Origin of the sequence: Streptomyces sp. NPDC097619, assembly GCF_040302735.1 — a bacterium.
GTDB lineage: Bacteria > Actinomycetota > Actinomycetes > Streptomycetales > Streptomycetaceae > Streptomyces.
The window spans coordinates 1-54811 of the sequence record NZ_JBEOSD010000020.1 but is presented as its reverse complement, the minus strand read 5'-3'; the positions used below and the strand labels follow the sequence as shown (position 1 = coordinate 54811).

The window sequence follows — 54811 nt, the reverse complement described above, 5'->3', positions numbered from 1 at the left end:
CCTGTCTGCTCTTCGTGTTCCTGGTGCTGGGGACGCTGCTGAGGCTGTGCACGGGGATCAGCGTCTTCGCGCTGCTGCGTTACCTGGGGCGGGAGTTCCTGCTGATCCTGTCCACCTCCTCCTCGGAGTCGGCGCTGCCGCGACTCATCGCGAAGATGGAGCACCTGGGGGTGTCCAAGCCGGTCACCGGCATCACGGTGCCCACCGGCTACTCCTTCAACCTGGACGGCACGGCGATCTACCTGACGATGGCCTCGCTGTTCGTGGCCGAGGCCATGGGCGACCCGCTGGCGCTGGGCGAGCAGGTCTCGCTGCTGCTGTTCATGGTGGTCGCCTCGAAGGGGGCGGCCGGGGTGACGGGGGCCGGTCTGGCCACCCTGGCCGGTGGTCTCCAGTCGCACCGGCCGGAGCTGGTGGACGGGGTGGGCCTGATCGTGGGCATCGACCGGTTCATGAGCGAGGCGCGGGCGCTGACCAACTTCGCGGGCAACGCCGTGGCCACGGTGCTGGTGGGCACCTGGACCAAGGAGTTCGACCGGGAGCGGGCCGCGGAGGTCCTCGCGGGGCGGCTGCCCTTCGACGAGCGGACCCTCCTCGACGAGGAGGGGACGACCGAGGAGGAGACGACGGAGGAGAAGGCCGCGGAGCGGGTCGGTCCGGCCGGCGCGGAGCTGCCCGGGAGCCGTCCGGTGCCCGGCGGGACCCCGGTGCGCTGAGCTCCCTCGCGGTCCGGCCCCTCGGGCACGGCCCCGCCGTCAGGTCGGCGGGGCCGTGCCCAGTCCGAGGACGGTGATCTCGGCGTGCCGGGCCGGGCCGGTCGTCACCTCGGCGGTGAGGCCGACCGCGCAACCGGCGTACGGCTCGCCGTCCTCGGTGGTGGACCGCCGTCCGGGCCCGGCTTCCGTGAGGAAGTCCGCGGCCCGGGCGGCGGTCTCCGGCGTGAGGGGGCCGGTGGCCCGGTGCCGCCCGTCGGGGAGTCGTACGACCAGGCGTTTGGGCCGGACGGAGGCGCCGAGGTAGCCGACCACGGGCAGCGGGACGCGGTCCTCGTGGCGGAGCGTCCGCCAGGCGCCGGGCGCCCCGTAGGGGGCGTCGCCGCGTTTGGCGACCACCGCTTCCACGCCCTGCTCGCGCAGGGACTCGTACCAGAGGAGCGCGGTCTCGTGGTCGTCGGCGGCGGGCACGGGCTGGAGCGGCGGACCGAGGGGGTCGAGGAGGTCGAGGAGGAGGAGCCGGCGCTCGGTCCAGGGCAGCCGGCGGACGTCGCCGTGGGAGGGGTGGGCGAGGAGGTCGAAGGCGGCGTAGGAGCCGGGCCGGTCGTCCGGTCCGGCGGGCCCGGTGCGGTTCCGGGCGGCGGCCGGGTCCAGGGCGCCGTCGCGCCAGAGCACGGCGGCGCCGTCGAGGACGGTGCCGGGGGCGAGGCGGTGCGCGGCACGGACCAGGGCCGGCCAGGCCCCGCCCAGGTCACGGCCGGTCCGGGTGAGCAGCCGGGGTCCGGCGGGGAGTCGGTGCACCAGCAGTCGCCGTCCGTCGAACACCGGCTCGAACCACCAGCCGGGGTCGGAGGGAAGGGTGGTGACGGGTTCGGCGGAGGCGGCGGTCACGGGGAGTTCCACGGTCCCAGCCTGCGGAATCGGGCCCGGCGGCGGCCTCGCGCCACACCGGGAGGGGCCTCCTGGAGGGACCGTCCGGCGGGTCGGTTCACCGGACCACGGGCGGGACCAGGAAGCGTGCCGGCCCGAGGGCGCGGCCGGTGTCGGGGTGGAGCCGGAGGCTGCCGTCACCGGCCAGGACGAACAGGTCGTCGGGACGGCCGTTCGCGGTGTGGACGCCGGCGGTGGCGAGCCGGACGGTACGGCCCGCGGCCGAGGGGGCGGCCAGTCGGATCCCGGGGCGGATCCCGGCGGGGCTCAGGTCGGGGGTGAGGGTGCGGCCGCCGTCGGCCCAGCGGACCGTCAGGTCCCAGGTGCCACCGGGGCCGCCGGTGAAATCGCCGCCGGCCAGTTGGAGGGCGTTCTTCCAGACGGCGTTCGGCGGGAGGAGCCGCTTCTCCCGGCTCAGCTTCACGGTGGGGCCGACCTCGGTGTAGAGGCCGACCTCGCCGTCGGACCAGCGGACGACCAGGTCGTCGGCGCGCTGCCCGGCGTTCCAGCGGCCCGCGGCGATCTGCGCGGCGTGCGTCCAGGTGCTGTTGGCGGCGCGCAGCACGGTCTGTCGTCCGGTGCCGCCGCTGCCCGCGAGGTCGGCGTGGAGGGTGACCCGGCCGTCGGACCAGCGGACGACGAGGTCGCTGCCGGAGCCGCCGGTGAACTCGCCGGCGGTGACGGTCACGGCACGGGTCCAGGTGCTGTTCGGGGCCTGCAGCCGAGTCTCGCCGGTGAAGCCGCCGCGGCCGTCCCCGCGGTGGACGGTGACCTCGCCGTCGCCCCACACCACCAGGAGGTCGGCGAAGGAGTCGTTACCGGCGAACCGCCCCGAGACGAGCTGCCGGGCGTGGACCCAGGTCTCCCCGCCGCCGAGGGAGTAGGGGAACGGCGGCTTGGCGGCGGGGGCGCGACCCGCGGCGGCGGCCTCGTAGAGCTCGAAGGCGGCGGCGCCGTAGACGGGGCTGAAGGAGACGGCGGGGTCGTTGGTGAGCAGCCCGCCGCCGTTCCAGCCGCCGAGGTTCCCGACGAGCTTCCCGGTGCCGGTCCGCTCGTCGTAGTCCATGAGGAACGGGCTGCCGGAGGTGCCCCCGTAGTAGCCCCCGCAGGCGAAGCGGAGCTGCTGGTACCCGGTCAGACGGGTGGTCCCGGTCGTGCAGCGGACGGCCCGGTCGGCGGGGACGCTGCGACTGCTGGGGTAGCCGATGACGGTGACGGGGATCCGGTCGCCGGGGGTGCGGGTGAGCGTGTTGCCGCCGGTGACCTGCTCGATCCGGCGGCCCTCGGCGTCGGGGAGGACCGAGGCGAAGGCGAAGTCGAGGTCGGAGCCGGGGCCGAAGCGGGTGTACCGGTTGTCCCGGTAGGCCCGGGCCACGGCCCAGATGCCGTACGGCTGACGGTCGGCGGGCACGCCCGTGCGGTACCGGGGGACGAAGGCCGTCCGGGTGCCCAACGAGCAGTGGGCGGCGGTGGCGATCAGGTCGAGGCCGGGGCTGCGGACGACGCTCGCGGTGCAGCTGTGCGTGTTCAGCGCCGCGTCCACGTAGTAGAGGGTGCCAACGGTCGGCGATCCGTCGTACGGGGTGCCGGTGGGGATGCCGTACCGGGACCGGGACGGGGCGGCGGGGGCCGTCTTCGCGGCCGGCGCCCCGGTGGCCGGGGCGGCGTCCGCCATCCGTGCCGGGGTCCAGAACCGGGCGGCGGCCGCGGCGTCCCAGCCCTCCGGGGCCGTGGTGACGGCCGGGGTCGGCGGGGCGGCGGGGCTCGCGACGGCGGCCGGCGCGGTGGGGGTGTCGGCGGCGTGGGCGGGCGGCGGAGCGCAGGTCAGGGCGGCGCAGGCGAGCACGGCGAGGGCGCGGACCCGGTGTGAGGAAGCCACAACGGCCTTTCTGTCATGGAAAGGACGCACCCGTACGGTCGGCCGGGCCGCTACCGCCCGGAAATTCCCCCCGGATTAAGATCTCGGCAGGTGGACGGTGAGGTCGGCACCGCCCGCACGAGCCGGAGGGCCCCACTTTATGTCACGCGTACTCCGTGCCTGCGGGGGCCTGGCCTGGCCCGCGATGGTGCTGCTCGCGGCGGCTCCCGCCCAGGCGGACACCGGCGGCCTCGACGTCTCCCCGCGCGCGGTGGAGCGCGGCGGACGGGTCACCCTCTCCACGCTGAACCCGGGACTGCTCGCGCTGACGGACTCCGGGGGCGGGGTCGCGGTCACCTCCCCCGCCTTCGCGGGCGAGGTCCGGCTGGCGCCCGCGGGGAAGACCGCCTGGGAGGCCGAGGCGACCGTGCGCTGCGACGTGGATCCCGGGACCTATCCGGTGGAGTTCGAGGCACCGGTGGAGTTCGACGGGAAGCCGGTGGAGGGTCGGGTCCGGGTCCGCGCCGATCGGGCCGGGGTCCCGGAGGGCTGTCCGGCGCCGGAGGCGTTCGGCGCCCCGCCGGTGCTGGCGCTGACCGGGGGCGCGGCCGGGGCGCTCACGGCGGCGGGGCTGGCGGCCTGGGTGGCGATGCGCCGCCGGTCGGCGCGGCACTGACGGAGTGGCGCGCCGGTATCCGGAGGCCGCCGCCCGGCGGGCCCGGACGGCGGCGGGTGCGGGGCGGGGACGGGTACGGGGCGGGGCTCAGGCGGTGCCGGTGCGGCGGAGGGTGGCCGGCACCGGGTCGGCGGGCTGGAGGGTCAGGCCGGGGAACGGTCGGGCCAGGCCGGGCCCGGTGTCCACGTGGAAGCGTCGGGCCAGCACCGCGAGCAGCAGCACGGCCTCGACGAGGGCGAACCGTGCGCCGAGGCAGGCCCGGGGGCCGCCGCCGAAGGGGAACCACGCCTGTTCGACGGTGCGCAGCGGCGGGTCGGGGTCCCAGCGTTCGGGCCGGAAGGCGAGCGGGTCCTCGAACCAGCGGGGGTCCCGGTGCACGGACCACTGGCTGCACCACACGGCCGTGCCGGTGGGCAGGGCCCGGCCGCCGAGGGAGGCGCCCTCGCGAGCGGTGGCGGAGATCAGCCAGATGGGCGGGTAGAGCCGCAGGGACTCGCGGACGATCTGCTGGGTCCAGGGCAGACGGGCGTGGTCCTCGAAGGTGGGGAGGCGGTCGCCCAGGACGGAGTCGAGTTCGGCGTCGAGCCGGGCGCGGGCCCCGGGCGAGCGGGAGAGCAGCTGCCAGGCCCACACCAGGGTGGTGGACGTGGTCTCGTGGCCGCCGATGTAGAGGGTGATGGCCTCGTCGCGAAGTTCGCGGGCGGAGAGCGGGGCCCCGGTGTCGTCGCGGGCGGCCAGCAGTCTGCTGAGGAGGTCGTCGCGTTCCTCGCCGGCCGCGGCGGCGGCCCGGTGCTCGGCTATGACGCGTTCGATCTCCTGGTCGAGGCGGTGCACGGCGCCGCGCAGGCGGTGCCGTCCGGGGGTGGTCACCCAGGGCGGCAGGAACAGGGTGAGTCCGCGGGCCTCCGCGCCGAGTTCGCGTTGGGCCACGCCCATGGCACGGCCGATGGCCTCCTCCTGTCCGGCGGCCTCGCTGCCGAAGAGGGTGCGGACGGCGATGCGTTGGGTGAGTCCGGCCATCTCGCGGAGGACGTCGACGCGTCGGCCGTCCTCCCAGCTCTCCGCGAGCCGGGCGGCGTACTCGACCATGGTGGCGGCGTACGCCTTGACCTGGCGGGGGCGGACCACGGGTTGGACGAGGGCCCGCTTGCGGCGCCAGTCCTCGCCGGTGGCGACGACCACGCCTTCGCCGAGGAGGTGGCGGAAGGCCCAGCCGAGGTCCATGGGGTCGAAGCTGTGCTCCACCCCGGCGAGGAGTTCGGTGACGTGCTCGGGGCGGGAGACGAGCAGGGCGCGGCGGGGGCCCAGGGACCAGGGGACCCAGTCGCCGTGCCGGTCGCGGAGGTCTTCGAAGAAGGCGAGGGGGTCGCGGGCGAAGGCGGGGAGGTTGCCGAGCAGCGGCCAGCCGCGCGGTCCGGTCAGGGTGCCTGGCTCCAGGGTCGCGGTCACGGGCGCATGGTCCCACCGGGGGCGTGCGGGCACCAGAGGGCGGCGGGGCCGGTGTGCGGCCCCGCCCGGATGCCGCGCGGGGTGGATCAGCCTTCCGCGAGGAGGCGGGCGTACCGGTCGAGGTCGATGTTGCCGCCGCTGATCAGGACGCCGACGCGGCGGCCCCGCCACTCGTCGGCCCGGGCCCGGAGCGCGGCCAGGCCCAGGCAGCCGGTGGGTTCCACGACGAGCTTGAGGTAGGTGGCGAAGATCCGCATGCACGCGACGAGTTCGGCGTCGGAGGCGGTGACCACCTCGGGGGCCTCCTGGCGGAGGACGGCGAAGTTGAGGGCGCCGAGGTGCTGGGTCTGGGCCCCGTCGGCGATGGTCTGCGGGGTGTCGATGTGGACGACGCGGCCCTCGCGGAGGGACCGCAGTCCGTCGTCCCCGGCCTCGGGCTCGACTCCGTACAGCCGGCAGCTTGGGGACAGGGCGCGGGTCGACAGGGCCGTTCCGGAGAGGAGGCCGCCGCCGCCGAGGGGGACGAAGAGGGCGTCGAGTTCCCCGGTCTCCCGGAAGAGTTCGCGGGCCGCGGTGCCCTGTCCGGCGATGACGTCGGGGTGGTCGTAGGGCGGGACGAGGGTGAGACCTTCCTTCTCGGCGAGTTCCCGGCCGATCAGCTCGCGGTCCTCGGTGTAGCGGTCGTAGACCACCACCCGGCCGCCGTATCCGCGGGTGGCGGCGACCTTGGCGGCGGGGGCGTCGTGCGGCATGACGATGGTGGCGGGGATCCCGAGGAGCCGGGCGGAGAGGGCGACGGCCTGGGCGTGGTTGCCCGAGGAGTAGGCGACGACGCCGGCGCGGCGGCGGTCGGGCGGCAGCATCGAGAGGGCGTTGAAGGCGCCGCGGAACTTGAAGGCGCCCATCCGTTGGAGGTTCTCGCACTTGAAGAAGACGCGGGCGCCGAGGAGTTCGTCGACGAGGCGGGAGGTCATGACGGGCGTGCGGTGGGCGTGCCCTTCGATGCGGCCGGCGGCGGCTTCCACGTCCTCGTAGCGGGGCAGTGCGGTCATCCGGTCCTCTTCTCTCCCCGGTGGGACCGGGATCTTCGGGTCCCTCGCGAACGTACCAGGACGGCGCGGGCGAACGCGGTCGGCGGATCTCCGGCGGGCCGGGCAACCGAATCGGCGGGGACGGTGGTCTAGGGGGCGGAAGGAGAAGGAAAGGGGGTGACGGTGGTGCAGGAAGAACTCGAAGTGTCGTTCCGGGCGTTCGTGACGGCCCGCTGGGGCCATCTGGTGCGCACGGCCTATCTGCTGACGGGTGACCGGCACGAGGCGGAGGACCTGGTGCAGACGGCCCTGGCCAAGGCGTACCGGTCCTGGCGGCGGGTGTCCCGGTCGGACAGTCCGGAGGCGTACGTGCGTCGGATGCTGGTCACGTGCAACAGTGACCGGTTCCGGAAGAGGCGGGTGGCGGAGCGGTTGACGGCGGTGCCGCCGGACACCTCGGTCCGTGACGACGCGGTCCACTGGACGGAGGAGCGGGAGGCGCTGCGGGCCGCGTTGGCCGCGCTGCCGGCGCGGCAGCGGGCGGTGGTGGTGCTGCGGTACTGGGAGGACCTCTCCGAGGGGGAGGTGGCCGCGGCCCTGGGGTGTTCCCCGGGCACGGTGAAGAGCCAGGCGTCCAAGGCGCTGGCGAAGCTGCGCAGGTACCCGGGGCTGGCCCGGGTCGTGGACGGGCCGCCGGTCGCGGCCGATCGGGGTGCGAGGGTGACGAGCGGTCAGGGGGTCTCGTGAGCGGGTCGGAATCGGGGACGGGGCGGCGGCGGCCGGAGGCGTCGCGGGCCGGACGGTCCGGCGGGTACGGGGGTCCCGCCGGGCCGGACGGCGCGGGCGAGGGGGATCGGGGGGAGGAGACGCCCTTCGAGGCCGAGCTGCGGGTGTTGCTTTCGAGGGACGCGGCGGCGGTCCGGCCGGAGGAGGCCCCGTATCCGCAGATCCTGCGGGCGGGGCGGGCCGAGCGCCGGCGGCGACTGATCGCGGCGGGGGCGGCGCTGGTGGCCCTGGCGGCGGTGCCGGCGGTGGCCTCCGCGGTGGGGGCGGGTCCGGGGAGATCGGCCGGGCCCGCCGCGGACGCGGGGCCGGATCCCGGTCCGGTCGCGGAGCGGCCGTCCGCCCCGCCGCCGGCGCCGGCGGGACCGGCGGGTCCCGCGACGCCGGGGCAGTTGGTCGACGGGATCACCCTGGAGCAGGCGGCGCGAGGACTGGAGTCCTGCCTGGAGACGGAGCGGCGCATCGCGGGCGACATGCCCGGCCGGCCGGGACCGGGCTCCGTCCACGAGTACCGGATCCTGCTCGCGCACCGGAGCACGGGCAATGCCAACGCACCCGGCGACGGGGTCCACGTGGTGGCGGTGCGCGACCGCCCGGAGCAGCACCGGCTGATCTGCACCCTGCGGGACGGACGGGCCACGGGAGTGGCGGGGTCGAGTGGCGCGGACGGGCCCCCGGGGGCCGCGGTGACGCCCGACATCAACAGCGGGAAGCTGTACCTGCAGAGCTTCACCCCGGGGGAGCCGTGGGTCTTCCCGTTCCGCTGGGGCCACATCGGAACGGTGGGGCCGGACACGGCCCGGGTCACGGTGGAGTACGGCGGCTCCACGGTGGAGGCCGCGGTGGACCACGGCTGGTACGCCGCCACGGGGGTGCTCGCGCACGGGGCCGCCGCCACGCCCCGCGTCCGGGGGTACGACGCGGGGGGCAGGGAGCTGTACGACTCCGACCGGGACGTGAGCTACCAGAAGGAGCTGCCGTAGACCGGGGCGTCCGGCGAGCGGGCCGTGTCGCCGTGAGGGGCACACGGCGCCCGGTGGGCTGCCCTCCGGATCCGGCGCGTCCGGATCCGGTGTGTTCGGGCCGGTGTGTTCGGGCCGGCGCGTTCGCGCCCCCGCGCGCTCCGGACGTGCACGCTCCGGACGTGGTGCGCGGGGCGGCAGGTGGTGCGGGCCCTCCCCCGTGGTGGGCCCGCACCACAAACGCTGATGTGCCTGGGAGACACCCCCGTAGACGCCGAGGCACATCAAGGAGCAGGGCCGCGTCCGGTACCGCGCCCCCGCCGTCGCCATCTAGTCAACTAGATGGGACGGCCTGAAACTTACGCCGGCACCCTTTGACCTTGTCAAGCCCACAAGACGGAACGGACCCGGCTGCACACCTCGCCATCTAGTCGAGTAGATTGGCCCGCGCGGCACGGCGGACCCGTCGTGACCGGACCGTCGGACGGAGGAGGCAGCCCGCGATGAGCGCGACGAACGAGCGGTCTCCCGGCGGCCGTCCGGACATCGGAAGGCGGCTCGGCCACCTCATCGAGACCCTGCACCCGGAGAACCGGGGCCCGTACACCTACCTGGAGATCGCCGACCTCATCCGGGCGCGGGCCGCGGAGGGCGAACCGACCGTCTCCCACGGCACCATCCAGTCCATCCGGACCGGCAAGGTCACCAACCCCGGGGTGGACTCCCTCCGGGCACTCGCCTCCTTCTTCGGAGTGCCGGCGAGCTACTTCCTCGACGACGCCGTCGCGGCGGCCGTGGACCAGCGGATCCGCGAGATCAAGGGGAGCGTGGAGCGGGCGGGCGCCGGGGACGAGCTCGCCAAGGCCCTGGAGGACCGCGAGGTCCGCGCGGTGGCCTTCCGGTTGAGCGGGCTCTCGGCCCGCTCCCTGCGCGGCATCAAGGGGATCGTGGAGGGTTTCCGGCAGGCCGAGGGACTGCCCGAGATCGAGGGCCGCGCACGTCGCGGTCGCGGCCGCCGGGACTGAACTTCCGATTCCGGGCCCCCTCACCGGGTCGACCTCGCCACGGGGCACTAGGGTGAGGGCGCGGTGCCGGTACGGCCGGCTCCGTGCGGCGCGGGAGGACACCCCGCCGCCGGACGGCCGGAGGGGCAGAGCGGGACATGTGGCGGTGGGGGCGTCGGCGCCGGGCGAGCACCGCTCTCGTGAACGGCCTGGAGCTGCCGCAGCCCTTCGAACTCGGCGCGTTCTGCGACCTGATAGCGGAACGGCGGGGCCGTCCGCTGGTCCTCCTCCCCCTCGAAGGACCGGGCAGCGAGGACCTTCCCTGCGGGGTCTGGCTCGGCCTGGACTCCGCGGACCTGGTCTTCTACGACGCCACCGCCCCGGAGATCCTGCGGGTGCACATCGTGCTGCACGAGATCGCGCACATGCTGCTCGGCCACGTGGCCCCGGAACTCGACCTCCCCGAGCACGCCACCCAGCGGGAACTGGACACCGCCGCCGCGCACTTCGGTCGGCTGCTCGCCCGCGCCGACGGGGCCATCGCCGACGCCGACCGCCCCGACCTGCCCATCGCCTCGATCGTGCGCGCCGAATCGGCCCGGATCCGGGCGGCGGCCGCCGCCGCCCGACCCGAGGACGCCGCCCTCGGGCTGTCCGCCGACCGGATCGTGCACCTCCTGGGCCGCACCAAGTACTCCAGCCGCGACGAGCAGGAGGCCGAGAGCGTCGCCACGCTCATCCTGGAGCGGGCCAGCCGCCGCCAGGAGATACGGGCCACCTCCGACGAAGCCGCGGACGTCCTCGACCGCCTCAACGACACCTTCGGGCACCCGGTTCGGAACGAATGAACACCTTCAAAGCCGTCATATGCGTCCTCCTGTGGTTGGTGGCCCTCTGGCGCCTGCCCGCCGCCGTCCGGCGCCCGGGCCAACGCGCCGTCTGGACCGCCTTCACCCTGCTCGCCGTGGCCTCCACGATCGCGGTCCCCCCGATCGCGCTGGCCATCGACACCGCCACCGGGGTCAACGACCTCTGCGTCCTGCTCAAGAACCTCATCGGGGTCGGCGCCTGCGCCGCCGTCCTCGACCTGGTCTTCGCGATGGCCCGCCCCGACCTGCTGCGCCGCTCCCGGTACGGCAACGCCGTGGGCAGCGTGCTCGCCGCGACCCTGCTGACGGTGTTCTTCTTCCAGGTGCCCCGACCGGAGCGCGTGGTCAACTTCTACGAGGCCCACGCCTCCTCGACGGCCGCCACGGGCTACTGCCTCACCTTCGTGGCCTACCTGGCCGTGGCCACGGCCTTCGGCTCCTGGCTGTGCCTGGGATACGGGCGCAAATCGCAGCGCAGCTTCCTCCGGACCGGCCTGTACCTCCTCGGGGTGGGGCTGGCCATCGGCACCCTGTACAGCCTGTTCCGGACCACCCATCTGACGGCCCGGCTGTTCGACCTGCCCTTCCCGCTGAGCGAGCCGCGCACCCAGCTCCTCGCCGACGCCATCGAGTACGTCGCCATCTTCCTGATCATCGTCGGCAACTCGCTGGCGCCGCTCGGCAGCGCCGTCGGGGCGCTGCGGGACTGGCGGGCCGCCCGGGTGCTGCGCCCGCTCTGGGCCGACCTGACCGCCGTGGTCCCGGACGTGGTGCTGGCGGCGCGGGTCCGTCGCGGACCCCGGATCCGCCTGCACCGCACGGTGATCGAGATCCGGGACGCGGCCCTGGTGCTGGCCCCCCACGTGACTCCGGAGCTGCGCGCCCGAGCCCTGGCCGCCGTCCGGGCCGGTGGCCCGGGCGGGGAACGCGCGGAGGTCGCGGCGGAGGCGTGGGCCCTGCGCGGGGCCGCGGTGGCCCGGGCCCGGGGCGAACTGCCCTCGGTGCCGACGCCTCACGGAACGGAGCCGTCGACGCGCGGAGGCGGGCCCGTCCTCGACATCGCCCCCGAGGTCACCCCCGGCACCGCACCCGAGGGCGCCGAGCCCCCGGACCGTCTGGACTTCGAGGCCGAGGTGGCCCGGCTGCGCCTGCTCGCCGCGGCCTACCACTCCCCCGGAGCCCGGGCCTTCGCCTCGGCCGGGCCCGCGGCGGCTCTCCGGGAGCGGGTGTGAGCTCCCCCGCCGCTGCCGACCCCGGACCCGACCACGACCACGACCACGGAACGAATGCCCCGGAACGGCCCGTCGGGCGCCGGGAACGGGCCGCGCGGCTGCTGACGGAGGCACTGGAGCCGAAGGTGTGGCTGCTGGCCGTGGTGCTGCTCACGGGCTGGTGGGCCGACGGCGTCGCGGGGCTGGGCTGGGGCTTGGTGGCCGCGGTGTTCTGCGCCGTCCTGCCCGGTCTGTGGATCCGGTGGGGACGCCGGCGCGGTTGGTGGGCGGGCCGGCACGTGGACCGGCGCGCGGACCGGCTGGTGGCGCTGCCGGGCGTGGCGGTGTCGGTGACCACGGGCATCGCCCTGATCCTCCTGCTGGACGGCCCGCCGGAACTGGTGGCGCTGGTCGCCGCCATGCTCGTGGCCCTGATGGCCTTCCTGGGCATCAGCACCGTCTGGAAGATCTCCTTCCACGCGGGGGTGCCCGCCGGGGCGATCACCGTCGCGGCACTCGCGGCCGGTCCCGCCGCGTTCGCCGCCGTTCCCCTGTTGCTGCTCGTCGGCTGGTCCCGCGTGGTGCTGCGGGACCACACCGCCGCGCAGGTGGGTGCCGGGGCCCTGCTCGGTTCGGCCGTCGCCGGCTTCGTGTACGCGGGACTGCTCCGCTGACGGGGCTGCTCCGCTGACGGGACGGGCCGCGACGGTCCCCGAGCCCGCACCGGCCGGGCCGGGCGGGCCCCGCGCGCGGGGGCCCCGGTCAGGGGGTGAAGACCTGGTCCAGGGTGTCGATCGCCCCGTCCGATCCCAGGTGGTAGCGGAAGACGAGCCCGGAGTTCGGGTGCGCCTCCAGCCAGTCGAGGAACTCCTGCACCCCGATCTTCTGGTTCTCGGTGCTCGCCACGATCGGGTCGGTGACCGTGACGGCCGCCGCCTGGTCCATGGGGATGAACGTTTCCTTGCCCACCGTCTCGAACGGGGCCCCGTCCGAGTCGGGGGTGCCGCAGCCCCAGTTCCCGTGCTTGACGATGAGGCTGAGGAAGCCGCCCTCCGGGGTGTAGCGGTAGACCGCGATCTCGTCCGGGGAGATGGGCATCTTGTGGTCGCAGTCCGGCGGATCCTGCTTCCCGGGCTTCTCCGGGGCCGGCGCGGGTGCCTTCGACGGGGCCGCGGGCTTCGAGGGCTTCGACGCGCTCCCGGACCCGCCGCCCGAACCACCGGCGTCGCCCGCCGTGTCCCCGGCCGTGTCGCCGGCCGGTGCGGCCGTGGGCGAGCCCGCCGCGGTGGGCTGCGCCGGGGCCGAGGTGCCCGCGCCGGGACCACCGATCGGCGCCTGCGCCCCGTCCTCGCCGTTCCGGCAGCCCGTCAGGGCGAGGGCGCCGCAGAGCGCCAGGGCCGCCAGATACCGTCCGTGTGCCATGTCCGTCTCCTCCGTGGGAAGTCGGCGACACCGTAGCGTGGCGGGAACTCGGCGGAGAACGGCCGGATCCCGTTCGTCACAGACTCGCGATCGGGCTGTTGCGGATCCCGGACCGGGGCCGCCGGAAGTCCGCGGGAAGACCCTCCCCGCCCCGGCACGGACCGACCTCCGAGCGGTACCGGAGCCTCCGCGTCCATCTCCCCGAGACCCGGCCCGTATCGCCCGGACTCGGCCATGGAATGGCTTGTTCCGGCCATGTGACCTGCAGGGCAAGGGTTTTCCCTGCTTCCCTCCCCGGAACCGGTCTGCCATCTTGCGTTCACCCCTTTTTTCGGACGGCCCGGTGGCGCTCGATCGCCCCCGGGTGCACGGAGGACGCCTTGATACCCCACATATCCCGCCGGCTTCGCACGTCCGCGATCGCGGTCACCGCGCTCAGCGCCGCGCTCGCCTTCTCCGCCCCCGCCGCCTTCGCCGGGACGGACCCGGTCGGCCCGGCCGCGGCCCCCGCGGCCCGTACGGCCGTGAAGCAGGCCGCGCCCGCTCCGGCCGCCTGGGCCGCGGGCACCCGCGCCTACCTGGTGATCAAGGCCCCCGGTGACAGCGCCGCCGTGCGCAGCGCGGTCGCCTCCAACGGCGGCAGCGTCTACGCCTACTACGACGCCATCGGCGTGGTAGTGGCGCACTCCACCTCGACCGGGTTCGCCGCTTCGATGCGCGGGGTCTCCGGGGTGCAGCAGGTCGGCGCGACCCGCACCAGCGACGTTCCGGCCGACGCGTACAACCCGGCGCTGCCCGCGAACCCCGCGCAGTCCACGACCACCCTGACCGAGTCCAACCGCTGGGACATGACCCAGATCAAGGCCGACCAGGCCTGGGCGGTCACCACCGGCTCGGCCTCGGTGAAGGTCGGCATCCTCGACACCGGCGTGGACGACCAGCACCAGGACATCGCCCCGAACTTCAACGCCGCGGACTCCGCCTCCTGCGCCTACGGCAAGGCCGACACCCGCGCCGGGGCCTGGCGCGACGTCGGCACCCACGGCACGCACGTGGCGGGCACGGTGGCCGCCGCCAAGAACGGCAAGGGCGTCATCGGGGTGGCCCCCGGCGTGAAGATCTCCTCGGTCCGCATCGCGGAGCCGGGCAGCAGCCTCTTCTTCGCCGAGAACACCATCTGCGGGTTCATGTGGGCCGGTGACCACGGCTTCAAGGTCACCAACAACAGCTACTACACCGACCCGTGGCAGTTCAACTGCCCGGACAACGCCGACCAGGCCGCCATCATCGAGGGCGTCCGGCGGGCCCAGGAGTACGCCGAGAACAAGGGCTCCCTCCAGGTCGCGGCCGCGGGCAACAGCAACTACAACCTGGCCAACAAGACCACGGACAGCGAGTCCCCCAACGACTCCACCCCGGTCACCCGCACCATCACCAACGCCTGCCTGGACATCCCCACCGAGCTCCCCGGCGTGGTGACCGTGGCCGCCATGGGCAACGGCAACGTCAAGGCCTCCTACTCGAACTTCGGCAACGGGGTCATCGACATCGCGGCCCCCGGCGGCGACGGCGCCTCCGGTGTCTACTCCACCCTGCCGGGCGGCAAGTACGGCAACATGAACGGCACCTCGATGGCCTCCCCGCACGTGGCGGGCGTGGCCGCGCTGATCGCCGGCGTGAACCCGACGTTCACCCCGGCGGACATCCGCAACGCCCTCGGTGTCCAGGCCAACGACACGGCCTGCCCCTCGGACAGCCGCTGCACCGGCACCACGGCGAAGAACGCGTTCTTCGGCGAGGGCCAGACGGACGCGCTGAAGGCCGTCGGCGGCTCCACCCCGCCCCCCGGGAAGTACTTCGAGAACGCGGCGGACGTGACCGTCCCGGACCGCACCACCGTGGAGAGCCCGATCACGGTGACCGGTGTGACCGGCAACGCGCCCTCGGCCCTGAAGGTCGGCGTGGACATCAAGCACACCTACCGCGGTGACCTGGTCGTGTCCCTGGTCGCTCCGGACGGCTCGGTCTACCTGCTGGAGGACTTCGCCAACGGCGACAGCGCCGACAACGTGATCAAGACCTACACCGTGAACGCCTCCTCGGAGGTCGCGAACGGCACGTGGAAGCTCCGGGTCCAGGACATCGCGGCCTCGGACACCGGCAAGATCGACGCCTGGAACCTCACCTTCTAGCTCCGGGCCCCACCGCCACCCGACACACCCCCCACAGCACCGCCCCCGGTGACGGCCGCACGGCCGCCACCGGGGGCGGTGTCGTCTTCGGGGTCGGTTCCCGGGCCGCCGGTCGGCGTCAGGCCCCGGGCTGCTGCTCGGCGGTCCGGCGGGCGCGGGCCCCCTCGCGGGTGCGGCCGTAGGCGGGGGCGCGGTCGGGGTGCCGGCGCAGGTACTCGCCCTCCAGGGCGGCCATCCGGTGGTTGTGGGTGGCCAGAGCGTCGCGGGAGCCGTGCAGCAGGGTCTCGTGACGGGTGCGGTGGATCGCCTCCAGCTCCTTGAGGAGTCGGTCCTCGGGGAGCTCGGCGGGGGGTACGCCGTCGTGGTGGGCGGTCATGGCCGCCTCCCTCCCGGAAACGGTCGGCCGGGGACGGCCGGTCGGTCTCCAGTTTCGTCCCTCGGCGGCGGCCCGGCCATCCGGGCGACGGGGGCGCCCGCTAACGTGTGCGAACCCGGACCGGAGGCCGGCGGTCCGGGTGTGGGAACGGTTGCGCGGTTTTCCGTTATCGGGAGGGGCCCCCGGGGTCTCCCAGGTGTTGGGCACCATCGTCGTCCGGGACAGGCAGGGTTGGTCGGAACATGAGCACAGAGCAGGGAACCGCACTGGTCGTGGCGGCGCGGAAGGGGAACGCGCGGGCGCAGGACGAGCTGGTCGCCGCGTACCTCCCGCTGGTCTACAACATCGTGGGCCGCGCGCTGAACGGGCACCACGACACGGACGACGTGGTGCAGGACACCATGCTGCGGGCCCTGGACGGGCTGCCGGGGCTGCGGGCCCCGGAGAGCTTCCGGTCCTGGCTGGTGGCGATCGCCATGAACCGGGTGCGGGCGCACACCGCGGCCCGGCAGGCGTACCAGGCCACCGCGGGCGCGGGCGGGCTGGAGCAGGCCTTCGACGTGGCCGACCCGGGGGCGGACTTCGTGGACCTGACCGTGGTCCGGCTGAACCTGTCCGGGCAGCGGATGGAGACGGCGGAGGCCACCCGCTGGTTGGAGCCGGAGGACCGGGCGCTGCTGTCCCTGTGGTGGCTGGAGTGCGCGGGCGAGCTGACCCGGCCCGAGGTGGCCGCGGCGATGGAGCTGTCCCCGCAGCACACGGCGGTGCGGGTGCAGCGGATGAAGGCGCAGCTGGAGGCGGCCCGGGTGGTGGTGCGAGCGCTGCGGACCGAGCCCCCGTGCCCCGCCCTGTCGGCCGGTCTGGAGAGCTGGGACGGGGTGCCGAGCGCCCTGTGGCGGAAGCGAATAGCCCGGCACGCCCGGGACTGCGTGCGCTGCTCGGGGCTGTGGAGCGGGTTGTTCCCGGCGGAGGGCCTGCTCGCGGGTCTGGCGCTGGTGGCTCCGGCGGCCGGGCTGATGACGGCGGTCCGCGGGGGCGGGGCGGCGACCATGGCTCCGGTGGGTCACGCCTCGACGGCGGCCGGTCACGGTGCCGCCGCGGGCGGGGTCGGCGGCGCCACCTCGGCCGGGGGCCGCGGGGCGCTGCGGCGGCAGCGGCAGCGGGGCCGCAGACGGGTGGCGGTGGCCGGCGCGGCCGCGGTGGTGGCCGTGTCGGGCGGCGCGTACCACCTGTTCTCGGGCCCGGAGGAGCCGGGGGGCGAGGCGGTGCGGCAGCTGACGGCCCCGGCGGCGCCCGCGTCGGTGCGGTCCTCGCGGGTCGCGCCCACGCCGGAGCGGTCCCCCTCGCCCTCGGCCTCGCCTTCGGTGAAGCCCTCGGTCTCGCCTTCGGCCTCGCCGAGCGCGAGCCCGACGCCGCGTCCCTCGGTGACGCGCAAGCCCCCGAAGGCCACGCCGAAGCCGGCTCCGACGACGGCCCGTCCGAAGCCGACGAAGGTGGGCGGCGGTTCCGGCGGGGCCTCGGGGACGGCGGGCAAGGTGATCTCGCTGGTGAACGAGGAGCGGGCGCGGGCCGGGTGCGGTCCGTTGACGAACAACGCGAAGCTGGCGGACGCGGCGCAGGCGCACTCGGACGACATGGCCGCGCGGGACTACTTCGACCACACCAACCCGGACGGTGCGGGTCCGGGCGAGCGGATCACCGCGGCCGGGTACGCCTGGTCCACGTACGGGGAGAACATCGCGCGCGGGCAGCAGACGGCGGCGTCGGTGATGGAGTCGTGGATGAACAGCTCCGGCCACCGGGCGAACATCCTGAACTGCTCGTTCAAGGAGATCGGGGTCGGGATCCACTCGGGGTCCGGCGGCCCGTGGTGGACGCAGAACTTCGGGGCGCGCTGAGTCCCCGCGCCCGGCGGGCCCGTGTCGGGCCCGCCCGGGGCGTGGTGCGTCAGACCTCCAGCACGTTCTCGATGGCCCGGAGCTGGTGGCGGGCCATGGCCAGGTTCGCGCGGCCCCGGTCGAGGGCGAGGTAGAGGAAGAGGCCGTTGGTGTTGCGGCCGCGGAGCAGCCGGATGAGGTGGTACTGGCCGCCGAGGGTGATCAGGATGTCCTCGATCTCGTCGGCGAGCTTGAGCATCTCCATGGTGCGGACCTTGGCGCGGACCACGTCGGTGTTGCCCGCGGCGGCGAGGTTGAGGTCGAGCTCCTTGCCGCCGCCGACCATGCCCAGGGCCATGCCGCTGTTGTAGTCGACCAGGGCCGCTCCGACGGCGCCGTCGATGTTCATCGCTTCCTTGAGGGAGGCTTCGGTGTTCGCCATGAGCTGGTTCTTCCTTCGCTGGTGAGGGACGCGGTCGCCGGAGGGGCCGGCGGCCGGCACGGGGTGTGCGGTGTCGCGGGTACGGGTGGCGCGCTCAGGATTCGCGACGGGCGAGGGCCTCGTCGACGAGTTCCCCGATGCGGGCGCTGGAGCGGCGGGCCTCCAGGTGGAGCCTGCCGACGTTGATGCGGGGCTCGGCGAGCAGGGTGAGCACGGCCGAGCGGCCGGCGGCGTAGGTGGCCACGTAGCCGTCCTCGCCGCGGACGAGCAGTTCCTTGAAGCCGCCCTGTCCGGTGAGGTCCGTGAGGCGCTGGGCCACGCCGAGGGCGGAGGCGGTGAGGGCGGCGACCGGTTCCGCCTCTTCCGCCCGGCTCTCCCGGGCCAGGACCAGGCCGTCGACGCTGGCGGCGAGGGCCCCGGTGAGCTGGGGCAGCCGGGCCCGCAACCGCCGGAGTTCGCCGAGCACTTCCGGTTCTGCCGTCAACAGCTGTCTCCTCTCCTGAGGGCTTCTGGTGGGCCGGCCGCCGCCGCGCTGGCGCATCGGCAGCCTCATGACGGGATACACGTGACCCGGCCGGAACGACGGTGGGATAGCGCGGTCACAGGGTTGCCTCCAAGGCGTCACGGAGCCGACGGAGCAGGGCGATGTCGGGTGAGGCGACCTGCGTTACCCAGCCGGGCAGGGCGGACGGTGGTTCGGGCTGGGCTGCGTGCGGCGTCTCGACCAGCCCGGTCGCGGCCAGGCGCCGTACTTCCAGCAGGGTGTGGAACGCGGGTCGGCCGAGTTCCCAGGCGAGTGCGGCGGCGTTGCGCCGTCCGTCGGCCTTGCGCAGCAGGGCGCGCTGGCGGGGAGTGACGCTCTGTCCGGGTGCGGCCCGGCGGGGCACCACGGGGGCGGTGTCGAGGGCGGGGTAAGGCCAGACCGCGTCGAGGAGTTCGCGGCGGCGGACGGTCTCCCGCTGGAGGGCGGCGGCCGGGACGGAGGCGACGGAGCCCAGCCAGTGGGTGGCGCCGCGGCGGAAGCGGGTGGGGCCGCCGGCGGGCGCGAGGGCGAAGAAGGCGGCGTCGAAGACGGCGCCGAGGTGGCATATCTCCAGTTCGCCGCCGGCGATCCGGCCGGATTCCACGAGGAAGCGGCCGACTTCGCGGCGGGGGCCGGCCCGGTCCACGGCTTCCTGCCAGCCCGCCAGCGGGAGGCGTCCGCCGGAGGTGAGGAGGATGTCGAGGCCGGGGGTGGCGGGGCTCTCGGCGTGCACCACTCGGCCGTCCTCCAGGAAGAGGGTGCCGTGGTCGCGCAGGAGGGCGCCGGTGGCCCCTTCCTCGGCGAGGCGGTGCAGCATCGGGGAGACGGCGGTGGGCAGGGTGTCGACGGTCATCTGAGTACCAGCTCCCCGGCGAGCTCACGGAGGCGGATCCTGGCCAGGGCGAGGTTTCCGGAATCCCTGTCCAGCCAGAGGTGGAGGAAGATACTGCTGTCGAAGCTGGTTTCGACGAAGCGGAGGATGTGGTACCCGGAGCGGGTGGTGACGATCACGTCTTCGAGGGGCGGTCCGTCGGCCCCGGGCGGTTCGCCGTCCGTGGCCCCGTTGGGGGCGAAGCTCTCGTACTCGGCTGCGGCGCGGGCCAGTTCGGCGGTTTCGGCGGCGGTGACCTCGTGGTCCCCGACCGGTGAGTCGCCCGCCGTGCCCAGGGCCAGTCCGCTGCTCCAGTCGACGAGTGCGGCACCTCGGGCACCGGGCACCGCCATGGCCTCGGACAGGCATTCATCTATCCCGGGCACGCGGGCTCCCCTCCCTGCCGCCGAAGCTGCACGCGGTGGCGTACGTCGGCAGACGCTACTCAACAACGTCTGTTCGCAAGGGAGTTCTGGCACATTCCATCGGAACATGCCGGAAAACAAGCGGCCCGAGGCCGGAAGAGGATCTTCCGGCCTCGGGCTGTGTCCGTTCCCGATCGAATAAGTGCGTTTTTGCTCGTCAGCGGCGTTCGCGCCGGATCCGGGGTGGCCGTCCGTTCGATCGGACCGCCCTTCACACCCGGGATTTCCGGCCGGCTTCCGGCGCCCTCGGCGGGCCCGCCGGCGGCTCAGACCTCGATGACGATCTTCCCGGCCACGTGCCCGGTCCGGCTCAGGGCGAACGCCTCGGCCAAGCGCTCCAACGGGAACACCTCCGCCACCGGCACGGTCAACAGCCCGCGGTCGGCCAACCCGCCCAGTTCGGCCAGGTCCGCCCCGTCCGGCCGGACCCACATCCACTGCCCGCCGGCGCCGAGCACGGAGGCGTCCGCGATGGAGGCGTGCCTCCCGTCGGGGGCCAGCACCTCACGGGTCACGTCCAGCACCCCGCCCACGAAGTCGGCGACCACCGTGACCCCGCCGGGCGCCAGCGCCCGGACCCGGTCGGTGAGCCCTTCCCCGTACTGCACCGGATCGGCGCCCAGCTCCCGGACCCGGTCGTGATTGCGGGGCGAGGCCGTGCCGATGACCCGCGCCCCGAAGGCCCGGGCGATCTGCACCCCGAGCGAGCCGACGCCACCGGCCGCTCCGTGCACGAGCACGGTGTCCCCCTCGCCGGTGCCCAGCCGGCTCAGCAACTGGTAGGCGGTCAGCCCGGCCAGCGGCAACCCGGCCGCCGCCTCCCAGCCGAGGGCGGCGGGCTTGGGGGCCAGGGACCGGGCGGGCACGGTCACGTACTCCGCGAAGGTGCCGCCGTGCACGTAGTCCTTGCGGGCGTACGCGATGACCTCGTCGCCCACCGAGAACTCGGGCACGTCGATGCCCAGCCGCTCCACGGTGCCGGAGACGTCCCAACCCGGCACCACCGGGAAGAGCACGTCCATCAGCTGGTCCAGGTGACCGCCCATGATCTTCCAGTCCACCGGGTTCACGGCGGCCCGCCGGACCTTGACCAGCACCTCCCCCGGTCCCACCTTCGGCACCGGCAGGGTGCTCGACGCGAGCGCCTCGTCCCCGCCGTACGCCCCGTATGCCATCGCCCGCATGGTGCCGCTGTCCTCGGACATGCTCCCTGTCTTCCCTTCGCTCGCGCTGGAACCGGGCCACATCCCACCACGGCGACGGCCGCGGATCCGTCAGGCGCGGGCGGCCCGGCGGGTCCTGAGCACGCAGTCCCCGCAGGGACCGCCGCCGGGGGCCCGGTAGTACAGGCAGCAGCTGTTGCGGACGTAGGCCGAGCCGAGCCCCGGCTCGTGGACGAAGGTGCCGGTCCCGGCGAAGGGTCCGTCCGTCAGCAGGGCCGTGCCCAGCTCCGCCGGGGAGTGCGGGGCGTCCGGGAATCGGGAGCCCAGCTGCGTCAGGGCCGCGGCCACCGAGGAGGAGGCGTTGCCGCGCAGCACCTTCGGCGACACCCCGTACCGGGCCCGCACCTCCGCGTCCAGGAGGCCGAGGTTCTCCGAGACGACCCGGTCCAGGACCTCCGCGGGCCGCCCGGGCACCGGGCGGGGGTCGGGCAGGGCGAACTCCAGCGAGCCGCCCGCGGGCTGCCGCCACCAGACCCGCTCGGGCCCGAGGTCGGGGACCGTCCCGGCGAGGACCGCCGGGCCCAGCGCCAGGGACCAGAGCCGGGCCGCGATCCCGAACTGCGCGGTGGAGGCGGCGATCCGATCCGGACCGGTGCCCAGACGCGCGCCGACCCGGTCCACCAACGCGTCGAGGCCCGGTCCGTACAGCTCGGCCACCGGGCGGAAGCCGCGCGCCTCCGGCACCGGGCCGCAGTCGACGGCGAAGAAGGTGCCGAGGACGGCCAACCTGCCCATGATCTCTTCCACCGGCCCAGTATCGGCCGGCCGCTCAGGGCTCCCGGCGGCGGGCCCCGTCCGAACGGTCGCCCACCGCGGCCAGTTCGGCGGCGGCGCTGCGCAGCAGCAGGTCCAGGGCGTCGGGGTAGGCGCTCTCCGTCATCCGGGCCGCGAGCAGCCCGGCGGTGGCCGCCAGGTGCGGATACCTGTCGGCGGGCAGCCGGGCGTAGGTGGTGCGCCACATGTCCTCGTCGACGGACCGGGCCTCCGCGGCGAGGGCGAGGGCGCCCGCGTCGAGGGCCGCGAAGGCGAGGCTCTGGTCGATGAAGGCGTGGTAGATCCGCACCGCGTCGCGGTCGGGGAACCCGGCCCCGCGCAGCACCCCGAGGACGGCCTCGTCGGCGGCGATCTCCCGGGGGCGGCCCGTGACGCGGCTCGCCGTGAGCACGGCGGCCTGCGGGTGCGCCAGATAGGCGCCGTGCACGCGCAGCCCGAGGGCGCGCAGGTCCTCCCGCCAGTCCCCGCCGGGGCGCCAGCCCTCCAGGGCGCGACCGGTCAGCTCCTCGCCGATGGCCCGGGTCAGCTCGTCCATGCCCGCGAAGTAGCGGTACAGGGTGCTGGGGTCGGCGCCGAGGGCGGCGCCGAGGCGACGGGCGCTGAGCCCGGCGCTACCGTGCTCGCGGAGCATCCGCAGCGCGGTCTCCACGATCAGGGCCTCGGAGAGGACCGTGCCGGTGCGGGTCGGGCGGCGCCGCCTGCGGGCCGCCTCGGGAACCACCTCTTTGGGCATGCTCCTGCGCGCCTTCCGTCCGGGTGAGCCTTATGCCAACACCATTGACGTTATCGCGGGGCCGCGGGTTTCATCCACCCCACGACCTCCGCCGGGCCCGGTAGCGGGCCCGGGTCCAGTCAGGGAAGAAGGTTCCGCCATGCGTGTCCTCCTCGTGGGAGCGGGCGGTGTGGGCACCGCCGTCACCCGGATCGCGGCCCGTCGCGCGTTCTTCGAGCACGTCACCGTCGCCGACTACGACCTCGGGCGGGCCGAGGCGGCGGTGGCCGCGCTGGGCCCGGACGAGAAGCGGTTCTCGGCGCTGCGCCTGGACGCCTCGGACGAGGCGGCGGTGACGGCGGCGCTCACCGGGGGCGGGCACGACGTCCTGCTGAACGCCACCGACCCGCGGTTCGTGCTGCCGCTGTTCCGGGCGGCGCTGGCGGCCGGTTCCCACTACCTCGACATGGCGATGTCCCTGTCGTACCCGCACCCGGAGCGGCCCCACGAGGAGTGCGGGGTGAAGCTGGGCGACGCCCAGTTCGAGCTGGCGCCCCGGTGGGAGGAGGCGGGGCGGCTGGCGCTGGTGGGCATGGGGGTGGAGCCGGGCCTGTCGGACGTGTTCGCCCGGTACGCGGCGGACGAGCTCTTCGACGAGATCGAGGAGATCGGCATCCGGGACGGGGCGGATCTGACCGTGGAGGGGTACGAGTTCGCCCCGTCCTTCAACATCTGGACCACCATCGAGGAGTGCCTGAACCCGCCGGTGGTCTACGAGGCCGACCGGGGCTGGTTCACCACGGCGCCGTTCAGCGAACCGGAGGTGTTCGACTTTCCCGAGGGCATCGGGCCGGTGGAGTGCGTGAACGTGGAGCACGAGGAGGTGCTGCTGGTGCCGCGCTGGGTGAAGGCGCGGCGGGTCACCTTCAAGTACGGGCTGGGCGCGGACTTCATCGAGAAGCTGAAGACCCTGCACGCGCTGGGCCTGGACCGGACCGAGCCGGTGGCGGTGCGCTCGGACCTGGGCGAGGCCCGGGTCTCCCCGCGGGACCTGGTGGCCGCGGCGCTGCCGGACCCGGCGACCCTGGGTGACCGGATGACCGGCAAGACCTGTGCGGGCACCTGGGTGAAGGGCGTCAGGGACGGGAAGCCGCGCGAGGTGTACCTCTACCACGTGGTCGACAACCAGTGGTCGATGCGGGAGTACGGCTCCCAGGCGGTGGTCTGGCAGACCGCGATCAATCCGGTGGTGGCCCTGGAGCTGTTGGCCCGCGGGGACTGGTCGGGCGCGGGGGTGCTCGGTCCGGAGGCCCTGCCGCCGCGGCCGTTCCTGGACCTGTTGACGGAGTACGGCTCTCCGTGGGGTCTGCGGGAGCAGTGAGCCCCCGCCCGGGGCGGGCGCCGCGCGGACGCCCGCCCCGGGTCGGTGCCGGTCAGGCCCCGGGCGGGGGCACGGGCGGGAAGGGGATCCCGGCCAGCGCGGGCAGGAGCGATTCCTCCTCGAAGTCGAGGTGGTCGCCCAGTTCGCGGGTCATCCCGTCCAGGGCGGCGAGGAACTCCTCCGGGTCGGCGCCGGCCACGCCCCGGAGCAGGTCGAGCAGTTCCCCCTTGATGCGGGCCACGGTCACGTGCTCGGCTCGCAGCCGGGCCAGGGGCGCGGCCAGGTGGGGGTGTTGCCGTTCCAGGGCGGGGAAGACGTGCCGGTCCTCTCCGGTGTGGTGGAACTCCAGCGATTCGCAGAAGGCCAGGCAGTGTTGGCGGAGCTGGAGCCCGAGCCCCGGGGCGGGGGCGGGACCGCCCTGGGCGGCGGGCCCGGTCCCGTGGGCGGTCCGGGCCGCGAAGTGGGCTTCGGCCTCGCGGCGCACGTGCCCGAGCTGGGCGCGCAACCAGCCGTGGATCTCCAGGAGTTTGCCCGCCATGTCGGTCGGCGGGGCCACTTCCTCGCCCGGTGCGGGGCCGGTGGCCTCCAGGACCACCACGGGCAGGATGCGGTCGGTGCCGGCCTGGTAGTCGGCGTAGCCCGGCTGGGCCTCGGCGACCAGGGCGAAGAGGCGGTCGCGGCGGGCCCCTTCGGCGGGTACGGCCACGGCCTCGAAGGTGTCGGTGCCCCGTTCCACCCGGACCATGGGGTGGGCGAGGAGGTTGTGGTACCAGGCCGGGTGGTGGGGGGCGCCGCCGGCCGAGGCGACCACGAGGAGCAGTCCCTCGGCGCGCACGTAGCCGAGGGGGACGGTGTGCTCGGCGCCGGAGCGGGCGCCGGTGGTGGTGAGGAGCAGCAGGTCGCCGCCCTCGAAGGGGCCGCCGACCCGGCCCCCGCGGGCGCGGAACTCCTCGATGACGCGGCGGTTGAAGTCGGCGAAGGCCGCGGCGGGGTCCTCGGGGGCCGCGCCGCTGCGCGGGTCCTCCAGGGGAGTGGTGGTCGGGTCCTGGTCGGTCGTGGTGTTCTCGGGCATGGGTGTGGCAGGTCTCCGGTTCGGGTGTCGGGGTGTCGACTACGGGAAGCCGCCATCCGGTTCGGCCGCGGGACGCGGCGGACGGACGCGGCGACGGACGCGACGGTCACGGAGAGCGCCGGGGTGCGCCGGAGGTACCGACCTCGGGAACCGGACCCCGGACGGTCGGCCCGGGCGGGCGCGCGCGGGCGCCCGCGGCACGGACGACCGCGAGGGGTTCAGGAAGCTGCCGGGACGCCGCGAACGGGCGCCCGGTGGATCCGGGGTCGGATACGACGGCGGCGCACGGGGCGCTCGGGCCGTCAGACGCGCAATGCGGAGTGTGAACTCATGACATCGCCCCTTGGTGAATGGTGCTCGCCCGGCGATCGGCCTGCCCACTGCTCTTCGACCCTGCGCCACGAAACACCGCGATCATCAAAGCCCGCGGCCCGCGCCCTGTCAAGGCGCGGGCCGCGGGCGGCGCGGGGGCTCACGCGCCGTCGAAGACCTCGCGCAGCGCGGCGATGTCGATCTTGACCATCCGGTACATGGCCGTCGCGGTGCGGGCGGCCCGCTCCCCGTCCTCGTCGCCGATCATCTCCAGCACCTCGTCGGGGACGACCTGCCAGGAGACGCCGAAGCGGTCCTTGAGCCAGCCGCAGGCCACCCCCCGGCCGCCGCCGGCGGTGAGCCGGTCCCAGTAGAAGTCGACCTCCTCCTGGTCGGCGCAGTGCACCTGGAAGGAGACCGCCTCGTTGAAGGTGAACTCCGGTCCGCCGTTGATCGCGACGAACTGCTGTCCGTTGAGGGTGAACTCCACCGCCAGCACCGAGCCCGCGGGCCCCGGTCCGGCCTCCGTGTACCGGCCGACGCGGCCCCGGCTCGACCGTTCGAAGACCGAAAGGTAGAAGTCCACGGCCTCCTCGGCCCGCCCGTCGAACCACAGGCAGGTGGTGAACGCCCTGCCGCCCGTCACCGTCATCACGGCCTCCTCGTGCTCGGGGTGCGCGGCCGTCCCGGGTGGACGGGCCGTCCCGATGTATGGACCGTCGGGGCGGCCGGAACTCATCGGTGTCGGCCGTTCGGGTGCACCGGTCCGCCGGCCGGCGGACCGTCTCGCCTGGCGGAGCGGATTTCCCGACCGGGGCCGGGTCCGGAAGGATGGGCTCCATGACCGAGATCCACACCCCCCGCCTCCTGCTGCGCCGCTGGCGCGAGGAGGACCTGACCGCCATGGCCGAGATCAATGCCGATCCCACGGTGATGCGCTGGATCAGGGACGGCTCCGTGCTCGACGAGGAGCAGACCGCCGACGCGATCGAGCGGTGGGAGGAGGAGTGGGACGAGGAGGGTTTCGGCCTGTTCGCGGTGGAGCTGCTCGGCTCGGGCGAGCTGGCCGGTTTCGCCGGGCTCTCGGTCCCGCACTTCCTGCCGGAGCTGAGCCACGAGGTGGAGATCGGCTGGCGGCTGGGGCGCCCCTTCTGGGGCCAGGGCTACGCCTCGGAGGCGGCGCACGCGGCGCTGGAGTTCGCCGTGCAGGACCGCAATCTGGACCGGGTGGTCAGCATCTGCCGCCCGGAGAACACGGCCTCGGAGAACGTGATGCGCAAACTGGGCATGGGGCTGGAACGGGAGACCGTCTCCCCCGCCCACGGACACCCGTTGCGGGTGTACGCCATCGACCTCACGGAGTACCAGGGCTGAACCGCCGCCCCGGGACGGCCCGGGGCTCCCCCGCTCCCGCAGCGTCGCGGGGGCCCCGCACCACCCGGTAGGAACGAGGAACCGTCCATGACCATCGAATGGCGCTACACCACGCAGGAGGGCCTGGGGGTCCTGTCCCTGGCGGGATACCTGGGACCGGAGGCGACGGAACGTTTCTCCGGCGCGGTGGGCTGGGCCCTGGCCCGGGGCACCGGGCCGGTGGTCCTGGATCTGACCGGTCTGCGCGGCTGGTCGGCCTGCGGCCGCCGGGCGGTGGCCGAGGCCGCGGCGCGCCTGGCGGAGGGCGGTCGGGAGCTGGAGCTGGCGGCGGTGCCGACGGACGGTCCGGCACCGGTCCGGGCGAACGGCGCCGATCCGGCGGTCCCGGTGTACGGGGACCTGGCGGCGGCGCTCGCCCGACACGGCGGCCCGGCCGGGCGCGCCGCCCGCGAGTGGCGCACGGACGACTGGCCGCAGCAGGACTGAGACCCGTGCGGCGGGGTTCTCCCCGCCGCGGAACCCGGCGCGCGCCGCACCGCCGCCGGGGGCCGGGACGTCCGGGATATCCGTTCGCGGCCGCCCCGTCGGGCCGCCTACGCTCCGGCCATGGGCAGACCTCTCGTCGCCGTCCTCAGCGGGGCCGGCGTCTCCACCGATTCGGGCATCCCCGACTACCGCGGGCCGAACGGCCTCTGGCGGCGCGAACCCGGCGCCGAGAAGCTCGTCACCTACGACGCCTACATGGCCGATCCGGAGGTCCGGCGCGCCTCCTGGCGAATGCGGCGGGACCTGGGCCTCCTGAACGCCCGCCCGAACGCCGCCCACCGCGCGGTGGCGGACCTGGAACGGGCCGGGGTGCCGGTGCGGGTGCTCACCCAGAACGTGGACGGACTGCACCAGCTCGCCGGGGTGTCCCCGCGGAAGGTGCTGGAGCTGCACGGTACGGCCCGCGCGGTGCGGTGCACCCGGTGCGCGGCGCGTTCCACGATGGCGGAGGCCCTGGAGCGGCTGGCGGCGGGGGAACCGGACCCGGACTGCCGGTCCTGCGGCGGGGTGCTGCAACCGGCCACCGTGATGTTCGGGCAGCGGCTGGACCCGGAGGTGCTGGGGCAGGCGATGGCGGTGGCGAAGGGCTGCGAGGTGTTCGTGGCCGTGGGGACGAGCCTCCAGGTGCAGCCCGCGGCCTCCCTGGCGGGCATCGCCGCCGAACACGGGGCGCGTCTGTTCGTGGTGAACGCCGAACCGACCCCGTACGACGCGCTCGCCGTCGAGGTGGTCCGGGAGCCGATCGGGACGGCCCTGCCCGCGCTACTGGAGCGCATCGCGCGGGAGGGCTGAGGACCGGCGCCCCTACCGGGCCCGGTCCGTGACGGGTACGGCCTTCTCCAGGAAGGACAGCAGGGCCGCGTTGACGCGTTCGGGCTGCTCGACGCCGGGCAGGTGACCCGCCTCCTCGATGACCGCCAGCACGGCCTGCGGGAGCAGGGCGTGCAGGGCGCGGGCCCCGGCGGGCGGGGTGTACTCGTCGTCCGCGCCGACCAGCACCAGCGCCGGCACCTTGAGCCCGGCGAGGGAACTGCGGTAGTCGGGGCGCTCGGCGCGGCCGCGCAGGGCCGCCGCCGCGCCCTCGGGGTCGGTGGTCCGCATCATCCCGAGGACGTGCCGGGCCACCTCGGGCTTCCCGGTGACGTGGTAGGGCGCGATCATCCGGCCGATGACCTCCTCGGCGTACCCGGACATGCCCTCGGCGAGCAGCCGGTCCGCGAGCTCGGCGCGGGCGCGGCGGCCCTCGGCGGTCTCGGCGACCGGCGAGGTGTCGGCCAGGACCAGGGCGGTCACGCGGTCCGGCCGACCGAGGTGGAACTCCATGGCGATCTGGCCCCCCATGGAGACCCCGCCGACCACGGCCCGCGGCACTTCCAGCCGGTCCAGCAGCCCGGCCAGGTCGTCGGCGAAGTCGGAGAGGCGGGTGGTCCCGGGGACCACCCGGCTGCGGCCGTATCCCCGCAGGTCCGGCAGGAGGACCCGGTACCCGGCGGCGGTGAGGGCCCGGGCCTGCGGGTACCAGAGGGTGCGGTCGAAGGGGTGGCCGTGCACGAGCAGGACGGCCGGGCCGTCCGCCGGGCCGAGGTCCTCGTAGGCCAGGGTCACGTCGTTCACGGTCACGGAGTGTTCAGCCATGCCCTCACCTTAGTCACCGTGTGGGCCGGGGCGGGGGCGAGTGCCACACCCGGCGGTCACCGACCCCGGTCCGCGCTCCCGGCCCCCGGTCGTGCCGTCCGTTCGCGACCCGGGCCGGTCGGTAACGAGCAGCCCTCTTTCCTCCCAAGAGAGATAAAAATGGGCAACCTCGACCGGCTCCCGCTCATCCTTCGGACGGAAACGGAAACACCCTGCCCCGTCCGGGGCGGCAGCACAGTCCGGAGCAGCAAGCACATGTCGTACGCACCCCAGGAGCCGCGCCCCGCGGGCCACCGCCGCCGCCCGAACCGGGCCCGTCGCTGGGTGATCGCGGGGGCCGCCACGGCCGCGCTCGGCCTGACCGCCTGGCAGGTGATGGCCCACTACGAGATACCCCCCTTCACCGACAAGGGGGACCCGGTCTCCTTCGGCGCCCCGACGGACCGCACCGGCACGGGTACCGGCGGCGCGAAGGCCACTCCCCGCCCGGACGGCGCCGACGCCACCGGTACCCCGCACGGCCTGCTGCCCACCGGCCCGGCGGCCGACTTCAAGAACGCGATGACCCTGCCCGACGGCACCCACGTGGCCGTCACCACCTTCGCGGGCAAGAAGTCCGGCTTCACCGGCAAGGTCTGGGTGTGGGCCCCGAAGGAGTACTCCGAGAAGGAGTTCGCCGACAGCGGGTTCCCCGTCATGATCGCCCTGCCCGGCGGCCCCGGATTCCCCTCCAACTACTGGATGGGCACCGACCTCGGGCTCCAGGCCGGCATCAGCAAGTGGTACGCCGAGGGCAAGAGCAAGCCCTTCCTCCTGGCCATGCCCGTGCTCAATCCGGCCCCCGACGACGGCGGCCTCTACTGGGACGGCTCCGACATCCCCGGACAGCCCAAGATGGGGACCTGGCTCACCGAGGACGTCCCCGAGCTGATGCGGGAGAACTTCCGCACCGTGGACTCCCGGGACGGCTGGGCCTTCATGGGCTCCTCCACCGGCGGCTTCGCCGGACTCAAGGCCGTCCTCAAGCACCCCGACAAGTTCAAGGCCGTGATCGCCTCCGGCCCCGACATCGCCCCCGACTCCCGCCTGTGGAAGGGCCACGACCGGGAGAAGGCGGCCAACGACCCCTCGCTGCTCGCCCGCGACCTGATCGCCCGCAAGGGTCCGGACGTGTACCTCGCCTTCCAGGTCGGCACGAACGAGAGCAACACCCACACCCTGCCGGACGTGAAGCGGTTCATCGCCCGGTACGGGAAGGGACCGATCCACACCGAACTCAAGGTCATCCAGGGCGGCCGGCACAACGCCAAGACGTACGTGCCCGCCATGGGCGAGGGACCGATCAAGTGGATCAGTGACCGCCTCGTCGGCCCGGTGCCGGTGGCCTGAGCCACGGTCCGCCCGACGGCCCGGACCCTTCAGACGCCTCGCACCAGGGCCCGGTCCGCCTCCGGAACCTCCGGCAGCGCTGACCCGAACGGGTGAGGCCGGTCCCCCTCGGAACGCCACGCGGGCCAGCCCGGCGCCCCGACGGTCGCGAACCGGACCCAGGCCCCGTGCATCTCGTCCGCGAGCTCCTGCGGGGCCGACGGGCCGGCCAGCCACGAGGACTCCGGCACGCCCAGCGTGTCGAAGACGAAGCCCAGCTCCAGGGCGTGGCAGGAGCCGATGCCCTCGATCCCGGAGCGCCAGCGGAACTCGTACAGGTGCACGGGGGCCCGCCGGGCCGTGCGGCCCGAACCGGCCAGGGCCCGCAACGGATCCCGTAGCAGCAGGTCCGTGAGCAGCTCCCCCACCACCTGACCCGCGCCCGCCCCGGGCAGGGCCTCCTTCAGGGCCCGCAGGTCCGCCCGGCCACGGCCGCTGCGGAGCATGCCGAAGCCCAGGGTGAGCGGCCCCAGCCGGTCCATGGGGCCCAGCAGGCCGGTGGGCGCCAGCCAGAGCCGGTACTCCTCCGCCGTCCAGCCCGCCAGCAGCGGCACGCCCCGGCCGACCCGGCCCGCCACCAGCTCGGCCAGCGGGTCCTCGGGCACCAGTTCCCCGTCGGGGACCAGGGCGAAGGCGGGTCCGCCCAGCAGCGGGCCGGAGCGGCGCAGCGCGGAGGCCTGGGCGGCGAGCAGCGCCGTCCGGTCCACCCGGGCGAAGGCCGCCGCGGTGGCGGGCACCTTGAGCGCCGAGGCCATCCGCCGCACCATGGTGCGGGCCTTGTCCCGGGGCAGCACCTCGGGGGCGCCGCTCTGCAGTACCGCGCGGGCGAACAGGCCCTCGGCGGCCGGGCAGGCCAGCAGGGCGCCGATGCTGATGGCCCCGGCGGACTCGCCGAACACCGTGACCCGGTCCGGGTCCCCGCCGAAGGCGCCGACGTTGTCGCGGACCCAGGCCAGGGCGGCGAGCTGGTCGCGGAGGCCGCGGTTCTGCGGGGCGTCGGGGAAGACCCCGTACCCCTCGACGCCCAGCCGGTAGTTCAGGGAGACCAGCACGACCCCGTCGCGGGCGAAGGCGCGCCCGTCGTAGACGGGGACCGCGGAGGAGCCGCGGGTGAGCGCCCCGCCGTGGATCCACACCATCACCGGCAGGCGGGCCGAGGGGGCGGGGTCGGGGGTCCACACGTTCAGGGTGAGGCAGTCCTCGCCGGGCAGCACCGGGTCCGGGAGCAGCTCGGAGAACGGCTTGGGGTAGGGGTTCTTCGGAGGGGTGGGACCGAACGCGAGGGCTTCGCGGACCCCGTCCCAGGGCTCCGGAGGGGCCGGGGCCGCGAACCGGAGGGGGCCGAAGGGGGCGGCCGCGTAGGGGATGCCCCGGAAGACGGCCACGCCGGCCTCGAAGCGGCCGCGCACGGTCCCGTACCGGGTCGGAGCGGTGATCGTCCCCTCGTCCACGGACTCCGTCACGATGCCTCCCAGGTGTCGGCGGCGCCTCTTCCGGCATTGTCGCCCAGCCCGTCCCCGCCCGCGCGGCTGCCCCTACGGGTGACAGGCCGTGACCCGGTGCCGGCCGGTGGGTTGAGACCGGCAGCGGGGGCGACCCGCGCCGCCGCCATCGGCTGAGCCGATCCATTCCGGGACATCGAGGCATCCATGCGTTTCCACCGCACCCTCCTCCTGGCCACCGCGGCCGCGGTCACGGCCGTCGGGGGCACGGCGCACGCCGCCGGCACCGACTTCCAGTACGTGGGGACCGACGACAAGGTCCACGCCCTGCACCACCCGGCCGGCTGCTACGCGGCCTCCGGCGGGCGCGGCCAGGGCGTGGTCAACCAGTCGGACCGGTGGGCCGTGCTCTACGCGACGGCCGACTGCACCGGCACTCCGGTGGCCCGGGTGGCACCCGGAGCGGTGGGTCAGATCTCCCGCGGATTCCGCTCCGTGGACTTTCCCGTCACCGGGTAGGCGCAGCGGCCGTGACCATGAACGCCCGGCGGCGTTGTACGCCATGTCACTGCCGCGGGATTCCCGCGGCGCTTCACCTCTCAAGGAGATTTCGATGTCGCGTATCGCGAAGGTGGCTGCCGTCACCGTTGCCGCCGGTAGCGCCCTGGCCGCCGGTGCCGGTCTGGCCGTTGCCGATGCCGGAGCGCAGGGTGCCGCGGTCGGTTCGCCCGGTGTCGCCTCGGGCAACCTGCTGCAGGTTCCCGTCAACGTTCCGGTGAACGTGTGCGGCAACACGATCAACGTGATCGGCCTCCTGAACCCGGCCTTCGGCAACACCTGCATCAACCAGGGTGGCGGCGACCACGGCGGCTACGGCCACTGAGCCGGTTCCCGGGCGGGGGCCGTGCGACCCCCGATGACCGGGAAGGGCCCCCCACCGCTCCGGCGGTGGGGGGCCCTCTGCGTGCGGTCGGCCCCGCTCAGACCTCGTAGCGGTAGACGCCGGCGTGGCCGAGCTGCGAGGACGGGGGGATCCCCCAGGGGGGCATGGGGTCCTCGCGGGTGAGGACCCGGCCGCGCTGGCGGTCCCAGCGGTCCAGGGGCGCGTCGGGGAGGTAGCCGGAGCCGGGGTGGCGGGCCTGCCAGCGGTCCCAGATCAGGTCCACGAAGGCGTGGTGGAGCCAGAACACCGGGTCGTTGGGGGCGGTGCCGCCGGTCATGTGGCCGCCGATCCACTGGTGGACCTTGTTGTGGTTGCGCCAGCGTTCGCTGCGGGGCGCGGCCCAGCCCTCCAGCTTGTTGCGGAAGCCGCCCGCCGAGGCGGTGGAGTCCCAGGGGGACATGTCGTACACCGGGTCGTCGAGGGCGGTCTGCAGCTCGGCGGCGGTGGGCAGGGTGATCGGGTTGTGGGGGCGGCCGAGGTTGCGGGTGAGGAAGGGGGCTTCCGTGATGCCCACGGTGATCGGCCAGTTGCCGGAGGCGTGCGCGAAGGGGCCGGTGGCGACCTTGCGTTCGGGGCCCTGGCCGGTGCCGCCCATGAAGTCCTCTCCCCAGAGCGGGTCCGCGGGGCTGCGGTCGGTGGTCCAGTCCCAGTAGGGGACGGAGACCGTGGGGTCCACTGCCCGCAGGGCCTCTTCGAAGTCGAGGAGGTAGCGGCGGTGCCAGGGGAAGAAGGACGGCGACATGTGGCCGACCCGCAGGCCGTCGTCGTCGTCGGGCACGAAGTAGCGGTCGTGGGTGCGGACGAACCGGTCGTAGGTGCCGTCGCGCTTGAGCTCCAGGACGGCGGCGACGAACCGCTTGCGCTGGGCGGCGGTGAGGTTCTTCTGGTTCTGACGGGTGTACACGCGCGGGCTTGCCCTTTCGGTCCGTGGCGTGGGGTCGGGGAGGGTGCTCAGCCGTGGTGGCCGGAGGGGCCCGTGGCCAGTTGGAGGGCGCCGAGTTCGTCCACGGCCGCGCGGGCCAGGTCCCGGGGGGAGGCGAAGGATTCGAAGTGGTTGACGCCGCTGAGCCAGCTGCCGTCGGCGCGGCGCATCACGTGCAGGGGGCGGCCGTCGATGCGGACGTCGACGGTCTCCCGGCCGGAGGCGGTGCGGGCGGTGCCGCGGTAGGCGGCGATGTGCCGGCCCCGGTAGGTCTCCTCGAAGACGGGGGCGGGCGCGGGGCCGGGGGCCGGGGCCGGTACGGGTTCCGGCCCCGGGGTGCGGGCGGGGGCCACGGTGCTGCGGGTGGTGGCGCGGAGCACGGGGGCCAGGGCGGCGGCGGTGGCGGAGACCACGGCGACGGTGAACGCGGCCCGCAGCACGGCCCGGCGGCCGGGGAGCGGGCCGCCCGCGAGCGGGCGGGTCAGGGTGCGGGGGCCGCCGCTCCGCCAGGTGACCGGTTGCTGGCTCATGTGCTCTCCTCCGGGTCGGGCCGTGTACACCTCAGGCGGTCTAACGCCCCGATCCGGAGGAGGTCACCGGGCGGCGGCCCGCAGCCGCGGCAGGTGGAGGTCGCCGAAGACGGCGGCCATCCGCAGGGCGAAGACGAGCCCGGCGGAGACCACGGCGGTGGTGCCGGCCGCCACGTGGGCGTGGTGCAGGCCGAGGTGGCAGGCGGCTCCGGCGAGGGCGGCGGTGGCGTACACCTCCTCGCGGAGCAGGAGCGGCGGGAACTGCCCGCACAGCACGTCGCGGACCACTTCGCCGGTGACGCCGGTGAGGACGGCGAGGAGGAGGACGGCGAACGGGGTGACGTGGGCCTCGATGGCGGCGCGGGCACCGATGACGGTGACCACGGCCAGGCCCACGGCGTCGACGACCATCAGGGTGCGGTGCGGGAGGGTGCGACGGCGCAGGAAGAGCATGGTGGCGACCGCGACGCCGGCGATGAGGGCGAGGAGGAGCGGGTCGCGGGTCCAGTACAGGGGGTGGCGGTCGAGGATCAGGTCGCGGAGGGTACCGCCGGAGACGCTCGCGGCGAAGGCGAGGACGAGCCCTCCGAAGGGGTCCATGCGGGCGCGGTGCGCGGCCAGCACGCCGGAGGCGGCGAAGGCGGAGATGCCGATCAGGTAGAGGGCGTGCAGCACGACGGGTCCTCGCGGGGCAGGGGCGGGGCGCGGTCCCGGGCGTGGTCGGGGCGCGGCCGTCCCCGGGGTCCGGGGCGACCCGTCGAGGCTGCCGGAGCCGGTGGGCGGCGCGCATCGGTCGTCCGGCCGGCTCCCGCCGCCGAACGGCCGACGGCGGGAACGGCGCTCCGGCCGCCCGGCGGGTGACGGTCGGTCAGGGGCGGCCGGGGAGCACGGCCAGGCGGCCGGTGCTGGTGCCGTCGGCCACCCGCTGGACGGCCTCCGCGGCGGCCGTGAGCGGGAGGCGGTCGCCGATGAGGGGCCGGATCGCGCCGCTGTCGGCGAGCAGGGTGAGTTCCTCGTGGCAGGCGCGGATCGCGTCCGGCTCGCGGTCGGCGTAGAGGCCCCAGTGCAGGCCGAGCACGGAGTAGTTCTTGATGAGGACGTGGTTGAGGGCCGGGGCGGGGACGGAGCCGCCCGCGAAGCCGACCACGATGATCCGCCCTTCGAAGGCCACGCACTTGGTGGAGGCCGTGTAGGCGTCGCCGCCGACCGGGTCGTAGACCACGTCGGCCCCGCGGCCCGCGGTGGCCTCCTTGACGCGTGCGGCGAGTTCGGCGGGGGCCAGGGCGGTGCGGTCGAGGACGAGGTCGCAGCCGAGGGCTTCGGCGGTGGCGGCCTTGGCGGGACCGCCGACGACCCCGATGACCGTGGCCCCGGCGGCCTTGCCCAGTTGGACGGCGGCGGAGCCCACCCCGCCCGCCGCGGCGTGCACCAGCAGGGTCTCGCCCGGCCGGAGCCCGGCCCGGCGGTGCAGTCCGAACCAGCCGGTCTGGTAGCCGATGTGCAGGGCCGCGGCCTCGGCCTCGTCCAGCGCCTCGGGGGCGGGGAGGATCCGGTCGGCCGGGGCGAGGGCGTACTCGGCGAACCCGCCGTGCGGCAGCCGGGGCGTGGCGATGACGCGGCGGCCGTCGGGGGTCTCCCCGCAGATCTCCACCCCGGGGGTGAAGGGCAGCGGAGGGCGGATCTGGTATTGCCCCCGGCACAGCAGCGCGTCGGGGAAGTTGACGGCGGCGGCGAGGACCCGCAGCTTCACCTCGCCTGGGCCCGGCTCGGGTTCGGGCACCTCCGTGAGATGCATCGCCTTGAGGGGTTCGTCATGGGCCTGCACGCGCCAAGCCTGCACCGGGGCCTCCAGCCTCCGTAGGGGGACCGCACTCCGCGGCATACTAAGCAGTCGCTTGGGGCGACGGGAACAGGGCCGGTGCCCCACGGCCGGATCGCGCCCGCCGGAACGGGCCGCCCGACGGGCCCGTGCCCGCCCCCCGGCGCCCGGCCCGGCGCGCTCCGGCTCCCGGCGTCACGGGGCTGGCGGTCCGTCGCGCGGCACGCTATCGATGGCTCCCATGAACCCCTCAGGCCCCCGCGTGCCCGCCCCGTCCGCTCCGGCCGCCGGTGCGGAACCGGCCGACGCCGCCCGCACCGCCCCTCCCCCGGCCGAGACCCCCGCGGTCCCGTCGGCCGGGCAGGCCGGGCCGCCCGGTCTGCCCGGTCTGCCCGGTCTGCCCGGGCCGCCCGCGCTCGGGGCCAGCGCGCTGCCCGCCCGCACCTTCGAGGGGGCCGTGGCGCTGGTGACGGGCGGCGGGACCGGCCTGGGCAAGGCCATCGCGGCCGAGTTCGCCCGGCTCAGCGCGCACCTGGTCCTGGCGGGCCGCCGGGCCGAGCCCCTGCAGCGGGCCCGGGACGAGCTGGACCAGCTCGGCGAGGGCGGCCGGGTCAGCGCCGCCGTCTGCGACATCCGGGACCCGGAGCGCGTCGCGGAGCTCTTCGACGCGGCCGAGGCCGCCTTCGGGCTGCCCGGGATCCTCGTCAACAACGCGGCGGCGAACTTCCCGGTGCCCGCCGAGGACCTGTCCCCGAACGGCTGGCGGGCCGTCGTGGACACCACCCTGACCGGCACCTGGTTCACCACCCGCGAGTTCGGCCGCCGCCACCTGGCCGCCGGCACCCCCGGCTCCATCGTCAACATCGGGGCCTCGTACGCCTGGACGGGCGGGCCCGGCTTCGCGCACAGCGCGGCCGCCAAGGCGGGGGTGAAGAGCCTCACCGAGAGCCTGGCCGTGGAGTGGGGGCCGTACGGGATCCAGGTCAACGGGCTGGTGCCCGGGCTCTTCCCGCACGAGGACATGACCGGGGACATCCGGGCGGGACTGGACCGGGCCGCGCCCGGGCCCCGGGACCGGCGCCAGCCCGCGCTGCGCACCGGGCTGCCCCGCGAGATCGGCTGGGCGGCCACCTTCCTCACCTCGCCGTACGCCCGGTTCATCACCGGGCACACCTTGGTGGTGGACGGGGCGAACTGGCAGCGGCGGGCCCTGGTGAGCCCCGAGGTGGTGCCCGTCCGGGAGCAGTTGGGCCGGGGGCCCTTCCGCGACTGAGACCACGCCGGGCCCGCCGTTCGGGGCGGGACCGTCCGGCGAGGCGGGTCGACGGGACGGTGGGGGTCCGGGGCGCCGGCCGGGGTCAGCGGCCTTCGAACCGGGGTGGCCGGCGGGCGGCGCGGGCGCCGTAGCCCTCGCGGGCGTCCTCGGAGGTGAGGGTGAGGGCAGCGGTGAGGGCGGTGCGGTCCAGGGCGGCGGCCAGTTGGGCGTCGGCGAAGGCGTCCACGGCGCGTTTGACGCCCTGCACGGCGAGGGGCGCGTTGGCGGCGATCTGGGCGGCCAGGGCGCGGGCGGTGGTCTCCAGCTCCGCTCCGGGGACGACGAGTTGGACGAGGTTGAGGCGGGCGGCGGCAGCCGCGTCGATCCGGCGGCCGGTCAGGGCGAGCAGCTTGGCCCAGCCGGCGCCCGCCTCGCGGGCGATGCGCAGGTCCCCGCCCGCGTCGACGGCCACTCCGAGGCCCACCTCGGGGAGGGCGAAGACGGCGTCCTCGGCCGCCACCCGGATGTCCGCCATGAGCGCGAGCTCGAAGCCGAAGCCGAGGCAGTGGCCCTGCACGGCGGCGATCACCGGCTGCGGGAGCCGGGCGAAGACGGAGAACCGTTCGTGGACCCAGCGGATGCCCTCGTAGTAGTTGCGGGTCCGGGCCGCCGCGGAATCGCCGGTGATGGCGCCGCCGGGGGCGGTGACGTCGATGCCCGCGCAGAAGGCCCGGCCCTCGGCCCGCAGCAGTACGGTCCGGACCTCGGGGTCGAAGCGGATCCGGTCGGCGAGGAGTCCGAGTTGGCGGGAGGACTCCCAGCTCCAGCCGTTGAGGGTGGCGGGGCGGCAGAGGGTGAGCACGGCCAGGCCGTCCCCGGTCACCTCCAACCGCAGCCGCCGTTCCTCCTCGTCGATCTCCGTGCCGATGGTGTCGATCATCCGGGCCGCCCTCCCCCGCTTCTGATGGTGCGTCAGAATAGGGGGCGGGGTTCAGCGGGGGAAGAGCTCGAAGGTGACCGCGGGCCGACCGCCGAACCGCGGGGCGGCGGCCTGCGCGAATCCGGTGAGGAAGTTCCGGGTGTAGGTCTCGGGGTCCTCGTCGGTGAGTCCCTCGATGTAGGCGCGGTGGGCCAGCAGGGAGGAGATCGAGCGCTCCAGGCCGGGCCCGGCGTCCACCGCGTGGGTCGGGGTGGAGGAGCCCGCCACGGCCACCCAGCGGACCCCGTTCCAGGGCTCCAGGCCCCGCGCGGTGAGCTCCGGGAAGATCCAGCGGTTGCCCGCGTCGCCCGCCGCGTCGAGCACGGCCCGGCCCACGGCCTTGTGGTCGGGCGAGTTCCAGGCGCCCCCGGGGCCGGGGCCCCATACCTCGCCGTGGTTGAGGGTCACGACCAGTTCGGGGCGGTGCCGGCGGATGGCGGCGGCGATGTCGCGGCGCAGCGCGGTCCCGTACTCGATGACGCCGTCCCGGTGGTCGAGGAACTCGACCGTGGAGACGCCCACGACGGCGGCGCTCGCCCGCTGCTCGGCCTCGCGGAGCGGACCGCACTCCTCCGGGGCGATCCCGTCGATGCCCGCCTCTCCACGGGTGGCCAGGAGGTAGGCCACCTCGCGGCCGCCGTCGGTCCAGTGGGCGACGGCGGCGGCGCAGCCGTACTCCAGATCGTCGGGGTGGGCGACGACGGCGAGGGCCCGCCGCCAGTCGGCGGGCATGGGTTCCAGCTGATCGGTCATGATCACCAGCCTAGGCGGGCCGCCGTCGGACCGCAGGGGGACGCGGGTTCCGGGGACGCGGTACGGCGGCCCCGGGCACGATCCCGTCGCGGGTCCGATCCGGTCCAGGCTCCGATCGCGTCGCGGGTCAGACCTCGTCGCGGGCCAGGGCGAGGAGGCGGTCCAGGACACGGGGGCCGCCCGCGCGGACCCCGTCGTGCTCGAACTCGTCGGTGACCCAGGTGCGCAGGCCCCGTACGGCCCGGGCGGTGTCCAGGGAGTGCGCGGTGTCCACGTACATGTCGTCGTGGTAGACGGCGGCGGCGACGGGGACCTCGTTGGCGGCCAGGCGCTCCCGGTCGTAGAGGGGCTGCCAGCCGGTGCGGGCGGCGAGGAGCTCCGCGGTCTCGCGGAGCGGGACGAGGGCCGGGTCGGTCTCGAAGTGCCAGGGGTGGACGGTCTCCCCCGTGAAGAGCACCGGGTCGTCGCCGGCCAGGGCCTTCCGGGCGTCGAAGCGGGGGTGTTCGGCGCGGACCCGTTCGGCGGCCCAGCCGGTGGCGGCGGTGGGGTCCTGGGCGTAGATCGCCTCGTGGAGGAGGGCGTACAGGGGGTGTCCGGCGAAGGAGAGGGCGGACCGCGCGGCTTCCAGGAAGGCGTCGGAGAGGGCCGGGCCGGCGGGGGTGTGGACGAAGGCGTCCTCCAGCAGGTAGTGCAGCTGGTGGCTGCCGTCGGCGCCGCCGAGCATCAGGCCGAGGGACTGGAAGCCCTCCACGGTGAGGCGGTGTCCGCCGGGCATCCGCACCTCGTGCGCGTCGAGGTGCTCGGCGATCTCCCGGGCCCGGGCAACGTCCTGCGGGTAGCGGGCGTAGTGGGCGCGGTTCTTGCGCTCGACCCGGGGGTACGCGGCGCGGTAGACCTCCTCCGCGGTGGCGTCCAGGCCGGGGAGGCCGCCGGTGACGAGGACGGTGCGCAGGCCCTCGGGGGCGGTGGAGAGGTAGTGGGTGGCGCAGAAGCCGCCGAAGCTCTGGCCGAGGACGGTCCAGGGGGCGCCGCCGGTGAGGGCGGGGCGGATGGCCTCGCAGTCGCGGACGATGGAGTCGGCGCGGAATTGGGCGAGGTGGTCGGCCTGTGCGGCGGGGCCGCCGCGGAGCGGCAGGGTCTGTCGGTTGGCGGGGGTGGAGCGGCCGGTGCCGCGCTGGTCCAGGAGGAGGACCCGGAACTCGCGGACGGCGCGCCCGATCCACGCCTGGGTGCCGGTGAAGCGGCGGGCGCCGAAGCCGGGGCCGCCTTCGAGGTAGAGCAGCCAGGGGCGTCCGGTCGGGTCCTGGCCGGCGGCGGTGACCTCGCGGCCGTACAGCTCGATCTGCTCGCCGGCGGGGGCCGCGTGGTCCAGCGGGACCCGGAAGCGGTGGTCGGTGAGCACCACGCCGGGCTGGCGGTAGCTGCTGGTCACGGGTGTCTCCCTGCGGACGCGGTGGGGCGGCGGTACGGGGAGTCTATGCGGGCGGGCGGGGCCGCGCGGGCCCCGCCCGCCGCCGCGCGTGGGTCAGGGCAGCTCGACCACGGAGCGGAGGACCTCGCCGCGTTCCATGCGGGCGAAGGCCTCCTCCACGCCGTCGAGGGGGATGGTCTCGGAGACGAAGGCGTCGAGGTCGAGGCGGCCCTGGAGGTAGAGGTCGATGAGGACGGGGAAGTCCCGTTCGGGCAGGCAGTCCCCGTACCAGGAGGACTTCAGGGCGCCGCCGCGGCCGAACACGTCCAGCAGGGGCAGTTCGAGGTTCATCTCGGGCGTGGGGACGCCGACGAGGACAACGGTGCCGGCGAGGTCGCGGGCGTAGAAGGCCTGCCGGTAGGTCTCGGGACGGCCGACGGCGTCGATGACCACGTCGGCGCCGAAGCCGCCGGTGAGTTCGCGGACGGCCTCGACCACGTCGGCGGAGCGGCCGTTGACGGTGTGCGTGGCGCCCAGGCCGCGGGCGAGTTCCAGCTTGCGGTCGTCGAGGTCGACGGCGATGATCCGGCCGGCTCCGGCGAGTCGGGCGCCCGCCACGGCGGCGTTGCCGACGCCGCCGCAGCCGATGACGGCCACGGAGTCCCCGCGGCCGACGCCGCCGGTGTTGAGGGCGGCGCCGAGACCGGCCATGACCCCGCAGCCCAGCAGGCCCGCCGCGGCGGGGGCGGCGGCCGGATCGACCTTGGTGCACTGGCCGGCCGCCACCAGGGTCTTCTCGGCGAAGGCGCCGATGCCGAGGGCCGGGGCCAGCGGGGTGCCGTCCTCCAGGGTCATCTTCTGCGTGGCGTTGTGGGTGGCGAAGCAGTACCAGGGGCGGCCGCGCCGGCAGGCCCGGCAGTCCCCGCAGACGGCCCGCCAGTTGAGGACGACGAAGTCCCCGGGGGCCACGCCGGTGACGCCCTCGCCGACGGCTTCGACCACGCCTGCGGCCTCGTGGCCGAGGAGGAAGGGGAACTCGTCGTTGATGCCGCCCTCGCGGTAGTGGAGGTCGGTGTGACAGACCCCGCAGGCCCGGACCCGGACCAGGGCTTCCCCCGGTCCCGGGTCCGGTACCACGATGACGGCCGTCTCCACGGGTGCGCCCTTGGCGCGTGCGATGACCCCGCGTACGTGATGTGCCACTGTCCCTACCACCTTCGTCAGCTCCGACCAGGGGCTTCCGAACGTACCAGCGCGGCGGGGAGGCCGTCAGTCGCGGTAGATCTTCTTGACGTTGCCCTTGAGGTCGGCGTACACGTATCCGCCGTTGCCCTCCTCGTCGGTCATGTACGGGCGCATGGAGGGCGTGCCGTCCATCAGCCAGGGCTCGACGAGGACGTAGCGGGTGACGGTGCCGGAGACGCCGAGTTCGCGGACCGAGCGGTCCAGCAGGCCGGGCAGGACGTCCCAGTCCACCGCCGCCATGTCGATCAGCTGGTCCTCCGGGTCGACGCGGCCGCCCGCTCCGAAGGCGCTGACCGCGCCGTCGTAGCGGTAGCTCTTGTACAGCTTGCTGCCGGGCTTGGCGGGGACGTCGGCCAGGATGTACGTCTCGTAGACGTTCATGTCCACGAAGACGGTGGTGCCGGTCTCCGCCTTGAAGGCGGCGACGGCGGCACGGATCGCGGCCGGGGTGAGCATGCTGCCGGTCGGGGCCTCCGGTGTCTCCGCCGCCTTCGAGGGATCGCTGCCGGCGGGGCGGGCGGTGGTGCCGGTGGAGGGGCGGCCGGCGGAGCCCGCGGGCGCGGAGGAGCGCGTGGACGCCTGCGGGCCGCCGGCGGATCCGGAGGTCGAAGCGGAATCCTTGCCGTCGGGCAGCAGCTGGACGATGCCGTAACCGCCGCCGGCCAGGACGGCCGTCAGCACGGCCGCCGCGAGGACCCGGCCGCGGCGGGCGGAGCGGTCGACGGGTGCCGGGTGGGCGGGGACGGTGACACCCGGCCCCGGGTGGGCGTGCGCGGGCGGCGGGCCGAAGCCGGCGCCGGCCGGGTGCGGGCCCGCCGGGTATCCGTAGCCGGAACCGGAGGGGGCCCCGGAGGCCGGGTGGGGGTAGCCGTACCCGGCGGGCGGACCGGCCGTGGCCGGGCCCGGGTGTCCGTAGCCGCCCGCCGGGGCGGACGTGCCGGGGGCGGGACGCGGCGGGGCGGCGTGGGGGGTGGCGCCGCCCGGGGCGGCGGTGATCTCGCGGAGCATGCGGTCCAGCGCGGCGCCGTCGGGGCGGGCGGCCGGGTCCCGGACGAGGAGGCGTTCGAGGACGGGGGCGAGGGCCCCGGAGCGCACGGGAGCCGGGATCGGTTCGTCGAGGACGGCCACGACGGTGGCCAGGCTGGTGGCGCGGCGCAGCGGATGGGTGCCCTCGGCGGCCACGTACAGCATCATGCCGAGCGACCACAGGTCGGAGGCCGGGTTGCCCTCCTCGCCGCGGACGCGCTCGGGGGCGATGTACTCGGGCGAGCCGATCAGGTCGCCGGTCTTGGTGAGGCCGGGGGCCTCGTGGAGGGCGGCGATGCCGAAGTCGGTGAGGACGGCGGCGCCGTCGGGGCGCAGCAGGACGTTGGCGGGCTTGACGTCGCGGTGCAGGACGCCTTCGGCGTGGGCGGCGCGGAGGGCGGCGAGGACCTCCAGCCCGACCCGGACGGTGTCGGCCACGGGCATCGGGCCGCGGGCCAGCCGGTCGTGGAGGGAGCCGCCGGTGACGAGCTCCATGACCAGCCACGGGTGGCCGCCGTCGGCCGGTTCCACGATGTGGTGGATGGTCACCACGTGCGGGTGGGCCAGCCGGGCCAGGGCGCGGGCCTCGCGGAGGGCGCGTTCGCGCAGTTGCACGGCGAGGTCGGGGCGGGCCGCCGCCAGGGCCTCGTCGGGCGGGCGGACCTCCTTGAGGGCCACCTCCCGGTGCAGGGCGATGTCGCGGGCCCGCCAGACGGTGCCCATGCCGCCGCTGCCGAGCGGCGAGATCAGTTCGAAGCGGCCGTCCACCAGGGGTCTGCCGCCATCACTCGTGTCCATGGGCCGAAATCGTAAGGGGCGCCACCGACTGCTCCACACGGGTGGAGGCGCCGGCGCCGCGCGTGCCGTGCGGCGGGGCGCGGGGGGCGGGCGTCTTTGTATGACTGCAGAGCCGGTGGGTCGGGGGCCGCGAGGGTGCCCGGCCCGCCCCGGACCTGGATCCCGGGGGCCCGTCGAGGGCCGTACGGGCAGCAGCTACTGGAGGTTCGATGAAGGACGCAAGCGCGGGCCGTGGGCCGAGCCGTCGCACGGTACTCGGTTCCACCGCGGCGGGCATCGCGGGGGCGGGGCTCGGCGCGGTCGCCGTGGCGCCGGTGGCGGCCGCGGGGCCGGCGGTCCGGTCGGGTGCGGCGGCGGTCGTGCCGCCGCGGCAGGGGGCCACCATGGCGGGCGTGCCCTTCGAGCGGCGGTCCTCGGTCCGGGTGGGGATCATCGGGCTGGGCAACCGCGGGGCGGCGCTGCTGCCGCTGTTCCTGGCGCTGCCGGGGGTGCAGGTGGTGGCCGTGTGCGATCCGGTGAAGGCGAAGGCGGAGAAGGCGGTCCGGGCCTGTGTGAAGGCGGGGCGGGCCGCTCCGGCGGTGTACACGGCCGGTGAACACGACTACGAGAAGTTGTGCGCGCGCGCCGATCTGGACCTGGTGTACGTGGCCACGCCGTGGGAGTCGCACTTCCCGATGGCGAAGGCCGCGATGCTGAACGGCAAGCACGTGGGGGTGGAGTGTCCCGTGGCCATGCGGCTGTCGGAGCTGTGGGAACTGGTGGACCTGTCGGAGCGGACCCGTCGGCACTGCCTGCAGATGGAGAACTGCTGTTACGGGCGCAACGAGACGCGGCTGCTGCGGATGGCGCACGCGGGCCTGTTCGGCGACCTGTTGCACGCGGCCGGGGCGTACGTGCACGACCTGCGGTCGATGATGTTCTCGCCGACCTACTACGAGGGTCCGTGGCGGCGGGAGTGGCACACCCGGCTGCGCGGGGACCTGTACCCCACGCACGGGTTCGGTCCGGTGTCGATGTACCTGGACCTCAACCGCGGGGACCGGGCGGTCTCCGTCGCGAGTTTCGGTTCCCCGGCACGGGGGTTGGCGGAGTACCGGGCGGCGAACGTCCCGGCCGGGGATCCGGCGTGGCGGGAGACGTACACGACCCCGGACCGGACCGTGAGCATGGTGCAGACGGCGCAGGGCCGGCTGGTGCGGCTGGAGCACGGGGTGTCCACCCCGCACCCGTACAGCAGGATCAACAGCCTCGCCGGGACCCGGGGGGTGTTCGAGGACTATCCGCCGCGGATCTACCTGGAGCCCGATCACCGGGACGACGCCTGGGCGGACTTCTCCGCCTACGCCGCGGAGTACGACCACTGGCTGTGGAAGGAGCAGGCGGACCCGCCGGGCGGGCACGGCGGCATGGACCACATGATGTTGTACCGGCTGGTGCAGTGCATGCGGCTGGGGCTGGAGCCGGACTTCGACGTGTACGACGCGGCGACCTGGAGCGCTCCGGTGCCGCTGAGCGACGCCTCGGTCCGGGCCGGCGGGCAGCCGCAGGAGATCCCCGACTTCACGCGAGGGGCCTGGCGGACCGCCCGCCGGGGGGTGGACTCGGTCCGACCGGACGGGTCCTCCTAGGAGACCCGGCGCGGCGCGTGCCGGCGGCGGGTACCGGGGGGTGCGGCTCAGCAGCGTCGGCGGTCCTCGGTGACGAAGCCCTGGGCGGTGGTGACGGTCCGGTCGTGGCAACGGCCGGGACCGTACAGGCGGTACCGCTCGGTGGTGGTGCCGACGGCGTGGCGCTGGTCGCGGGGGACGCCGGTGGTGTAGGTGGCGTTCCCCGCGTAGTGGTGGTCGAGGCGGGTGACCGCGGGGGCGCGGCCGGGGGCCAGGACCGTGGTGCGGGCGAGGTCGCCGAGGGAGATGACGGTGCGAAGGCGGGCGTCGGCCCCGAGGACGGTCCGGCCGTCCATGCTGTACGCGCGCTCGGTGCGGGTGGTGGTGCGGCCGCTGGTGACGGTCTCGTGGTCGGTCCAGTCGGCGGTGAGGGCGTCGGTGGTCTCCCCGTCGGTCCAGCGGTGCACGGAGTCGGCGGTCAGGGAGCGGGTGACGGTGGTGTCGACGCGGCCCCGGGAGGTGTCCAGGTACCCGGAGACGGTGAGCCGGTGCGTCGCGGCGGACTCGGCGCGGTGCTCGGTGCCGGGGGTGTGGCGGGAGGAGGGTGCCGGGGCGCGTTCCTCGTGGCGGGTGAGTCCGCCGGTGAGCACGGCGCGGCCCTCGTCCTGCCAGAGGAGCAGGTTGAGGGGGGTGCTCCAGCCGGGCAGGCCCTCGGGCACCCCGGCGACGGAGGTCTCGATCCGGTGCGGGCGGCCGTCGTTGAGGAGGGCCGCGAAGGGGGTCAGGTCGTAGACCACCGGGGGCACGTCGAGGGCGCGCGGGCCGGGGGTGACGTACCAGAGGAAGGGGTTGGACCAACCGCCGGTCCAGACGGTCGGGAAGGGGGCGGCGATCCCCGCGAGCCGGCCGTCGACGGAGACGCGCACCTCGCGGTGGGGGCCGGCGGGGGCGGTGCAGGAGTACGGGGAGCCGGTGGGGGCGGCGAGGTACCAGTACTCCTCGCAGCCGCCGCCGGAGCCGGTGGCGTACACCTCGGCCAGGACGCGTTCGGTGTTGCGGGGCGTGGTGACGGGGACGCCGGCGGTGACGGGCAGGATCCGTTCCGGGACCGCGCGGTCGGGGCGGCCGGCGGGGGTGCCCGTGGGTGCGGCCGCGTAGTAGGTGAGGGTGACGCGGACGTCGATGACGCCGGTGTGCACCTCGTCGACGACGTTGCCGATGAGCATTTCCACGGGGCCCGGCCGGGACAGGGTGTCGGCGTATCGGGTGACGTCCTTCTCGACCTGCCAGGCGATGCCCTCCGGGGAGGGTTGGGGCGTGGAGGTGCGCAGGATCTCCACGCCGCTCAGGGAGAGGTGGCCGAGCCGGTCGTACTGGCGTCCCGCGACCTGTCCTTCGAGGCGGAGGACGACCGTGCTCCAGCGACTGCCGCAGGCCGTGGGCGGGGTGTAGGCGCCCCGGTAGGGGGTGAAGTCGGCGAACCGGGCGGCGGCCAGGGTGACGGTGCAGGACCGGCCGGCGGGGCGCGGGACGGGCGGGGCGGCGGTGAGCGGATCGTGCCAGTCGCTGCCGAACTCGGCGGGCGGGGTCGCGGAAGGGGCGGCCGTTCGGATCGGCGGGGGCGGTCCCGCGGGGCCGGTGGCGGCGGCGGCCGGGCCGGTGAGTGCCTGGCCGGCGGTGAGCAGCAGGAGAAGGCCGCCGATCAGGCCGGTGGTGCCGTGTCGTCTCCGTCGTGTCATGGGGCGGCAGTGAAGCGGGGCGGGGGCGGGGGCACCAGGGCGGGAGGCCGACGGTGGCCGGATCCGGGCGGGATCCGAGTCGGCGGGCGGGCGTCCCGGGGTGGTGACGGTGCGCGAGCGGTGGGGTGCGGAGCGCGGCGACGGGTCGCCCGGGACGAAAAGTCGGGGCGATGATCGGGTCATATGCCGGTGAACGGGTATAAAAAGGTTGAAATCACCAATCCCCCCTCCCCGGGAGGCGTCATGTCGGACACGCCCCGGGCCCCGAGCATCCCGGCCCGCACGAGCACGGAGGAACCGTTCCAGGAGGTACCGGAACGGCCCTCACAGGCGAGCGCGCACGAGGCCCGCACCCTGTCGGTGGCGCTGTTCCGGCGGCTGACGGAGCTGCGGGAGGGGACACCTGAGCACGCGTACGTCCGGAACACCCTGGTGGAGCTGAACCTCAGCCTGGTCAAGTTCGCCGCGCGCCGGTTCCGCAGCCGCAGCGAGCCCATGGAGGACATCGTCCAGGTGGGCACGATCGGCCTGATCAAGGCCATCAACCGGTTCGACCCCGATCGCGGCGTGGAGTTCGTGACCTTCGCCCTGCCGACGATCACCGGCGAGATGAAGCGCTTCTTCCGGGACACCAGCTGGGCGGTGCGCGTCCCCCGGCGCCTCCAGGAACTGCGGCTCGGCGCCGCCCGGACCGGGGACGCGATGGAGCAGCGGATGGGGCACGCCCCCTCCGAGGAGGAGCTCGCCGCGGAGTTGGGCGTCACCACCGAGCGACTGGCCGAGGCCCGGGTGGCGGCCGAGGCGTACACGGCCCGCTCCCTGGACTCGCCCCAGCAGCCGGACGAGGAGGACGCGGTCTCCGGAGCACTGAGCCGGTCCTTGGGCGCGGAGGAGGAGGGCTTCGACCGAATCGAGTACGTGGAGTCGCTCAAGCCCCTGATGGCCCGGCTCGGCGAGCGGGACCGGACGATGCTCGCCCTCCGGTTCGGCCAGGAGCTGACCCAGGCGGAGATCGGCGCCCGGCTCGGCATCTCGCAGATGCACGTGTCCCGGCTGCTGTCCCGCGTCCTGCGACAGCTCCGCGAGGGCCTGCTCACGGATGAGCCTGCGGCGGCGGAAACCGAGGCGGAGGGCGCCCTGGAAGCCGCGGGCGCCGGAGCGACCTCGGCGCGCGACTGAGACCGCGCGCCCGAGGGCCTCTGTCCGCGCGCGACTCGCCCCGACCGGGCGGCCGACCCGCTTCGGCCGTCCGATCGACCCGCTTCGGCCGTCCGGTCGATGCAGGTGCCCGCACTCCCTCACGCTGCGCGGTCACATGTGATCGCGCACCCTCACATGTGACCGTGCGCTCCCACACGTGACCACGCGCCTCCTCCCCCACTCGAACCGGATGGATCCGCTCCGTTCGTGGACGGTCCGTTCAGGCTCGCCCCACCCCGGGCCGTACCGCGGATTCACAGCAACGCGTGTAGTGACTTCCCAGCCAAGCGGCAGTAGAACAAGTTCCCATTCCGCCAAGAGTGAGGAAGGTCACATGAGTGGAACACCCATGCATGGGCGCGACTCCAACGGCGTGTCCCGTCGGGGATTCATCGTAGGAACAGGTTCTATTCTCAGTGGTCTGGCACTGGCCGGTCAGGGTCTCCCCGCCCATGCCGCGGCCGCTCCGAGCACCGCCCCGGTCGTCGACGGCGCCTCCGTACCGGCCCTCGTGATCGGCACCGGCTACGGGGGCGCGGTCACCGCCCTGCGCCTGGCCCAGGCCGGCGTGGACGTCCAGATGATCGAGATGGGCATGGCCTGGGACACCCCCGGGACCGACGGCAAGATCTTCGCCAACACCACCAAGCCCGACTACCGCTCCTTCTGGCTGCGCACCCGGACCAAACAACCCCTCAGCAACTTCCTCGGTTTCCCCCTCGACAAGGACATCCCCCGCTACACCGGCATCCTCGACGCGGAGGAGTTCGCCGGGATCACCGTCTACCAGGGCCGCGGGGTCGGCGGCGGCTCGCTCGTCAACGGCGGCATGGCCGTCACACCGCGGCGGGACCGCTTCGGCGCCGTCCTGCCGACCGTGGACGTCAACGAGATGTACGACGTCTACTACCCGCGCGCCAACGCGGGCCTGGGCGTGACCAACGTGGACCCCGCCTGGTGGGAGTCCGCCGCCTGTTACCAGTACGCCCGGGTGGGCCGCAAGCACGCCCAGCGCTCCGGCTTCCCCTTCGTCTTCGTGCCCAACGTCTACGACTGGGAGTACATGAAGCAGGAGGCGGCCGGGAACGCCCCGAAGTCGGCCCTGGAGGGCGAGGTCCTCTACGGGAACAACCACGGGAAGAAGTCCCTCCAGAAGACCTACCTGGCCCAGGCCCGGGCCACCGGTCGGGTCACCATCTCGCCTCTGCACCGCGTCACTTCGGTGGCGCCGGCCGCGGGCGGCGGGTACACCGTCACCGTCGACGCCCTCAACACCAACGGCGACACCGTGGCCGTCAAGACGGTGACGGCCGCCAAGGTCTTCTTCGCCGCCGGCAGCGTCGGCACCAGCAAGCTGCTCGTCCGGCTCAAGGCCACCGGCGTGCTCCCCGACCTCAACGACCAGATCGGCAAGGGCTGGGGCGACAACGGCAACGTCATGTGCGGGCGGGCGAACCACATGTGGGACGCCACCGGCAAGCTCCAGGCCTCCATGCCCACGGCGGGCATCGACAACTGGGACGCCGGGGGCGCCTTCGCGGAGGTCGCCCCGCTCCCGACCGGCATCGAGACCTACGCTTCCTTCTACCTGTCGATCACCAAGAACCCCAACCGGGCGGAGTTCAGCTGGAACCCGGCCACCGGCAAGGTGGACCTCAGCTGGCAGACCGCGATGAAGCAGCCCTCCATCGACATGGCGAAGACCATCTTCGACAAGATCAACTCGAAGGAGGGGACGATCTACCGGACGGACCTGTTCGGCCTGAACAAGATCTGGGGCGACCACCTGACCTACCACCCGTTGGGCGGCGCGATCCTGGGCAGGGCCACGGACAACCACGGTCGCCTGCACGGCTACTCCGGGCTGTACGTGATGGACGGCGCGCTGATCCCCGGCAACACCAGCGTCAACCCGTTCGTCACCATCACGGCCCTGGCCGAGCGCAACATCGAGCACATCATCGCCACCGACTTCTGAGACACGGCGGGCCCGCGACCCCCGAGGGGCCGCGGGCCCTTCGCGCGTGCGGCTCAGCCCGTGGGCAGCACGCAGACCGCGTCCAGCCCGAAGACCCGGTTCAGCCGGCCGAAGGCCAGCCAGGAGCCGATGCTCATGGTGAGTTCCACGATCTCCGGCTGGGAGTAGTGGGCCGTCATCCGCGACCAGAACTCCTCGTCGATGCCGTGGTGGTCCAGGGCGTACCGCTCGGCGTACTCGGCGGCGAGCCGCGTCCGGTCGTCGAAGTCCTCGGTGACGCGCCAGGCGGTGACCGCGTCGGCGAAGCCCTCCTCGACCTTCTCCCCGTCCCGTTCGGTGCGCCAGTCCAGGCAGAACATGCAGCCGTTGATCTGCGCGATGCGCAGCCGGGCCGCCTCGAACTCCCGCAGGCCCAGGGTGGTGTGGGCGTACACGGACAGCGAGAAATTGGAGGCGGCGGCCCCGATCTCGGGGACCATGTCCCCCCACACGTGCTCGATCGGGTGCTTGCCCTCGGGAACGTCGATGATCATCCTTGGCTCCTTCCGAGCCGGCCCACGGCGGGGCGCAGGGGTACGTCGAGTGCGTCGTACAGGCCGGGTCCGGCCTCGGCGAGCCAGTCGATGGCGCCGACGAGCCGGCCCACGGCGGTGGCGTTGCCGCCGGCGGATCTGTTCTCCCCCTCGTCCCCCGCCTCGACGGTGACCTCGATGCGGGGGCGGCCCTCGATGACGACCCGGTGGGCGCCCGAGCCGTCCGGTGGGACCGGCCAGTCGGGGGCGCAGTCGGGGTGGATCCGGGTGACGTGTTCGATGACGATGCGGGGCTCGCCGCCGACGATGCCCTGGACCTCGAAGCGGATCGCGCCCTGGGTGCCCTCCTCGAAGGTGCCCATGGTGCGGGTGGTGACGGTCTTCTCCAGGGGGCGGCGTTCGAGGGTCTCGCGGATGTCGTCGAGCTCCACGCCGAGGGCGCGGGCCATCATGCGGACCTGGCCGCCCCAGACCATGGTGGGCACGGTCTCGATGAGCATGGGCGGGGTGTACTCCATGGGCCGGCCCATGCCGACCAGGTAGCGGACGGACTCCTCCTGCTCGTAGGTGGAGTAGTCGAAGATCTCCTGGCAGCGGATGGCGTCCACGGTGGAGCCGAGTCCGCTGAGCAGGAGGGGCAGCACGTCGTTGCCCCAGCCGGGGTCCACGCCGGAGGAGAAGAGGGATCCGCCGCCCTCGGCGACGGCCGCGAGGACGGGATCGCGGAACTCGGGCGGGGCGTTGCGGTGGTCGTAGAGGGGATAGAGGGCGGGGGTGACGACCACGGCTCCGGCGCGCAGGGCCCGGCAGATGTCGTCGAGGGCTTCGTCGGGCCGGACGTCGCCGGAGGCGGCGTAGACCACGGCGCGGGGGCGGGCCGCGAGGACGGCCGCCACGTCGGTGGTGGCGGGGACCCCGAGTTCCCGGTCGATTCCGGCCAGGGAACCCGCGTCGCGGCCTTCCTTGGCGGGGTTGTGGACGATGACGGCGGCGAGTCGCAGCGCCGGGTGGGCGTCGACGGCGCGGATGGCCGCGCGGCCGACGTTGCCGGTGCCCCAGACGACGGTGGCAATCATGGCCGCAGATTAACTTGACGGTCCGTCAGTTCCTAGAGTCGTGCGGGCTCCCGGGGCGCGAGGTCCGTACCTTCGGGCGGCGCGGCACCCTGTCCGAGGGCCCGGACAGGGTGCCGCCGGGAACCGGTGCACGGCGCCGACCTGCACGGACAGGGCGGGGCTGTCCGGGACACCCGGAGTCCGTTGTGGGGCGGCGGGCGGGACCGCGAGACTCGGCGGCGGCCAGGCCCCCGGACCGCCCCCTTTCGGCCGGGGCGCCGGGGCAGCGGCCACGCCGACGTTCCCGAAACCAGGAGTTGCTCACCCATGCGCAATCGACCCGGATTCCTGCCCGCCGTCCTCGCGATGACGCTGGCGGGCGGCCTCATGTCCGCGGCCGTGGGCCCGGCCCAGGCGCGGCCGGTCGCCGAGGAGACGGCCGGGCCCGCCGCGGCCCCGCCGTACTACCTGAAGTTCGACAAGAGCTCCGTCACGAACTCCCGCCTGTACCTGATGAAGAGCACGGCGGGCGCGGACAAGGTGGTGGCGAGCTACAAGGCCGGTTCGGGGCAGTCCACGAACACCTGCGCCCTGAACCGGGGCTGGCTGCCGAACGGGACCTACGACGTCGAGTTCCACCGCAAGAACTTCGACGGCATCATCAACGGCTACGTCATCAAGATCTCGGACCACAAGTGCCACAACGGCACCAAGCGCACGGAGCTGTTCGTGCACAGCGAGATGAAGCCGAACGGGCAGCAGGGCAGCATCGAGTCGGAGCGCTGGACCAACAGCAACCCGAACGACTACTACTCCAACGGCTGCATCAAGCTCAACCCGGGGAACATCAAGAACCTGTTCGCGAAGGTGGACGCGATCGGCTGGCGCAAGATGACCAAGCTGTACGTGGTCAGCTGACCCGACTCCCGGTCGGTCGGCGCCTCCCGTCCGGCCGGCCGGGTCCCCGTCCCGGGCCCACCGGGACCGACGGTCCGGAGCCCCGCCCCCTTACCCCCGGGGCGGGGCTCCTCCCCGTGCGGGGTCAGGCGTCGGCGGCGACCCGGAAGCCGATGTTGCCGGTGGAGCTGTCGGGGGTGTTGGAGCTGCGCGCCGCGACGCGGTAGCGGTTGCAGTAGGAGTCGTGGCACAGGTAGGAGCCCCCGCGCATCACCCGGGAGCCGGGGGCGAAGCTGTCGGCGCACCATTCCCAGACGTTGCCGACGGTGTTGTAGAGCCCGTGGCCGTTGGGCCGGTACGAGGTGACGGGGACGGTACCGGGGCGGCGTTCGGGTCCGTCGGGGAAGGAGCCCCGCCAGATGTTCAGTCGACGGCCGGGTTCGGCGGGCTCGTCCCCCCAGGGGTAGCGGCGCTGCTCCAGGCCGCCGCGGGCGGCGTACTCCCATTCGGTCTCGGTGGGCAGTCGGGTGCCGGACCAGGCGCAGTAGGCGAGCGCGTCGTTCCAGGAGACGTGCACCACGGGATGGTTCTGCCGGTCGGTGACCCGGGAGCCGGGGCCTTCGGGGTGCCGCCAGTCGGCGCCCGGGACCACCCGCCACCAGGGCACCCCGGGGACGGACTCGGCGGTGCGGGCGGGCCCCTCGGGGAGCAGGGCCTGGAACACGAAGGAGAAGCCGAAGGACTCGGCTTCGGTGACGTGGCCGGTGGCCTTGGCGAAGGTGGCGAACTGCGCGTTGGTGACGGTGGTCGGGGCGATCCTGAAGGGGCCGGTGACGGCCTCGCGGACCGGCCCCTCCCCGTCCTCGGGGAAGGATTCCGGGTCGTCGGTGCCCATCAGGAAGCGGCCGCCGGGCAGGGCGAGGAGCCCTCGCGCGCGGGAGCGGTCCGGTCCGGTCCGCCGGACGGGTGCGGGCGGCGGCACTCCGAGGCCGAGCGTGGGTGCGGCGCCCGGGGTGCAGCAGGAGGACGGGGAGGTGGCGGTCATGGCGGGGTGGGGCTCCTCTCGGCCGTGTCTTTCGGATCTTGCCGGTCAGGCCCGCGGCGTCTGGTGCCGTGCCTCGCAAGGCGCCGGGAAGCCTGCCTACTGGACGTAAGCGGGCTTTCCGGCAACGCCGCGAGGTGCGGTGCCGGGCGTCGCGGGCCAGGCAGGATCCGGAAGACACGGCCTAGGCGGTGCGGTCCGCGGCGAGGCGGGCGGCCAGGGCGGGGACGCCCAGGGCGGCCTCCTCCGCGGGGGTGGCCCCGTGCAGGCGGTTGGTGAGCTGGTGCGGGTCGGCGACGAGGTCGTAGTACTCGCGGAAGGTGACCCGGCCGGTGCCCGAGACCCTGCCCTGGGCGTCGGTGCGGAGGTCGTAGTACTCGGTGTACTGGCGCTCCTTGTCCACGTACGAGGCCCAGGTGTCGTGGGCCTGTCCGCCGGAGCCCTGCTTCCACCACTCCACGAGCAGGTGGTCGCGGTCGGCGCCGCCGAGGAGGGAGTGGCCGTCCTGCGGCTGCGTGGGGGTGATCCCGGCGGCGGCGAGGAGGGTGGGGGCGATGTCGATGTTGGCGACGATCCGCCGGTCCACGGTGCCGGCGCCGAGGCCGCCTGCGGGCCAGGACAGGAAGAAGGGCACCTCGTGGGCCTGCCGGTAGGGCACGGACTTGGCGGTCCAGCCGTGGTCGGCCCAGCCGAACCCGTTGTCGCCCACGTAGATGACGAGGGTGTTGTCGAGCTGCCCGAGCTCCGTCAGACGGTCCTTGAACGCCTGGACGGCGTCGTCCACGGAGAGCAGGGTGCGGAGCTGCTCGGCGCGGATGCGGCGGCCGTCGGCCAGGGTGCCGGTGGCCTCGCGGATGTAGGCCGGTTTGTCGCTGCGGTCGGCCTCGGGGACGGAGGGGCGGCCGTTCCACTCGGGGACGACCGTGTCGGCGTACTTGGCCTCGGGGGTGCGGGGGCCGTGGGAGGCGTAGGGGGTGACGTAGGCGAACCACGGGCGGGGGTCGGTGGCCGCCTTGTCGATGAATTTCAGGGTGCGGTTCCTGATGATGTTCGTGGTGTATCCGCTCAGCCGCTGGACGGTGCCGTCGATGTTCCAGTCGGCATTCGCGTAGGCGGGTTTGAGGAGGGCGAATTCCTCGAAATGCGGAGGGTTCTCCGCGAGGTTCCACGCGTTGAGGTACTTCCCGAAGAGACCGGTGCGGTAGCCGGCGTCGCGCAGGTGCCGTTGGACGGTGGTGCCCTGGTCCAGGGAGTAGGAGGCGGCGTTGTTGCGGACCCCGTGGTTGTGGGCGTGCCGGCCGGTGAGGACGGAGGAGCGGGACGGGGAGCACAGGGGCGTGGTGACGTGCCCGTTCGTGAAGCGCACCCCCTGGTCGCCCAGCCAGGCCACGGTCTTGCGGAGGGCCCATTCGGTCTGCTTGGGCTGGTCGTCGGTGACGATCAGCAGGATGTTGGGGCGGGCGGCGGCCGGTCCGGCGGCGGCGCGGGCGACGCCCGGGACGGCCGCGACCGCGTCCCGCATGGCGTACGAGTAGTGCGTGAAGGCGCCGGGGTTGATGACCACGG

53 protein-coding genes (1 of these 53 cut by a window edge) are annotated in these 54811 nt (G+C 74.5%); 22 read left to right on the top strand and 31 right to left on the bottom strand.

The annotated features are described in order from the left end of the window. A protein-coding gene (locus tag ABTZ17_RS08545) for a cation:dicarboxylate symporter family transporter (protein ID WP_502994622.1) crosses the window boundary here: on the top strand, positions 1-716 show its 3' portion. It extends 643 nt beyond the left edge of the window; 716 of the gene's 1359 nt are visible here — the last part of the coding sequence; the start codon falls outside the window, past its left edge; it ends in the stop codon at positions 714-716. Positions 717-755: 39 nt separating this feature from the next. Here the strand turns inward: ABTZ17_RS08545 and ABTZ17_RS08540 are convergent, their stop codons facing one another. Beyond that, positions 756-1616 (bottom strand): ATP-dependent DNA ligase, encoded by an 861-nt coding sequence (locus tag ABTZ17_RS08540; RefSeq protein WP_352194775.1) that lies wholly within the window; start codon positions 1614-1616, stop codon positions 756-758. Between the two features lie 85 nt (positions 1617-1701). Then, positions 1702-3522 carry a trypsin-like serine peptidase gene (locus ABTZ17_RS08535; RefSeq protein ID WP_352194774.1) on the bottom strand — a complete coding sequence of 607 codons (1821 nt, stop codon included), beginning with the start codon at positions 3520-3522 and terminating at the stop codon, positions 1702-1704. Between the two features lie 139 nt (positions 3523-3661). Between ABTZ17_RS08535 and ABTZ17_RS08530 the strand changes: the two genes are divergently transcribed. Next, entirely contained in the window at positions 3662-4177 is a 516-nt protein-coding gene (locus ABTZ17_RS08530; protein WP_352194773.1) for a hypothetical protein, read from the top strand. Positions 4178-4264: 87 nt separating this feature from the next. Here the strand turns inward: ABTZ17_RS08530 and ABTZ17_RS08525 are convergent, their stop codons facing one another. Further along, on the bottom strand, positions 4265-5626 hold the full coding sequence (locus tag ABTZ17_RS08525; RefSeq protein ID WP_352194772.1) for a cytochrome P450: 1362 nt from the start codon (positions 5624-5626) through the stop codon (positions 4265-4267). Positions 5627-5712: 86 nt separating this feature from the next. Beyond that, positions 5713-6678: a threo-3-hydroxy-L-aspartate ammonia-lyase gene (locus ABTZ17_RS08520; protein WP_352194771.1), complete on the bottom strand. Its 966-nt coding sequence runs from the start codon at positions 6676-6678 to the stop codon at positions 5713-5715. 165 nt (positions 6679-6843) lie between these two features. Between ABTZ17_RS08520 and ABTZ17_RS08515 the strand changes: the two genes are divergently transcribed. The 6 genes from ABTZ17_RS08515 (at position 6844) to ABTZ17_RS08490 (ending at position 12160) form a co-directional block, all read left to right on the top strand. Continuing rightward, the gene (locus ABTZ17_RS08515; RefSeq protein WP_352194793.1) at positions 6844-7404 is read left to right on the top strand and encodes a SigE family RNA polymerase sigma factor; all 561 of its coding nucleotides are present in this window, start codon (positions 6844-6846) and stop codon (positions 7402-7404) included. After that, complete coding sequence (locus ABTZ17_RS08510) at positions 7401-8423, top strand: hypothetical protein (RefSeq protein WP_352194770.1); 1023 nt, start codon at positions 7401-7403, stop codon at positions 8421-8423. The genes ABTZ17_RS08515 and ABTZ17_RS08510 overlap by 4 nt, the downstream gene beginning before the upstream one ends. A 482-nt stretch (positions 8424-8905) precedes the next feature. Then, the gene (locus ABTZ17_RS08505) at positions 8906-9427 is read left to right on the top strand and encodes an XRE family transcriptional regulator (RefSeq protein ID WP_352194769.1); all 522 of its coding nucleotides are present in this window, start codon (positions 8906-8908) and stop codon (positions 9425-9427) included. Between the two features lie 179 nt (positions 9428-9606). Then, positions 9607-10254, top strand: coding sequence for a hypothetical protein (locus tag ABTZ17_RS08500; RefSeq protein ID WP_352194768.1), 648 nt, complete (start codon positions 9607-9609; stop codon positions 10252-10254). Continuing rightward, the gene (locus ABTZ17_RS08495; protein ID WP_352194767.1) at positions 10251-11507 is read left to right on the top strand and encodes an MAB_1171c family putative transporter; all 1257 of its coding nucleotides are present in this window, start codon (positions 10251-10253) and stop codon (positions 11505-11507) included. The genes ABTZ17_RS08500 and ABTZ17_RS08495 overlap by 4 nt, the downstream gene beginning before the upstream one ends. After that, the gene (locus tag ABTZ17_RS08490; RefSeq protein WP_352194766.1) at positions 11504-12160 is read left to right on the top strand and encodes a phosphatase PAP2 family protein; all 657 of its coding nucleotides are present in this window, start codon (positions 11504-11506) and stop codon (positions 12158-12160) included. Before ABTZ17_RS08495 ends, ABTZ17_RS08490 begins: the two co-directional genes overlap by 4 nt. An 88-nt stretch (positions 12161-12248) precedes the next feature. On the opposite strand, the gene ABTZ17_RS08485 is transcribed toward ABTZ17_RS08490, so the two are convergent. Beyond that, complete coding sequence (locus ABTZ17_RS08485; RefSeq protein ID WP_352194765.1) at positions 12249-12908, bottom strand: hypothetical protein; 660 nt, start codon at positions 12906-12908, stop codon at positions 12249-12251. Between the two features lie 380 nt (positions 12909-13288). Between ABTZ17_RS08485 and ABTZ17_RS08480 the strand changes: the two genes are divergently transcribed. Beyond that, entirely contained in the window at positions 13289-15100 is a 1812-nt protein-coding gene (locus ABTZ17_RS08480) for a S8 family peptidase (RefSeq protein ID WP_352194764.1), read from the top strand. 118 nt (positions 15101-15218) lie between these two features. Here the strand turns inward: ABTZ17_RS08480 and ABTZ17_RS08475 are convergent, their stop codons facing one another. Next, the gene (locus ABTZ17_RS08475) at positions 15219-15476 is read right to left on the bottom strand and encodes a DUF6158 family protein (protein WP_352194763.1); all 258 of its coding nucleotides are present in this window, start codon (positions 15474-15476) and stop codon (positions 15219-15221) included. A 242-nt stretch (positions 15477-15718) separates the two neighbouring features. Here ABTZ17_RS08475 and ABTZ17_RS08470 point away from each other — a divergent pair, with 242 nt between their 5' ends. Further along, on the top strand, positions 15719-17374 hold the full coding sequence (locus ABTZ17_RS08470) for a sigma-70 family RNA polymerase sigma factor (protein ID WP_352194762.1): 1656 nt from the start codon (positions 15719-15721) through the stop codon (positions 17372-17374). Positions 17375-17423: 49 nt separating this feature from the next. Here ABTZ17_RS08470 and ABTZ17_RS08465 read toward each other — a convergent pair whose 3' ends face one another. The 7 genes from ABTZ17_RS08465 to ABTZ17_RS08435 form a co-directional block, all read right to left on the bottom strand. After that, positions 17424-17795: a hypothetical protein gene (locus tag ABTZ17_RS08465; RefSeq protein WP_352194761.1), complete on the bottom strand. Its 372-nt coding sequence runs from the start codon at positions 17793-17795 to the stop codon at positions 17424-17426. A 94-nt stretch (positions 17796-17889) separates the two neighbouring features. After that, the gene (locus ABTZ17_RS08460) at positions 17890-18336 is read right to left on the bottom strand and encodes a roadblock/LC7 domain-containing protein (RefSeq protein ID WP_352194792.1); all 447 of its coding nucleotides are present in this window, start codon (positions 18334-18336) and stop codon (positions 17890-17892) included. A gap of 58 nt (positions 18337-18394) precedes the next feature. Further along, a complete protein-coding gene (locus tag ABTZ17_RS08455; RefSeq protein WP_352194760.1) occupies positions 18395-19171 on the bottom strand; it encodes a transcriptional regulator in 777 nt (258 codons plus the stop codon). Continuing rightward, on the bottom strand, positions 19168-19575 hold the full coding sequence (locus tag ABTZ17_RS08450) for a roadblock/LC7 domain-containing protein (RefSeq protein ID WP_352194759.1): 408 nt from the start codon (positions 19573-19575) through the stop codon (positions 19168-19170). Before ABTZ17_RS08450 ends, ABTZ17_RS08455 begins: the two co-directional genes overlap by 4 nt. A gap of 305 nt (positions 19576-19880) precedes the next feature. Continuing rightward, entirely contained in the window at positions 19881-20798 is a 918-nt protein-coding gene (locus ABTZ17_RS08445) for an NADP-dependent oxidoreductase (protein WP_352194791.1), read from the bottom strand. A gap of 90 nt (positions 20799-20888) precedes the next feature. Continuing rightward, positions 20889-21584: a (2Fe-2S)-binding protein gene (locus ABTZ17_RS08440; RefSeq protein WP_352194758.1), complete on the bottom strand. Its 696-nt coding sequence runs from the start codon at positions 21582-21584 to the stop codon at positions 20889-20891. Between the two features lie 22 nt (positions 21585-21606). Continuing rightward, complete coding sequence (locus ABTZ17_RS08435; RefSeq protein WP_352194757.1) at positions 21607-22344, bottom strand: TetR/AcrR family transcriptional regulator; 738 nt, start codon at positions 22342-22344, stop codon at positions 21607-21609. Between the two features lie 139 nt (positions 22345-22483). Between ABTZ17_RS08435 and ABTZ17_RS08430 the strand changes: the two genes are divergently transcribed. Then, positions 22484-23704 carry a saccharopine dehydrogenase family protein gene (locus tag ABTZ17_RS08430; RefSeq protein ID WP_352194756.1) on the top strand — a complete coding sequence of 407 codons (1221 nt, stop codon included), beginning with the start codon at positions 22484-22486 and terminating at the stop codon, positions 23702-23704. 52 nt (positions 23705-23756) lie between these two features. On the opposite strand, the gene ABTZ17_RS08425 is transcribed toward ABTZ17_RS08430, so the two are convergent. Then, complete coding sequence (locus ABTZ17_RS08425; RefSeq protein WP_352194755.1) at positions 23757-24776, bottom strand: nitroreductase/quinone reductase family protein; 1020 nt, start codon at positions 24774-24776, stop codon at positions 23757-23759. A gap of 472 nt (positions 24777-25248) precedes the next feature. Next, a complete protein-coding gene (locus tag ABTZ17_RS08420) occupies positions 25249-25740 on the bottom strand; it encodes a VOC family protein (RefSeq protein ID WP_352194754.1) in 492 nt (163 codons plus the stop codon). A 188-nt stretch (positions 25741-25928) separates the two neighbouring features. Between ABTZ17_RS08420 and ABTZ17_RS08415 the strand changes: the two genes are divergently transcribed. From ABTZ17_RS08415 to ABTZ17_RS08405, 3 genes are all read left to right on the top strand, one after another. Further along, positions 25929-26462, top strand: a complete 534-nt coding sequence (locus ABTZ17_RS08415) for a GNAT family N-acetyltransferase (RefSeq protein WP_352194753.1) — start codon at positions 25929-25931, stop codon at positions 26460-26462. An 87-nt stretch (positions 26463-26549) separates the two neighbouring features. Beyond that, the gene (locus ABTZ17_RS08410; protein WP_352194752.1) at positions 26550-26948 is read left to right on the top strand and encodes an STAS domain-containing protein; all 399 of its coding nucleotides are present in this window, start codon (positions 26550-26552) and stop codon (positions 26946-26948) included. Between the two features lie 120 nt (positions 26949-27068). Further along, positions 27069-27800, top strand: a complete 732-nt coding sequence (locus tag ABTZ17_RS08405) for an SIR2 family NAD-dependent protein deacylase (protein ID WP_352194751.1) — start codon at positions 27069-27071, stop codon at positions 27798-27800. A 12-nt stretch (positions 27801-27812) separates the two neighbouring features. On the opposite strand, the gene ABTZ17_RS08400 is transcribed toward ABTZ17_RS08405, so the two are convergent. Next, a complete protein-coding gene (locus ABTZ17_RS08400) occupies positions 27813-28643 on the bottom strand; it encodes an alpha/beta fold hydrolase (protein ID WP_352194750.1) in 831 nt (276 codons plus the stop codon). Positions 28644-28898: 255 nt separating this feature from the next. Between ABTZ17_RS08400 and ABTZ17_RS08395 the strand changes: the two genes are divergently transcribed. Further along, positions 28899-30032, top strand: coding sequence for an alpha/beta hydrolase (locus ABTZ17_RS08395; protein WP_352194749.1), 1134 nt, complete (start codon positions 28899-28901; stop codon positions 30030-30032). 29 nt (positions 30033-30061) lie between these two features. On the opposite strand, the gene ABTZ17_RS08390 is transcribed toward ABTZ17_RS08395, so the two are convergent. Continuing rightward, positions 30062-31534, bottom strand: a complete 1473-nt coding sequence (locus ABTZ17_RS08390) for a carboxylesterase/lipase family protein (RefSeq protein WP_352194748.1) — start codon at positions 31532-31534, stop codon at positions 30062-30064. 186 nt (positions 31535-31720) lie between these two features. Between ABTZ17_RS08390 and ABTZ17_RS08385 the strand changes: the two genes are divergently transcribed. Then, positions 31721-32032 carry a hypothetical protein gene (locus ABTZ17_RS08385; RefSeq protein WP_352194747.1) on the top strand — a complete coding sequence of 104 codons (312 nt, stop codon included), beginning with the start codon at positions 31721-31723 and terminating at the stop codon, positions 32030-32032. A gap of 94 nt (positions 32033-32126) precedes the next feature. Beyond that, complete coding sequence (locus tag ABTZ17_RS08380) at positions 32127-32396, top strand: chaplin (RefSeq protein WP_352194746.1); 270 nt, start codon at positions 32127-32129, stop codon at positions 32394-32396. A 97-nt stretch (positions 32397-32493) separates the two neighbouring features. On the opposite strand, the gene ABTZ17_RS08375 is transcribed toward ABTZ17_RS08380, so the two are convergent. The 4 genes from ABTZ17_RS08375 to ABTZ17_RS08360 form a co-directional block, all read right to left on the bottom strand. Then, entirely contained in the window at positions 32494-33360 is an 867-nt protein-coding gene (locus tag ABTZ17_RS08375; RefSeq protein ID WP_352194745.1) for a tyrosinase family protein, read from the bottom strand. A gap of 47 nt (positions 33361-33407) precedes the next feature. Further along, complete coding sequence (locus ABTZ17_RS08370) at positions 33408-33908, bottom strand: tyrosinase family oxidase copper chaperone (protein WP_352194744.1); 501 nt, start codon at positions 33906-33908, stop codon at positions 33408-33410. Between the two features lie 63 nt (positions 33909-33971). Further along, positions 33972-34583, bottom strand: coding sequence for a trimeric intracellular cation channel family protein (locus tag ABTZ17_RS08365; protein WP_352194743.1), 612 nt, complete (start codon positions 34581-34583; stop codon positions 33972-33974). A gap of 193 nt (positions 34584-34776) precedes the next feature. Continuing rightward, complete coding sequence (locus ABTZ17_RS08360) at positions 34777-35748, bottom strand: NADPH:quinone oxidoreductase family protein (protein ID WP_352194742.1); 972 nt, start codon at positions 35746-35748, stop codon at positions 34777-34779. A gap of 220 nt (positions 35749-35968) precedes the next feature. On the opposite strand from ABTZ17_RS08360, the gene ABTZ17_RS08355 reads away from it, so the two are divergent. Continuing rightward, positions 35969-37000 (top strand): SDR family oxidoreductase, encoded by a 1032-nt coding sequence (locus tag ABTZ17_RS08355; protein WP_352194741.1) that lies wholly within the window; start codon positions 35969-35971, stop codon positions 36998-37000. 85 nt (positions 37001-37085) lie between these two features. Here the strand turns inward: ABTZ17_RS08355 and ABTZ17_RS08350 are convergent, their stop codons facing one another. The 5 genes from ABTZ17_RS08350 to ABTZ17_RS08330 form a co-directional block, all read right to left on the bottom strand. Further along, complete coding sequence (locus ABTZ17_RS08350; RefSeq protein ID WP_352194740.1) at positions 37086-37922, bottom strand: enoyl-CoA hydratase/isomerase family protein; 837 nt, start codon at positions 37920-37922, stop codon at positions 37086-37088. Between the two features lie 51 nt (positions 37923-37973). Further along, complete coding sequence (locus tag ABTZ17_RS08345) at positions 37974-38714, bottom strand: PIG-L deacetylase family protein (protein ID WP_352194739.1); 741 nt, start codon at positions 38712-38714, stop codon at positions 37974-37976. Positions 38715-38841: 127 nt separating this feature from the next. Continuing rightward, the gene (locus ABTZ17_RS08340) at positions 38842-40146 is read right to left on the bottom strand and encodes an alpha/beta fold hydrolase (RefSeq protein WP_352194738.1); all 1305 of its coding nucleotides are present in this window, start codon (positions 40144-40146) and stop codon (positions 38842-38844) included. A 93-nt stretch (positions 40147-40239) separates the two neighbouring features. Continuing rightward, positions 40240-41328 (bottom strand): S-(hydroxymethyl)mycothiol dehydrogenase, encoded by a 1089-nt coding sequence (locus tag ABTZ17_RS08335; RefSeq protein ID WP_352194737.1) that lies wholly within the window; start codon positions 41326-41328, stop codon positions 40240-40242. Between the two features lie 66 nt (positions 41329-41394). Continuing rightward, positions 41395-43194, bottom strand: a complete 1800-nt coding sequence (locus tag ABTZ17_RS08330; RefSeq protein WP_352194736.1) for a serine/threonine-protein kinase — start codon at positions 43192-43194, stop codon at positions 41395-41397. Positions 43195-43403: 209 nt separating this feature from the next. Here ABTZ17_RS08330 and ABTZ17_RS08325 point away from each other — a divergent pair, with 209 nt between their 5' ends. Continuing rightward, on the top strand, positions 43404-44822 hold the full coding sequence (locus tag ABTZ17_RS08325; RefSeq protein WP_352194735.1) for a Gfo/Idh/MocA family protein: 1419 nt from the start codon (positions 43404-43406) through the stop codon (positions 44820-44822). 47 nt (positions 44823-44869) lie between these two features. On the opposite strand, the gene ABTZ17_RS08320 is transcribed toward ABTZ17_RS08325, so the two are convergent. Continuing rightward, on the bottom strand, positions 44870-46540 hold the full coding sequence (locus ABTZ17_RS08320; protein ID WP_352194734.1) for a peptide-N4-asparagine amidase: 1671 nt from the start codon (positions 46538-46540) through the stop codon (positions 44870-44872). A gap of 243 nt (positions 46541-46783) precedes the next feature. On the opposite strand from ABTZ17_RS08320, the gene ABTZ17_RS08315 reads away from it, so the two are divergent. Continuing rightward, positions 46784-47719, top strand: coding sequence for a SigB/SigF/SigG family RNA polymerase sigma factor (locus ABTZ17_RS08315; protein ID WP_352194733.1), 936 nt, complete (start codon positions 46784-46786; stop codon positions 47717-47719). Positions 47720-48074: 355 nt separating this feature from the next. Beyond that, positions 48075-49718, top strand: a complete 1644-nt coding sequence (locus ABTZ17_RS08310) for a GMC oxidoreductase (RefSeq protein ID WP_352194732.1) — start codon at positions 48075-48077, stop codon at positions 49716-49718. A 53-nt stretch (positions 49719-49771) separates the two neighbouring features. Here the strand turns inward: ABTZ17_RS08310 and ABTZ17_RS08305 are convergent, their stop codons facing one another. Continuing rightward, positions 49772-50251, bottom strand: a complete 480-nt coding sequence (locus tag ABTZ17_RS08305) for a carboxymuconolactone decarboxylase family protein (protein ID WP_352194731.1) — start codon at positions 50249-50251, stop codon at positions 49772-49774. Further along, complete coding sequence (locus tag ABTZ17_RS08300) at positions 50248-51327, bottom strand: NAD(P)H-dependent amine dehydrogenase family protein (protein WP_352194730.1); 1080 nt, start codon at positions 51325-51327, stop codon at positions 50248-50250. The genes ABTZ17_RS08305 and ABTZ17_RS08300 overlap by 4 nt, the downstream gene beginning before the upstream one ends. 306 nt (positions 51328-51633) lie before the next feature. Here ABTZ17_RS08300 and ABTZ17_RS08295 point away from each other — a divergent pair, with 306 nt between their 5' ends. After that, positions 51634-52224 carry a L,D-transpeptidase family protein gene (locus ABTZ17_RS08295; protein ID WP_352194729.1) on the top strand — a complete coding sequence of 197 codons (591 nt, stop codon included), beginning with the start codon at positions 51634-51636 and terminating at the stop codon, positions 52222-52224. A 124-nt stretch (positions 52225-52348) separates the two neighbouring features. Here the strand turns inward: ABTZ17_RS08295 and ABTZ17_RS08290 are convergent, their stop codons facing one another. Further along, a complete protein-coding gene (locus ABTZ17_RS08290; protein ID WP_352194728.1) occupies positions 52349-53248 on the bottom strand; it encodes a formylglycine-generating enzyme family protein in 900 nt (299 codons plus the stop codon). 181 nt (positions 53249-53429) lie between these two features. Beyond that, positions 53430-54811: sulfatase family protein (locus ABTZ17_RS08285; RefSeq protein WP_352194727.1), on the bottom strand; the 1382-nt coding region annotated here is incomplete at its 5' end.

Coding starts and splice junctions, on each gene's coding strand:
- ABTZ17_RS08530 (WP_352194773.1), top strand. CDS start 3,662: ATGTCACGCGTACTCCGTGCCTGCGGGGGCCTGGCCTGGCCCGCGATG.
- ABTZ17_RS08520 (WP_352194771.1), bottom strand. CDS start 6,678: ATGACCGCACTGCCCCGCTACGAGGACGTGGAAGCCGCCGCCGGCCGC.
- ABTZ17_RS08505 (WP_352194769.1), top strand. CDS start 8,906: ATGAGCGCGACGAACGAGCGGTCTCCCGGCGGCCGTCCGGACATCGGA.
- ABTZ17_RS08495 (WP_352194767.1), top strand. CDS start 10,251: ATGAACACCTTCAAAGCCGTCATATGCGTCCTCCTGTGGTTGGTGGCC.
- ABTZ17_RS08485 (WP_352194765.1), bottom strand. CDS start 12,908: ATGGCACACGGACGGTATCTGGCGGCCCTGGCGCTCTGCGGCGCCCTC.
- ABTZ17_RS08475 (WP_352194763.1), bottom strand. CDS start 15,476: ATGACCGCCCACCACGACGGCGTACCCCCCGCCGAGCTCCCCGAGGAC.
- ABTZ17_RS08470 (WP_352194762.1), top strand. CDS start 15,719: ATGAGCACAGAGCAGGGAACCGCACTGGTCGTGGCGGCGCGGAAGGGG.
- ABTZ17_RS08465 (WP_352194761.1), bottom strand. CDS start 17,795: ATGGCGAACACCGAAGCCTCCCTCAAGGAAGCGATGAACATCGACGGC.
- ABTZ17_RS08460 (WP_352194792.1), bottom strand. CDS start 18,336: ATGCGCCAGCGCGGCGGCGGCCGGCCCACCAGAAGCCCTCAGGAGAGG.
- ABTZ17_RS08455 (WP_352194760.1), bottom strand. CDS start 19,171: ATGACCGTCGACACCCTGCCCACCGCCGTCTCCCCGATGCTGCACCGC.
- ABTZ17_RS08445 (WP_352194791.1), bottom strand. CDS start 20,798: ATGCGGGCGATGGCATACGGGGCGTACGGCGGGGACGAGGCGCTCGCG.
- ABTZ17_RS08435 (WP_352194757.1), bottom strand. CDS start 22,344: ATGCCCAAAGAGGTGGTTCCCGAGGCGGCCCGCAGGCGGCGCCGCCCG.
- ABTZ17_RS08430 (WP_352194756.1), top strand. CDS start 22,484: ATGCGTGTCCTCCTCGTGGGAGCGGGCGGTGTGGGCACCGCCGTCACC.
- ABTZ17_RS08425 (WP_352194755.1), bottom strand. CDS start 24,776: ATGCCCGAGAACACCACGACCGACCAGGACCCGACCACCACTCCCCTG.
- ABTZ17_RS08420 (WP_352194754.1), bottom strand. CDS start 25,740: ATGACGGTGACGGGCGGCAGGGCGTTCACCACCTGCCTGTGGTTCGAC.
- ABTZ17_RS08415 (WP_352194753.1), top strand. CDS start 25,929: ATGACCGAGATCCACACCCCCCGCCTCCTGCTGCGCCGCTGGCGCGAG.
- ABTZ17_RS08410 (WP_352194752.1), top strand. CDS start 26,550: ATGACCATCGAATGGCGCTACACCACGCAGGAGGGCCTGGGGGTCCTG.
- ABTZ17_RS08405 (WP_352194751.1), top strand. CDS start 27,069: ATGGGCAGACCTCTCGTCGCCGTCCTCAGCGGGGCCGGCGTCTCCACC.
- ABTZ17_RS08400 (WP_352194750.1), bottom strand. CDS start 28,643: ATGGCTGAACACTCCGTGACCGTGAACGACGTGACCCTGGCCTACGAG.
- ABTZ17_RS08395 (WP_352194749.1), top strand. CDS start 28,899: ATGTCGTACGCACCCCAGGAGCCGCGCCCCGCGGGCCACCGCCGCCGC.
- ABTZ17_RS08385 (WP_352194747.1), top strand. CDS start 31,721: ATGCGTTTCCACCGCACCCTCCTCCTGGCCACCGCGGCCGCGGTCACG.
- ABTZ17_RS08380 (WP_352194746.1), top strand. CDS start 32,127: ATGTCGCGTATCGCGAAGGTGGCTGCCGTCACCGTTGCCGCCGGTAGC.
- ABTZ17_RS08370 (WP_352194744.1), bottom strand. CDS start 33,908: ATGAGCCAGCAACCGGTCACCTGGCGGAGCGGCGGCCCCCGCACCCTG.
- ABTZ17_RS08355 (WP_352194741.1), top strand. CDS start 35,969: ATGAACCCCTCAGGCCCCCGCGTGCCCGCCCCGTCCGCTCCGGCCGCC.
- ABTZ17_RS08350 (WP_352194740.1), bottom strand. CDS start 37,922: ATGATCGACACCATCGGCACGGAGATCGACGAGGAGGAACGGCGGCTG.
- ABTZ17_RS08345 (WP_352194739.1), bottom strand. CDS start 38,714: ATGACCGATCAGCTGGAACCCATGCCCGCCGACTGGCGGCGGGCCCTC.
- ABTZ17_RS08330 (WP_352194736.1), bottom strand. CDS start 43,194: ATGGACACGAGTGATGGCGGCAGACCCCTGGTGGACGGCCGCTTCGAA.
- ABTZ17_RS08325 (WP_352194735.1), top strand. CDS start 43,404: ATGAAGGACGCAAGCGCGGGCCGTGGGCCGAGCCGTCGCACGGTACTC.
- ABTZ17_RS08320 (WP_352194734.1), bottom strand. CDS start 46,540: ATGACACGACGGAGACGACACGGCACCACCGGCCTGATCGGCGGCCTT.
- ABTZ17_RS08315 (WP_352194733.1), top strand. CDS start 46,784: ATGTCGGACACGCCCCGGGCCCCGAGCATCCCGGCCCGCACGAGCACG.
- ABTZ17_RS08310 (WP_352194732.1), top strand. CDS start 48,075: ATGAGTGGAACACCCATGCATGGGCGCGACTCCAACGGCGTGTCCCGT.
- ABTZ17_RS08305 (WP_352194731.1), bottom strand. CDS start 50,251: ATGATCATCGACGTTCCCGAGGGCAAGCACCCGATCGAGCACGTGTGG.
- ABTZ17_RS08300 (WP_352194730.1), bottom strand. CDS start 51,327: ATGATTGCCACCGTCGTCTGGGGCACCGGCAACGTCGGCCGCGCGGCC.
- ABTZ17_RS08295 (WP_352194729.1), top strand. CDS start 51,634: ATGCGCAATCGACCCGGATTCCTGCCCGCCGTCCTCGCGATGACGCTG.
- ABTZ17_RS08290 (WP_352194728.1), bottom strand. CDS start 53,248: ATGACCGCCACCTCCCCGTCCTCCTGCTGCACCCCGGGCGCCGCACCC.